This window comes from Candidatus Eisenbacteria bacterium (assembly GCA_016867715.1).
Classification (GTDB): Bacteria; Orphanbacterota; Orphanbacteria; order Orphanbacterales; family Orphanbacteraceae; genus VGIW01.
In genome coordinates, this window is the sequence record VGIW01000003.1 from 1 (window position 1) to 57,671 (window position 57,671).

At 66.1% G+C, this 57,671-nt stretch carries 57 protein-coding genes (1 of these 57 running past the window's edge); 54 read left to right on the forward strand and 3 right to left on the reverse strand.

Annotated features, from left to right (window positions below):
* Positions 1–1,012, forward strand: a 1,012-nt coding sequence (locus tag FJY73_01070) for a DUF4340 domain-containing protein (GenBank protein MBM3319256.1), incomplete at its 5' end; no start/stop codon positions are given.
* An 81-nt stretch (positions 1,013–1,093) separates the two neighbouring features.
* Here the strand turns inward: FJY73_01070 and FJY73_01075 are convergent.
* Positions 1,094–1,360 (reverse strand): HU family DNA-binding protein, encoded by a 267-nt coding sequence (locus tag FJY73_01075; GenBank protein ID MBM3319257.1) that lies wholly within the window; start codon positions 1,358–1,360, stop codon positions 1,094–1,096.
* Between the two features lie 218 nt (positions 1,361–1,578).
* Positions 1,579–2,592, reverse strand: coding sequence for a tetratricopeptide repeat protein (locus FJY73_01080; GenBank protein MBM3319258.1), 1,014 nt, complete (start codon positions 2,590–2,592; stop codon positions 1,579–1,581).
* Between the two features lie 249 nt (positions 2,593–2,841).
* On the opposite strand from FJY73_01080, the gene FJY73_01085 reads away from it, so the two are divergent.
* From FJY73_01085 to FJY73_01300, 44 genes are all read left to right on the forward strand, one after another.
* Entirely contained in the window at positions 2,842–3,795 is a 954-nt protein-coding gene (locus FJY73_01085) for a PorV/PorQ family protein (protein ID MBM3319259.1), read from the forward strand.
* Between the two features lie 109 nt (positions 3,796–3,904).
* Positions 3,905–5,173 (forward strand): phosphoribosylamine--glycine ligase, encoded by a 1,269-nt coding sequence (purD, locus tag FJY73_01090; GenBank protein MBM3319260.1) that lies wholly within the window; start codon positions 3,905–3,907, stop codon positions 5,171–5,173.
* Positions 5,134–5,661, forward strand: a complete 528-nt coding sequence (purE, locus tag FJY73_01095; protein ID MBM3319261.1) for a 5-(carboxyamino)imidazole ribonucleotide mutase — start codon at positions 5,134–5,136, stop codon at positions 5,659–5,661. The genes purD and purE overlap by 40 nt, the downstream gene beginning before the upstream one ends.
* On the forward strand, positions 5,658–6,263 hold the full coding sequence (locus tag FJY73_01100) for an L-threonylcarbamoyladenylate synthase (protein ID MBM3319262.1): 606 nt from the start codon (positions 5,658–5,660) through the stop codon (positions 6,261–6,263). Before purE ends, FJY73_01100 begins: the two co-directional genes overlap by 4 nt.
* Before the next feature lie 355 nt (positions 6,264–6,618).
* On the forward strand, positions 6,619–8,019 hold the full coding sequence (locus FJY73_01105) for a toll/interleukin-1 receptor domain-containing protein (GenBank protein ID MBM3319263.1): 1,401 nt from the start codon (positions 6,619–6,621) through the stop codon (positions 8,017–8,019).
* Between the two features lie 1,201 nt (positions 8,020–9,220).
* Entirely contained in the window at positions 9,221–9,331 is a 111-nt protein-coding gene (locus FJY73_01110; protein MBM3319264.1) for a DUF4357 domain-containing protein, read from the forward strand.
* 841 nt (positions 9,332–10,172) lie between these two features.
* Positions 10,173–10,706, forward strand: a complete 534-nt coding sequence (locus FJY73_01115) for a low molecular weight protein arginine phosphatase (GenBank protein MBM3319265.1) — start codon at positions 10,173–10,175, stop codon at positions 10,704–10,706.
* A gap of 81 nt (positions 10,707–10,787) precedes the next feature.
* Complete coding sequence (gene rpiB / locus FJY73_01120; GenBank protein ID MBM3319266.1) at positions 10,788–12,500, forward strand: ribose 5-phosphate isomerase B; 1,713 nt, start codon at positions 10,788–10,790, stop codon at positions 12,498–12,500.
* 21 nt (positions 12,501–12,521) lie between these two features.
* Positions 12,522–12,971, forward strand: a complete 450-nt coding sequence (nrdR, locus tag FJY73_01125; GenBank protein MBM3319267.1) for a transcriptional repressor NrdR — start codon at positions 12,522–12,524, stop codon at positions 12,969–12,971.
* A gap of 48 nt (positions 12,972–13,019) precedes the next feature.
* Positions 13,020–13,826: a twin-arginine translocase subunit TatC gene (gene tatC, locus FJY73_01130; protein ID MBM3319268.1), complete on the forward strand. Its 807-nt coding sequence runs from the start codon at positions 13,020–13,022 to the stop codon at positions 13,824–13,826.
* Entirely contained in the window at positions 13,823–14,641 is an 819-nt protein-coding gene (locus tag FJY73_01135; protein ID MBM3319269.1) for an inositol monophosphatase, read from the forward strand. The genes tatC and FJY73_01135 overlap by 4 nt, the downstream gene beginning before the upstream one ends.
* A complete protein-coding gene (locus FJY73_01140; protein MBM3319270.1) occupies positions 14,617–15,909 on the forward strand; it encodes a DUF92 domain-containing protein in 1,293 nt (430 codons plus the stop codon). Before FJY73_01135 ends, FJY73_01140 begins: the two co-directional genes overlap by 25 nt.
* 121 nt (positions 15,910–16,030) lie before the next feature.
* Positions 16,031–16,315 (forward strand): integration host factor subunit beta, encoded by a 285-nt coding sequence (locus FJY73_01145; GenBank protein ID MBM3319271.1) that lies wholly within the window; start codon positions 16,031–16,033, stop codon positions 16,313–16,315.
* A 36-nt stretch (positions 16,316–16,351) separates the two neighbouring features.
* Complete coding sequence (tmk, locus tag FJY73_01150; GenBank protein MBM3319272.1) at positions 16,352–17,092, forward strand: dTMP kinase; 741 nt, start codon at positions 16,352–16,354, stop codon at positions 17,090–17,092.
* The gene (locus FJY73_01155; protein MBM3319273.1) at positions 17,089–17,340 is read left to right on the forward strand and encodes a DNA-directed RNA polymerase subunit omega; all 252 of its coding nucleotides are present in this window, start codon (positions 17,089–17,091) and stop codon (positions 17,338–17,340) included. The genes tmk and FJY73_01155 overlap by 4 nt, the downstream gene beginning before the upstream one ends.
* Complete coding sequence (locus tag FJY73_01160; GenBank protein MBM3319274.1) at positions 17,337–18,281, forward strand: ROK family protein; 945 nt, start codon at positions 17,337–17,339, stop codon at positions 18,279–18,281. The genes FJY73_01155 and FJY73_01160 overlap by 4 nt, the downstream gene beginning before the upstream one ends.
* A 120-nt stretch (positions 18,282–18,401) precedes the next feature.
* A complete protein-coding gene (locus FJY73_01165; protein MBM3319275.1) occupies positions 18,402–18,860 on the forward strand; it encodes a hypothetical protein in 459 nt (152 codons plus the stop codon).
* A 147-nt stretch (positions 18,861–19,007) separates the two neighbouring features.
* Entirely contained in the window at positions 19,008–19,979 is a 972-nt protein-coding gene (meaB, locus tag FJY73_01170) for a methylmalonyl Co-A mutase-associated GTPase MeaB (GenBank protein ID MBM3319276.1), read from the forward strand.
* Positions 19,976–21,598, forward strand: a complete 1,623-nt coding sequence (locus tag FJY73_01175) for a methylmalonyl-CoA mutase family protein (protein ID MBM3319277.1) — start codon at positions 19,976–19,978, stop codon at positions 21,596–21,598. Before meaB ends, FJY73_01175 begins: the two co-directional genes overlap by 4 nt.
* Positions 21,599–21,667: 69 nt before the next feature.
* The gene (locus FJY73_01180) at positions 21,668–22,084 is read left to right on the forward strand and encodes a cobalamin B12-binding domain-containing protein (GenBank protein ID MBM3319278.1); all 417 of its coding nucleotides are present in this window, start codon (positions 21,668–21,670) and stop codon (positions 22,082–22,084) included.
* Positions 22,085–22,156: 72 nt separating this feature from the next.
* Positions 22,157–23,347 (forward strand): acetyl-CoA C-acetyltransferase, encoded by a 1,191-nt coding sequence (locus tag FJY73_01185; protein ID MBM3319279.1) that lies wholly within the window; start codon positions 22,157–22,159, stop codon positions 23,345–23,347.
* Between the two features lie 15 nt (positions 23,348–23,362).
* Positions 23,363–24,217: a 3-hydroxybutyryl-CoA dehydrogenase gene (locus FJY73_01190; GenBank protein ID MBM3319280.1), complete on the forward strand. Its 855-nt coding sequence runs from the start codon at positions 23,363–23,365 to the stop codon at positions 24,215–24,217.
* A 24-nt stretch (positions 24,218–24,241) separates the two neighbouring features.
* Entirely contained in the window at positions 24,242–25,384 is a 1,143-nt protein-coding gene (locus FJY73_01195; protein ID MBM3319281.1) for an acyl-CoA dehydrogenase family protein, read from the forward strand.
* 27 nt (positions 25,385–25,411) lie between these two features.
* Positions 25,412–28,246 carry an excinuclease ABC subunit UvrA gene (gene uvrA, locus FJY73_01200; GenBank protein MBM3319282.1) on the forward strand — a complete coding sequence of 945 codons (2,835 nt, stop codon included), beginning with the start codon at positions 25,412–25,414 and terminating at the stop codon, positions 28,244–28,246.
* Positions 28,236–29,360 carry a glycine cleavage system aminomethyltransferase GcvT gene (gcvT, locus tag FJY73_01205; GenBank protein MBM3319283.1) on the forward strand — a complete coding sequence of 375 codons (1,125 nt, stop codon included), beginning with the start codon at positions 28,236–28,238 and terminating at the stop codon, positions 29,358–29,360. The genes uvrA and gcvT overlap by 11 nt, the downstream gene beginning before the upstream one ends.
* On the forward strand, positions 29,357–29,746 hold the full coding sequence (gcvH, locus tag FJY73_01210) for a glycine cleavage system protein GcvH (GenBank protein MBM3319284.1): 390 nt from the start codon (positions 29,357–29,359) through the stop codon (positions 29,744–29,746). The genes gcvT and gcvH overlap by 4 nt, the downstream gene beginning before the upstream one ends.
* Before the next feature lie 31 nt (positions 29,747–29,777).
* Positions 29,778–31,160: an aminomethyl-transferring glycine dehydrogenase subunit GcvPA gene (gcvPA, locus tag FJY73_01215; GenBank protein ID MBM3319285.1), complete on the forward strand. Its 1,383-nt coding sequence runs from the start codon at positions 29,778–29,780 to the stop codon at positions 31,158–31,160.
* A complete protein-coding gene (gcvPB, locus tag FJY73_01220) occupies positions 31,153–32,634 on the forward strand; it encodes an aminomethyl-transferring glycine dehydrogenase subunit GcvPB (GenBank protein ID MBM3319286.1) in 1,482 nt (493 codons plus the stop codon). Before gcvPA ends, gcvPB begins: the two co-directional genes overlap by 8 nt.
* Positions 32,606–33,574, forward strand: coding sequence for an ABC transporter ATP-binding protein (locus FJY73_01225; GenBank protein ID MBM3319287.1), 969 nt, complete (start codon positions 32,606–32,608; stop codon positions 33,572–33,574). The genes gcvPB and FJY73_01225 overlap by 29 nt, the downstream gene beginning before the upstream one ends.
* On the forward strand, positions 33,571–34,608 hold the full coding sequence (locus tag FJY73_01230) for an ATP-binding cassette domain-containing protein (protein ID MBM3319288.1): 1,038 nt from the start codon (positions 33,571–33,573) through the stop codon (positions 34,606–34,608). The genes FJY73_01225 and FJY73_01230 overlap by 4 nt, the downstream gene beginning before the upstream one ends.
* A gap of 119 nt (positions 34,609–34,727) precedes the next feature.
* A complete protein-coding gene (locus FJY73_01235) occupies positions 34,728–37,436 on the forward strand; it encodes a TonB-dependent receptor (protein MBM3319289.1) in 2,709 nt (902 codons plus the stop codon).
* Between the two features lie 33 nt (positions 37,437–37,469).
* A complete protein-coding gene (locus FJY73_01240; GenBank protein MBM3319290.1) occupies positions 37,470–39,689 on the forward strand; it encodes a hypothetical protein in 2,220 nt (739 codons plus the stop codon).
* 66 nt (positions 39,690–39,755) lie between these two features.
* The gene (locus FJY73_01245; protein MBM3319291.1) at positions 39,756–40,730 is read left to right on the forward strand and encodes a PorV/PorQ family protein; all 975 of its coding nucleotides are present in this window, start codon (positions 39,756–39,758) and stop codon (positions 40,728–40,730) included.
* Between the two features lie 81 nt (positions 40,731–40,811).
* Entirely contained in the window at positions 40,812–42,356 is a 1,545-nt protein-coding gene (locus FJY73_01250; GenBank protein ID MBM3319292.1) for a GWxTD domain-containing protein, read from the forward strand.
* A gap of 436 nt (positions 42,357–42,792) precedes the next feature.
* Positions 42,793–43,371 (forward strand): MotA/TolQ/ExbB proton channel family protein, encoded by a 579-nt coding sequence (locus FJY73_01255; GenBank protein MBM3319293.1) that lies wholly within the window; start codon positions 42,793–42,795, stop codon positions 43,369–43,371.
* 1 nt (position 43,372) lies between these two features.
* Positions 43,373–43,780 carry a biopolymer transporter ExbD gene (locus tag FJY73_01260; protein ID MBM3319294.1) on the forward strand — a complete coding sequence of 136 codons (408 nt, stop codon included), beginning with the start codon at positions 43,373–43,375 and terminating at the stop codon, positions 43,778–43,780.
* 3 nt (positions 43,781–43,783) lie between these two features.
* Positions 43,784–44,206 (forward strand): biopolymer transporter ExbD, encoded by a 423-nt coding sequence (locus FJY73_01265; GenBank protein MBM3319295.1) that lies wholly within the window; start codon positions 43,784–43,786, stop codon positions 44,204–44,206.
* Positions 44,207–44,209: 3 nt separating this feature from the next.
* Positions 44,210–44,881, forward strand: a complete 672-nt coding sequence (locus FJY73_01270; GenBank protein ID MBM3319296.1) for an energy transducer TonB — start codon at positions 44,210–44,212, stop codon at positions 44,879–44,881.
* Between the two features lie 61 nt (positions 44,882–44,942).
* A complete protein-coding gene (locus FJY73_01275; GenBank protein MBM3319297.1) occupies positions 44,943–45,653 on the forward strand; it encodes a YIP1 family protein in 711 nt (236 codons plus the stop codon).
* Positions 45,654–45,775: 122 nt separating this feature from the next.
* Positions 45,776–47,110, forward strand: coding sequence for a TolC family protein (locus FJY73_01280; GenBank protein MBM3319298.1), 1,335 nt, complete (start codon positions 45,776–45,778; stop codon positions 47,108–47,110).
* A 22-nt stretch (positions 47,111–47,132) separates the two neighbouring features.
* Positions 47,133–47,807 carry an ABC transporter ATP-binding protein gene (locus FJY73_01285; protein ID MBM3319299.1) on the forward strand — a complete coding sequence of 225 codons (675 nt, stop codon included), beginning with the start codon at positions 47,133–47,135 and terminating at the stop codon, positions 47,805–47,807.
* Positions 47,808–47,831: 24 nt separating this feature from the next.
* The gene (locus tag FJY73_01290) at positions 47,832–48,908 is read left to right on the forward strand and encodes a C40 family peptidase (protein ID MBM3319300.1); all 1,077 of its coding nucleotides are present in this window, start codon (positions 47,832–47,834) and stop codon (positions 48,906–48,908) included.
* A 54-nt stretch (positions 48,909–48,962) separates the two neighbouring features.
* Positions 48,963–49,145, forward strand: coding sequence for a hypothetical protein (locus FJY73_01295; GenBank protein MBM3319301.1), 183 nt, complete (start codon positions 48,963–48,965; stop codon positions 49,143–49,145).
* Between the two features lie 67 nt (positions 49,146–49,212).
* Positions 49,213–49,581 (forward strand): hypothetical protein, encoded by a 369-nt coding sequence (locus tag FJY73_01300; GenBank protein ID MBM3319302.1) that lies wholly within the window; start codon positions 49,213–49,215, stop codon positions 49,579–49,581.
* A gap of 15 nt (positions 49,582–49,596) precedes the next feature.
* Here FJY73_01300 and FJY73_01305 read toward each other — a convergent pair whose 3' ends face one another.
* Complete coding sequence (locus FJY73_01305) at positions 49,597–50,040, reverse strand: hypothetical protein (protein ID MBM3319303.1); 444 nt, start codon at positions 50,038–50,040, stop codon at positions 49,597–49,599.
* Between the two features lie 161 nt (positions 50,041–50,201).
* Between FJY73_01305 and FJY73_01310 the strand changes: the two genes are divergently transcribed.
* The 9 genes from FJY73_01310 to kdsA form a co-directional block, all read left to right on the forward strand.
* On the forward strand, positions 50,202–51,311 hold the full coding sequence (locus FJY73_01310) for an energy transducer TonB (GenBank protein ID MBM3319304.1): 1,110 nt from the start codon (positions 50,202–50,204) through the stop codon (positions 51,309–51,311).
* Between the two features lie 26 nt (positions 51,312–51,337).
* Complete coding sequence (gene bamD, locus FJY73_01315) at positions 51,338–52,102, forward strand: outer membrane protein assembly factor BamD (GenBank protein MBM3319305.1); 765 nt, start codon at positions 51,338–51,340, stop codon at positions 52,100–52,102.
* Positions 52,099–52,695 carry a nicotinate-nucleotide adenylyltransferase gene (locus tag FJY73_01320; GenBank protein MBM3319306.1) on the forward strand — a complete coding sequence of 199 codons (597 nt, stop codon included), beginning with the start codon at positions 52,099–52,101 and terminating at the stop codon, positions 52,693–52,695. The genes bamD and FJY73_01320 overlap by 4 nt, the downstream gene beginning before the upstream one ends.
* 4 nt (positions 52,696–52,699) lie before the next feature.
* On the forward strand, positions 52,700–54,256 hold the full coding sequence (locus FJY73_01325; protein ID MBM3319307.1) for an Rne/Rng family ribonuclease: 1,557 nt from the start codon (positions 52,700–52,702) through the stop codon (positions 54,254–54,256).
* A gap of 176 nt (positions 54,257–54,432) precedes the next feature.
* Positions 54,433–54,747 (forward strand): 50S ribosomal protein L21, encoded by a 315-nt coding sequence (gene rplU / locus FJY73_01330; protein ID MBM3319308.1) that lies wholly within the window; start codon positions 54,433–54,435, stop codon positions 54,745–54,747.
* 74 nt (positions 54,748–54,821) lie between these two features.
* Complete coding sequence (gene rpmA, locus FJY73_01335; GenBank protein ID MBM3319309.1) at positions 54,822–55,088, forward strand: 50S ribosomal protein L27; 267 nt, start codon at positions 54,822–54,824, stop codon at positions 55,086–55,088.
* A gap of 96 nt (positions 55,089–55,184) precedes the next feature.
* Positions 55,185–55,970 (forward strand): 3-deoxy-manno-octulosonate cytidylyltransferase, encoded by a 786-nt coding sequence (kdsB, locus tag FJY73_01340; GenBank protein ID MBM3319310.1) that lies wholly within the window; start codon positions 55,185–55,187, stop codon positions 55,968–55,970.
* Positions 55,967–57,598 carry a CTP synthase gene (locus FJY73_01345; GenBank protein ID MBM3319311.1) on the forward strand — a complete coding sequence of 544 codons (1,632 nt, stop codon included), beginning with the start codon at positions 55,967–55,969 and terminating at the stop codon, positions 57,596–57,598. The genes kdsB and FJY73_01345 overlap by 4 nt, the downstream gene beginning before the upstream one ends.
* A protein-coding gene (gene kdsA, locus FJY73_01350) for a 3-deoxy-8-phosphooctulonate synthase (protein MBM3319312.1) crosses the window boundary here: on the forward strand, positions 57,595–57,671 show its start. 763 nt of this gene lie beyond the right edge of the window; 77 of the gene's 840 nt are visible here — the first part of the coding sequence; the start codon lies at positions 57,595–57,597; its stop codon lies off the right edge, out of view. The genes FJY73_01345 and kdsA overlap by 4 nt, the downstream gene beginning before the upstream one ends.

Here is a 57,671-nt window from a genome sequence, read left to right on the forward strand (position 1 = left end):
AGATCCGGCCCTCTACGGGCTCGATCCGCCGGCGGGGACGATCGCGGTCGCGAAGGAGACGGCGTCGATCGGCGCGCGGAACCCGACGGCGGACGGGGTCTATGTTCTCCGCCCGCACGCCCGCGCGGTCCTTCTCGCGGACAACGCGCTTCTCCCGGCCGCCACGCTCTCTCTCGACCGCGTGCGCGACCGGGTTCTTCTCCGATTCCCGGTCCGTACGGCGGAAAGGTTGGTCGTTCGCCGAGGGGGCGAGACGAGAACGCTTCGTAGAGAGGTGAGAAACCGCTGGCGGATCGAGGAGCTCGACGTGCGCGCGAACGCGCCCGAGCTCGGCGGTCTTCTCAGTCTCCTTGGCCTCGAAGCGATCCATTCGTTCCAGGATTCGCTCCCCTTTCGGCCCGGGGAGGAGGAACTTTCGTTTCGCGTTGTCTGGGAGGAGGGGGAGGTCTCTCTTCGAATCGGCGCGGTGATCGAGGGGACGTCTCTCGCGGAGTGCGCCGCGAGCGATCGCGAGAACCCTTTCCGAGTTCCGCTTCACGCGGTCGACTCGCTCGTCGTCCGGATCGACCGTCTCGTCGACCGGCGTCTCTTCGCGAGGAGCCCGCTCGAAGCGGATGCAGTCTCCTTCCGCTCGGAGGACGCGTCGTTCGACCTCGCGCGCCGCGAGGAAGGCGGCTGGCTTCTCACGATGGACGGGGAAACCCTTCCCGCCTTCGCGGCGCACGCGCGGGCGTTTCTTCGGAGGCTCGAGTCGATCGAGGCGGCGGGCGCTCTACCGCCCGGCGCGATCGAGCTCCCCGAGCGCGCGGCCTGGCGGATCGCCGCCGGCGCGGAAGCGGCGGAGATCTTCGAGACCCGGGACGGCCTCGTCGCGCGGCGCGAGAAGGAGACGGGGCTTCTCCTTCTCGAACGATCGGTTCGTCCGCTCCTCGACGTGCGCGCCGGGCACCTTCTCGAGCCGAGCGCTCCGCACGGCGCCCGCGAGTCGGACGGCGTCTCCGCCGACCGGTGAGCGCTGCGGACAGAGCTTCACACAAAAAGAAAACCGGCCGCGGCGTGTTCTTCCGCGGCCGGGCGTGATGCGAGGCGAAGCCTACAGCATCGACTTGTATTCCTTCCCCGCCTTGAAGCGCACCGTCTTGCTCGGGGCGATCTTCATCGCCTCTCCGGTGCGCGGGTTCCGGCCCATGCGGCCCTTGCGGCGCGAGATGGCGAATGTTCCGAAGCCGGCGAGCTGGACGGTTCCCTTCTTCGTGTTCTTCTTGATCGTGTCGAAGGTGGCATCCACGACCTCGCGCGCCTGGCGCTGCGAGAGCTTCGTCATCTTCGCGACCTGCTGAACCAGTTCTCCTTTGTTCACGGCTCACCCCCTGGGCGAAAGGTTAGGATTTGGAAACCGACCGTACGTTACGCACCTCGGGGAATGGCTGTCAACAGAAAAACGCGGGAAACCCGCGTCTTCCTGCGCTTTTTTCGACCCCCCGCCTCGGCGGTTCGCCCGGGAGGCGGTGTTCGGGATCGGATGTTTCTGAAATCGGCCCGGGAAGCATCTCTCTCGAGCACGCCGCGGAGCGCCCGCTACTCCCCTCCGGTCTCCTCGCGCACCTTTCTCAAGTATTCCTCGAGCTGCTGCGCCATCTGCGCCGCTTGACCCTTCTGCTTGAACCCGGGATCGGCGGCGGCGGCCTTGTAGTGTTGGATCGCCTTCTCGTCCTGCTCGTCCTGTTGGTAAAGGACAGCGAGCTTGAAGTGCGCCTCGCCGAACTTGGGGTCCTTCTCGATGCACGCGAGGTACTCCTTCTCCGCCGCCGTGAAGTTCCTCGCCTTTGTGTGCGCCTCCCCGAGGTAGTAGTAGACCCATGGGTCGGCCGGGTTCAGCTCCTTCGCCTTCTCGAGATGCTCCACCGCCTTCTTGGGGTCGTTCTTCTGGATGTAGATGGCGCCCAGGCGGCTGCGTCCGGTCGAGAGCCCCTCGGCGTCATCCTCCATGAGAACGTACTTCTCGAGGATCTCGGTCGCTTTCGTGAAGTCTTTGGTCTTCTCGCCGGCGTCGTACTCGTAGAGGCCGAGCCGGAGATACGCGCGCGGGAAGCCGCGCGGATCGGCGGCGACCGTTTTCTCGTAGGCGGCTTTCGCCGGCTGGGTCTGCTTCATCTTGTGGTGCATGTTCCCGAGCGCGAAATGAACGGACGCCTTCCTGGGGTCCAGCTTGAGCGCGGCATCGAGGTGGGGCTTCGCCTCCTCGGGGTTCGGCGTCTTCACGTAGTACTCGCCGATCCCGACGAGCGCGTCGATGTTCTCCGGCTCGTAGGTGAGGACCGTGAGGTACTGCGTCTTGACCGTCTCCCAGTCGGGCGGGTCTTCCATCTCGGCCGCGCGCGCGGCGTTGATGCGAGCCTCCGAGTAGACGTCGTCGGCGGCCACCGCCGCGAGGAACTTCTCTTTCGCCTGCGCGTGCTTTCCCGCCTTGAGGAGCACGAGACCTTCCTCGTTCAGCTGAAAGGCCTCGTCGCTCACCGCGCCGGCGAAGGTCGCGGCGGCGAGGAGCGCGATCGAACCGGCGAGCAAGCGGGGGAATCGATACCGTTTCATGCTTCGCACCTCCCGAATCGAGAAGAAGGATCTTTCGGTCCCCAACGGCGCCGACCGTAGCAAGGTCCCGGAACCTGTGTCAAGCCGCGCTCCCAATCGTCCCGGCGGGCGCGGCGCCGGCCCTTTCGCTCAACGCTGGAACCCCTCCCGCGGAGAGTCGGTTCCGGGGGGCGCGGGCGGTTTGCGGGCGGCCGGAGTTGACGAAGAGCGCGCGGGATGGTATACGGTTCGACGGAAAGGGAGGTCCTCTTGTCGACGCATCGATGGGCCCGCGCCGCCGCGCTTGCTCTTCTCTTTCTCGCGCCGGGGATCGCGCCTGCGGGCGATCAGCTCGGAACGCGGGCGTTCCCCTTTCTTCGGATCGGCGTGGACGCGCGGGCGACCGGCATGGGGGACGCCTACTCGGCGGTCGCCGACGGAGCCGAGGCGGCGGAGTGGAATCCCGCCGGGCTCGCGGTCCCCAACCATCCGACGCTCACGTCCGGCTACCTCAAGTACCTCTCCGACATGCACGCCGGCTCGCTTTCGTTCGCGCAGCCGGTCGGAAGGCGTTTCACTTGGGGTCTCTCGGTCCGCTTCTTCACGGTGGGCGGGATCCCTCGAACGACGGTCGAGAACCCGACCGGCGAGGGCCTCGGCGAGTTCTCCTCCACCGACCTCTGCTTCAAGGCGGCCTTCGCGCTCCGCGTGACGTCGAGGATCGCGCTCGGCATGACCGGCGGGGTCGTGACCGGAACGATCGACGAGGCGACCGCGTACGGGTTCACGTCGGACTATGGCCTGCTCATCCGAGACCTGATCGGGAGGATGCGCGTCGCGGCGGCGGTGAGGAACGCGGGAACGATGAGCGCGGCCTACGTCGGCGAGGTCGATCCTCTCCCCACGGAGATCGTGTTCGGTCTCGCGCATCCCTTCATCGACCGGAAGCTTCTTCTCGCGGGGGAGTCTGCTTGGTCGGTCGATCGCGGGACCGAGTGGCACGTCGGCGCCGAATGGGAGCCGGTGACCGACTTCTTCGTCCGCTCCGGATACCGGACGGAGGGGAGCGATCTTCGCGACGGCGAGCGGGCGTCCGATCTCGCCGGGCTTGCGTTCGGCGTCGGCTTCGGCCGTGTGCGCGAGTACCGCATCGACTACGCCTACGCGTCGATGGGGGACCTCGGCAACACGCACCGTTTCACGTTCGCCTGGATCTTCCGTTAAGCCGAAAGTATCCGTGCGCTCGCGAGCGAGGGCGGGCGGCGACTCGTTCCATAGAAGACCGAGATCCACGGCGGCCGAGAGCGATCTCGTTCCGCGTGGAAGGAGACCCGTGCGCGTTCTCGTGGTCGGTAGCGGCGGCAGGGAGCACGCGCTGATCGACGCGCTCTCCCGTTCGACGGGCGTCACTGACCTTCTCGCCTATCCGGGGCGGGAGGGGTTTTCGCCCCTCGCGCGGCCGGCGTGCGGGGCCGGCCTCTCGCCCGAGGAGATCCTCTCGATCGCGGAGCGCGAGAAGATCGATCTCACGCTCGTGGGACCCGAGGGGCCGCTCGTGGCGGGGGCGGGAGATCTCTTCGCGAGGGCCGGGCGCGGCTTCTTCGGTCCTTCGAGCGGCGCGGCGCGACTCGAGGGGAGCAAGGTCTTCGCGAAGCGCGTGCTTGAGGAGAGCGGCGCACCGACCGCGCGCTCCATGCTCGTCCGCTCTCTCGCCGAGGCGGAGCGCGCCCTCGCGGCGATCGGTCTTCCGGTCGCGGTGAAGGCGGACGGTCTCGCCGCCGGAAAGGGGGTCGTCCTCGCGGCGACCGAAGAGGAAGCCCTCGAAACCGCCCGCCGCTTTCTCGAGGAGAAGGCGCTCGGAAGGGCCGGGGAAACGCTTCTCTTCGAGGAGTTCCTCCGCGGGGAGGAGCTCTCGGTTCTCGCGCTCGTCGAGGGGGAGGCGTTCGCGCTCTTCCCCGCCTCGCGCGACTACAAGAGGATCGGGGACGGCGGGACGGGCGCGAACACCGGGGGGATGGGCGCGATCTCCCCGGTTCCGGGCGTGGACACGGTCCTTCTTCGGACGATCGAGGACGATGTCTTTCGTCCTGTTCTTCGCGCGATGGCGCGCGCGGGGAGTCCGTACCGCGGGATTTTGTACGCGGGTATCATGTTGACGCATGAAGGACCGAAAGTGCTCGAGTTCAACTGCCGTTTCGGCGACCCGGAAACACAGGCGGTTCTTCCGCTCGTGAAGGAGGATCTCCTCCCTCGCCTCGACGCCGCGGCGCGAGGGGCTTGGATCGAGGGTCCGATCGCGGTTTCCGAGGGGGCGGCGGCGTGCGTGGTCCTCGCGGCTCCCGGGTACCCGGACCGCCCGATCACGGGAGGGCGCATCGAGGGGTTGGAGGAGCCGCCTCTTCCCGGCACCCGGCGCTACCACGCCGGGACGGCCCGGAAGGACGGCGCATGGATCACCGCGGGGGGGAGGGTGCTCAACATCGTGGCGCGAGGGGCGAACCTGGACGAAGCGCTCGCGCTCGCCTATCGCGAGGCGGATCGGATCCGCTTCGAGGGGAAACAATGGAGAAGGGACATCGGAAAGCCGGGCGTGCAGGGATAGGGAAGGCGAAGCCCGCGGTCGGCGTGATTCTTGGGAGCGCCTCGGACCGATCGATCGGCGAGGCGGCGGCGGAAATGCTCGACCGGCTCGGGATACCTCACGAGATCGTCGTCGCTTCCGCGCACCGGAATCCTGATGAGGTGCGGCGCTGGGCGCGAAGCGCGGAGAAGCGCGGGATCCGGGTCGTGATCGCGGCGGCGGGGCTCGCGGCGGCTCTTCCGGGCGTGGTCGCGAGCCACACGACGCTTCCGGTCATCGGCGTGCCGGTCGCTGCGGGGCCGCTTCGCGGCATGGACGCGCTCCTCTCGATGGTCCAGCTCCCTTCCGGAGTTCCGGTGGGGACGGTCGCGCTCGGCGAGACCGGCGGAAAGAACGGGGCGCTCCTCGCGGCGCGGATTCTGGCTCTTCACGATCCGGGTCTCCGCGGACGATTGCTTCGCATGCGAACCTCTTCGATGAAGAGCGGCGCGAAGGAGCGCACGCAGTGAGCGCGCGCGAGATCGCGATCGAGGAGGCCTCTTCGGGCGAGGGCCTGGGTCTCGTGCTCGAGACGATTCGAGCGAAGGGGACTCTCGCGTATCCCGCCGAGACGATGTACGGCATCGGGGGGGACGGCCTCGATCGGGAGGTCGCCGCTCGCATCGCCGCGGCGAAAGGGAGCCCGCCGGGGAAGCCGTTTCTACTTCTTCTGGACGATGTCGACAGGTGGCGCCAGGTGGCGGCGTCGCTTCCGCCGAGCGCCGAAGAGGCGGCGAGAAAGCACTGGCCGGGCCCGCTCACCCTTCTTCTTCCGGCGCGGGACGACTGCGCCGCCGCCTACGAGGGGAAGGTCGCAGTGCGCGTGCCGGACCTCGAGGTCGTCCGCGTGTGGGTGCGCGAGGCGGGTCGCCCGCTCTTTTCCACGTCCGCGAACCGCGCGGGCCGCGCCCCCGTGCGTGGGCCGGAGGAGCTCCGCGCTCTCTTCGGCGAGCGTCTCGACCTCCTCGTCACCGGTCCCGTCTTCCCCTCGACCGGTCTCCCCTCCACGATCGTCGATGCCACCGCCGATCCTCCGCGCGTTCTGCGCCGCGGCGCCGCGCCGTTTCCGTAGGGGGATGCGGGAGAGAAGTTCACGGCGTTGCAGGGAGGGGATACAAGCATACGAAAAGAACCGAGAGGGAGGTGTGGCAGTACCTCATGAGGTTTCGGATCGTCAGCATTCCTCCATCACGAAGGCATCCTGTCGTTTCGCGTAGAAAGCTGTAATATGATGGGATTGATGAAGCGGTGCTTGAAGAGCCGGATCGTCGTGCGTGTTTGTGGAGAGCTGTGGGAGTTCTCAAGGTCGGAGCCTGAAGCGCCTATCGTCATCAGCAAGGGAAGACAGACGTCGCCTGCGGTTCGGGACCGGCGTCATGCTCGCTCCACCACCTACCGCCTGCGTGTCCAGCTGCAAGGAGGATGTCATGGCCGGAGATGGAAGTTTTGACGAGGAAGTATTCTTCAGCTACGCGAGCGAGGACCTGCACCACGTTCGCCAACTCGCACGAAGGCTCTGGGACGAGTACCGGATCTCGAGCTTCGTCGCTGACGACGCTCTGAAGGATCTCGCGAGAGGCGACAGATGGGAGCAGACCCTCCTCGAAAAGGTGACGAGGTGCCGGTTCTTCGCGCTCTATGCCTCCCGGTCGGTCATGGCTTCCGCGTGGGTCAATCGAGAGGTACAGCGGTTCTTTGAGGGAGCGTACTCACGGGACAACCGAAGGAAGATGTTTGTTCTCACGAGGACGGCGCAGCCGGGGGCGCATCTTCCGGCGATTCTGCGTGACTTTCTCTGGGACAAAGACGAGGATGAACTCGTCCGGGATATCGTTGCGGAACTTATAAGGTTCCTTAGTGCAGAAAAGACATCGGCTCGCGATGAGCGCGACAAGCTGGCTTCCCAGTTGGAGGCGGAGTGCGAATCAGCCGCCAAGAAAGTCCGGGAGGCGTTCGGGCACTACGGGCAAACGAGATTCTGGAAGCCCTTTTCCCGTCACGGTCACCTGCACATCTTCACGTGCGGCCGTGATGTGCCCCCGGAGAAACACAGGGGTTCCGGAGGACGTACCAACATCGATCGCTGGGACTACCAGACGGTGCTTCAGATCACACACTTCTTCGCCGAGAACTTCCCAGGCACGAAGGTCACAATCGAGGATCCGGTGGCCAAGCTTGCTGCGGAGGACTTGACGGGAGCGAGATTGGGACACCGCGTCGCCGGCCTCATGCGGCAGCTGGAAGACAAAGACTGCGTGGTTATCGGTTCGCCGGATGTCAGCGATTTCGCCGAGATCGTCTTGGCTGAACTGCACGGGACGCAGTCGTTTGCCGAAGGCACGGACAAGTTGGGGAGGAGGGGGCGGGAAAAGCGAAGAGGTTTCGCCCTTATTAAAGCGGAGATGAAGGCACCGAGTTCGACCTACTGGCTCAAGACCGAAGATGAAGAGGTCGGCGTGAAGTGGATCGAAACCGACAAGCAGTTCAGCGTGATAGAAGAGGACGGTCTCGGCACGACCTATGGAGTCCTGGTCGTGTGCGACAATCCCTTTGTCCGGGCATCAAGGGAACACAAGGTGATCATCTTTTCGGGCTTTTCGGGTGTCGCAACGTATGGCATGTCTTGGTTGCTGACATCAATCGACGCCCTTAGTGAATTCTTCAAGATCGACCAACGATTCGGCTCGCTCGACACCGATTTCGAAGCCCTCGTTGAAGTGCAGTATGCTTACGAGCTTGAGGGGAGGGCCGCGGGTGATCGTCGCAGGCTGATTGCGACGGAGCCGGTAAGGGTCGAAGCAATGGTGGAGATTCCGCGGCTCGTGTGATCTGACAAACGTGAAGGGTGGCGGGCGGGTGTTCGACCGAGAGGCAGCGGGGCCGCGAGAGCCGATGAGTCTCCGCGCTCTGGCCAGGGTGGTCCGAGAAGGCGATCTCGAGAACGGGCTTGGCGTTAGCGTCCGGATCATTCGGTGATGTATTAAGCATTCTTCCTTTTTGTGGCGCGGACATGCAGTCTATGACCGCGTCGCATCGATGCCTTCGCGTCGGGAAGGAGGTCATTGCATCACCGCGGCATACCGCGCCTTGGTGGCTCAGATGGCGAGGGGAGGGTGAGCGTGCGTCTCGTCGGACGCGGCAGCTGCGCACGAGCTGTCGGCGAGCCGCGGTCTTTCGGTCTCCGAGAAGATGCTAGGATGAAACCATGATCGGTAAGGTCGTCCAAAGGCACGTGCTGGGTGATCCTGCCGCCGCGCGGCGAGATCTGGTGTATTGGGTGGGGCGATCGCCCGCGGAGCGCCTGGCGGCCGTCGAGATGCTCAGGCGATGGGTCCGTGGATGTTCAGCCAGACTTCAGAGAACTGATCGAGTTGTTCAACAGACACTGGATTGAGTATTTGGTTGTGGGCCGGGTCCAGGGTTTGTGGAAGCTATGGCGAACGTCCCTGTGCACTTCATTGGGCGGGATATGTTGATCGCGAACAAGCGCGCGGTCGGCAGGAGGAATGACCATGCAGACATCGAGGCTCTTGGCGAGGAGTGGCGCGTCAGCGCGGACCTCGCTGCGGCAGTCGAGCGCGCCCCTGGAACCTCTCTTCGGGAACACGTTGGTAGTGTTTCTTGCGCGATGCGGCTGCTGAGCGGCAGCAGCAAGTGGAGTGAGAGATGTTGAGCGCAACCATCAAGCTTTTTCTCGTACACGGTGACGCAAAGCGCATGCGCGCTGCTGAGCTCGTGAACTGGATCGGCAAAGCGGTGGCCGGGCCGCGGAGCGAGTTAGCCTGGACTATGCACGCGTTTCCTACTGCGGCCGCGGATCTCCCTTCGCGCTTCCGCGCTCCGGGAGCTTCCTCGGCGACCGGTCCCTCCGGGACGGGTGCCCGCCTCGGTCGCGCGAGAAGACGCCTACGAGGCCTCCCTTCCGTCGCCGCTTCCTCAACGTAGTGCCGAGACTACGTTTCCGGGAGCGGCTCGTCCAGGTCGGCCTCTCGGGCCCTAGCTCCGCATCCTCGCGACGAAAACGCGTGCATAGTCGAGGCTAGCGCTGCCGCGACCGTGATTCACGGCGGCTCTGCCAATGGACTCGTTGCTTGGAAAACGAAAGACGGGAAGACCCTGAAGGAACTCGAGGCGGGATAACTAATGGACGAGTGGCCAGGGCTGCGCGCCGCTTCTGAAGCAGAGCAGTGGGCCCGCCACCTCGCGGTGGCACCACGGGCAGCCGTTGGAGGCGAACCGTGAACCCGAAGTTTGCGAGAACCGTGGAATGCTTGGAACTGAGCTTTCAGAAACTCATGCAGCAGACACCGGTTCGTCCGGACACACTGCCTTCCGCCTTGCCGAGGCGGGGGATGTACTTGTTTTCCGACGGCGGGAGTGATCTGTACGTTGGGCGCACGAACAACTTGAAGGGTCGCATTCAGAGCCAGTGCCGCAGAAGCAGTAGTCACAATCAGGCCACCTTGGCCTTCCGAATCGCTCGGAAAGAAACGGGACGCACTCAGGCCTCATACACGACTTCTGGGTCTCGAGACGATCTCGAGAGTGACCCCGGGTTTGGCCCTGTCTTCAGTAGGGCGAAAGACCGAATCAGGAAGATGGACTTGCGATTCGTAGAGGAAGAGGGCCCCACCCGGCAGGCTCTTCTCGAGATCTGTGTGGCGACGGTTTTGGAGACACCCTACAACGATTTCGAAAACCACTGAGGGGGCAAATGCTGCCCAACAAGCCGCATCCGGACTCCTCCGGCAAGCGAAAAGTCTATCCGTCAGGGCGCCGGGGTTGCACTACGGCCGTAACTCAGACCCCTTGGAGCATACTCTCCGTACCGGGAGCCGCGACCGGTGAGGAGCTACGAATCGATCACTATCTGACCGCCCGGCACCGAGCCCCGGCGCGTAATCTCGACAGAGGTCCCCGGGTCGAGCGAGCCCCGTCCCTTCCTTGACGAACCCCTCTCCATCCGATAGGCTCGGCGATCGTGGGTGAGACCGGCGAGAAGAGGCGCGTCCTTTTTGTTTGCACCGGCAACATGTGCCGGAGCCCTCTGGCGGAGGGGATCTTTCGGGGCCTTCTCCCCCCGGAGCAGGCCGGCCGCATTGAGGTTCTCTCCGCGGGGACGAACACGATCGACGGGGAGAGGCCGACCGACCTCGCGGAGGAGGTCGCGTCGGAGAACGGGATCGACATCGGCGGCATCCGCTCGCGCCGGTTGACGACCGCGCTCGTCCGCGCGAGCGATCTCATCGTGGTCATGACGCGCGCTCATCGCGCGAGCGTTCTCTCCCTCGCGCCCGAGGCGGACACGAAGATCCTTCTCCTTCGGGATCTCCTTCCCCCTTCGAATCCCCGCGCGGGGAAGGACCTCCCCGATCCGATCGGCGGCCCGATGGAGGCGTACCGAGAGACGGTTCGCGGCATCCGCGAGGCGCTCGCGAAGGGGTGGCTGGCGATTGAGCGGCGTCTCTTTGGGAAGGAAACGGCCGAACGGGATTCGACGTCGGCGGGGACTTGAAGAGGGTCGTCTCGGGGATCGGCCGAGGCGGCGAGAAGGAACGGAACGGTCGGCTCGCCGAGCCGACGGCTGGGTGACGGGATGAAGATCGCGGTTGCGAGTGATCACGCCGGATTCGAGCGAAAGAAGAAAATCATTTCGTGGCTCAAGGAACTCGGACAGGACCCGGCCGATCTCGGCCCTCCGAACGCGGAGCCGTGCGACTATCCGAAGTACGCCTACGCCGTCGCGCGGAGCATCCGCGAGGGATCGGCGGAACGGGGCGTCCTCGTCTGCGGAAGCGGGATCGGCATGTCGATGGCGGCGAACCGCCTGACGGGGGTGCGCGCCGCGCTCTGCTCGGACCGGGAGGCGGCGCGTCTTTCGCGCGCGCACAACGACGCGAACGTCCTCGTCCTCTCCGGGCGCGCGATGGACGACGGCGAGGCGCGCGCCGCGCTTGAGACGTGGATCGCCGAGCCGTTCGAGGGGGGACGCCACGAGGCGCGCGTGCGCGGGATCGATCTCCCCTCCTACGGGGGAACCGAGGAGCCGGCCCCGCCGGGGGGCGGACGGCTTTCGTATCTTTTCCAGACCGATCCCGAGATCGCGGAGGCGATCCTCGGCGAGAGGCGTCGGCAGGAGACGAAGCTCGAGCTGATCGCGTCGGAGAACTTCGCGAGCGAGGCGGTTCTCGAGGCGCTCGCGACCCCGATGAACAACAAGTACGCCGAAGGGTACCCGGGGAAGCGTTACTACGGCGGCTGCGAGTTCGTGGACGTCGCCGAGCAGCTCGCGATCGACCGCTTGAAAATGATCTTCGGCGCGGATCACGCGAACGTGCAGCCCCATTCGGGCGCGTCGGCGAACATCGCCGCCTACTTCTCGCTCCTCGAGCACGGCGACACGATCCTCGGCATGAACCTCTCGCACGGTGGGCACCTCACGCACGGCCATCCGGTGAACTTCTCCGGGCGCTTCTTCAAGGTTGCCCAGTACGGCGTGAGCCGGGAGACCGAGACGCTCGACTACGACGAGATCCGCAAGGTCGCGCGGGAAGCGAAGCCGCGCATGATCGTGAGCGGGTACTCCGCCTACCCGCGCACGATCGACTTCGCCGCCTTTCGATCGATCGCGGACGAGGTCGGTGCGTACCTCATGGTCGACATCGCGCACATCGCCGGCCTCATTGCGGCGGGTCTCCATCCGAACCCGGTCCCGCACGCGGACATCGTAACGAGCACGACCCACAAGACCCTCCGGGGCCCGCGCGGCGGCTTCATCCTGTGCAAGAAGGAGCATCAGGAGGCGGTCGACAAGACGACCTTCCCGGGCATGCAAGGGGGGCCGCTCGAGCACTGCATCGCCGCCAAGGCGGTTTGCTTCCGCGAGGCGATGACGCCCGCCTTCCGCGAGTACCAGGGGCGGGTCGTCCGGAACGCCCGCGCGCTCGCCGCGGCGCTCGAGGCGAAGGGCTTCCGCCTCGTCTCGGGGGGGACGGACAATCACCTCATGCTCGTGAATTTGACCGACAAAGGATTGTCGGGGAAGAAGTCGGAGAAGGCGCTCGACCAGGCGGGGATCACGGTGAACAAGAACACGGTTCCCTTCGACGAGCGGTCGCCCTTCGTCACGAGCGGGATCAGGATCGGGACTCCGGCGGTGACGACTCGCGGGATGGGGACGCGGGAGATGGAGCGCGTGGCGGAGCTCATCGGGCGCGTCCTCGCCGACCCGGCGAACGAGGGGAACCTCGAGGAAGTGCGGAAGGACGTCGAGGCTCTCTGCCGTCTGTTCCCGCTCTACCGCGGCTAGGCCGCGACAGGAGGGGCCGCCGTGCGCTGTCCTTCGTGCGGAAAGGATCGCGACAAGGTCGTTGATTCCCGGAGCGTGCGCGCCGGGAGGGCGGTGCGGCGGCGGCGGCATTGCACGGAGTGCGGGCATCGCTTCACGACGTACGAGTACGTCGACACCGCGGTGTTCGTCGTCGTCAAGAAGGACGGGAGGCGCGAGCCGTACAACCGGGAGAAGCTCGTCAGCGGGATCCTCACCGCGTGCGAGAAGCGGCCGGTCTCCCGCGACGCGATCGACGCCCTCGTGGATCGGGTCGAGACGGCGATCGGGGAACAGGGAGAGCGCGAGGTCCGGAGCCAGACGATCGGCGAGGCGGTGATGAAGGAGCTCCGCAAGCTGGACGAGGTCGCGTACGTTCGTTTTGCCTCGGTGTATCGACGCTTCAAGGATGTGGGCGAGTTCCTGGACGAAGTCCGCTCGCTCCTTGACTGATCGATGTCCGCGAGGCGAAGACCGGCCGGCCGCTCCGATCGCAAGGAGATGCCCTTCCTCGAACACCTCGAGGAGCTCCGCGGGGTTCTCCTCCAATCCGCAGCCCTCGTCGCCCTCTTCGCGTGCGGCGGATGGTTCCTTTCGAGCGAGGGGCTCGACCTCCTCATCCGTCCGGTCGGATCGCTCGTCTTTCTAGGCCCGACCGAGGCGTTCACCCTCCGCCTCAAGATCGCCCTTCTCCTCGGCTTCCTCGCCTCGCTCCCCTTCGTTCTCTACAAGGTGTGGAGCTTCGTGGCGCCCGGTCTCTTCGAGCGTGAGAGACGCTTCGTCGTTCTCGTCGTCGGAGCCTCGACGGTTCTCTTCCTCGCGGGGGCCGCCTTCGGCCTCTTTGTGCTCGTGCCGATCGCGGTCGCCTTCCTCCTCGGCTTCGGCACGGAGAGCCTCCGCCCGATGATCGCGGCGGGGAACTACTTCGCGTTCGTGACGAAGCTTCTTCTTGCGTTCGGGGTCGTCTTCCAGCTCCCGCTCGCGGTCACGCTCCTCACACACGTCGGCCTGCTCCAGCCGGAGTGGCTTCTCCGGAAGTGGCGCTACGCGATCGTCGTGATCGCGGTGGTGTCGGCGGTCCTCACGCCCCCCGACGTCGCCTCGCAGATCCTGATGGGTGTCCCAGTCCTCGCGCTCTACTTCCTCTCGATCCTCATCTCGTTCGCCGTCCGAAAGAAACGACGGGAAGAGAACGAACGCGATCGGGAGAGCGAGGAGGGCGAGGGAGGCGAGGAAACCGGCGGAGAGAACGGAGACGAAATCGAAGAAGAAACCGAACGGGTGAGGCGAACGGAGGATCCGGAGTGAGAGGAGAAACGGCTCGGTTTGCGGAGAGCGCGGCGCGCGAGGCGGGTGCGCTTCTCCTTCGGCGCTTCCGCGGCGCCGGAGGGGATCGCGTGCGCTTCAAGGGTGCGAAGGACCTCGTGACCGAAGCGGACGAAGAAGCGGAGCGCCTGCTCCGAGCGCGGATCGGGAGTAGGTTTCCATCCGACCGGATCGTGGCCGAAGAAGGAGGGGGACGGGCCGAAGGGGCCGAGGCGGTCTGGTACGTCGACCCGCTCGACGGAACGACGAACTTCGTCCATCGCTTCCCTCTCTTCTCCGTGTCGGTCGCGCGCGAGGAGCGGGGAGAGCTCGCGGTCGGGGTCGTGCACGTTCCCGTGCTCGAGGAGACGTTCGTCGCGGAGAAGGGAGGCGGCGCATTCTTGAACGGTGAACGAATCCGCGTGAGCGGCGTGCGGGAGCCAATCGAGGCGCTCGTCGCCACCGGCTTCGCCTGCGTCCGCTCGAACCGGATTCCGAACGGCGTGCCGGTGTTCGATCGGGTGGTTCACGAGGTTCAAGGCGTGCGGAGGGGGGGCTCGGCGGCGATCGATCTCGCGTACACCGCGGCGGGGCGCTTCGACGGGTTCTGGGAGATGAACCTGAACGCGTGGGACATCGCCGCCGGGATCCTTCTCGTCCGCGAGGCGGGAGGGGTGGTGACCGATTTCCTCGGGGGGAACGAGATGGTCCGCCGGAAGGAGCTCGTGGCGGGGAACCGGGCGGTCCACGCGTACCTGATCGACCGGATCGCGCGCACTGCAGAGGAGGAAGGTTGGGATCTTCGGGCGGGGGACTAGGGGAAGGTCGGAGGAAGCTGGCGCACGCCGGCGTTCTCGTCGCGGTCCCCATCTTCCGGCTTCTTCCTGTCGACGTGCTCCTTCCGCTCTCCGCCGCCGCCCTCGGGGCGGTGTGGGCGCTGGGACCGTTTCTTCTTTCCCGGCTCGCCCGTCCGGGGGAAGGATGGGTCCGATTCTCCCTCGCGGTCTCCTCGTTTCCGCTCGCGGCGGGGCTTCTCCTCGCCGCGTTTCCCGAGAGGCCCGGAGTGGCCGCGTCGGCCGTCGCCCTTCTCGCGGCAGGGGACGCGGCGGCGAACACCGCGGGGAGGCAAATCGGCGGGCCTCGCCTCCCTTGGAACGCCCGGAAGACGGCCGTGGGGAGCGCGGCGTTTCTTGTCGCCGGCCTCGCGGCGGCAGGTCTCTCCTTTGCCCTCGTCGATGCGACCCCGATCGGGCGGGCGGTTCCCCTTCTCCTCGCCCCCGTCCTTCTCGGCGCGGCGATCGAGAGCCTTCCCACCCGGATCGGGGACAACCTGCCGGTCGCCCTCTTCCCCGGTGTGCTTCTCGGGCATCTCGCGGGCGGTACCGAGATCCCGTGGGACGTCGCGCCGTCGCGGCTCCCCGCGGGGCTGCTCGTGTTCGTTCTTCTCGCCCTTCTCGGGCTCCGGACCCGTTCCCTCGACCGATCGGGGGCGGCGGCCGGCATCCTCCTCGGATCGCTCATCTTCACCGCAGCAGGCCCTCCGGCATGCGCTCTTCTCGTCCTCTTCGTCCTCCTCGGAACTCTCTCCTCTCGGATCGCCAAGCGGGCGCACGCCCCGCGGGGAGCGCGGCATGCGATCGCGAACCTCGGGATCCCGGCCTTTCTCGCCGTTCTTCTGTGGATGGGAGGAGGGGCGGCGGTCCGGACCGCGTACGCGGCGGCTCTCGCGGCCGCCCTCGCCGACACGCTCTCCGGGGAAATCGGCATGCTCTCCCCCGTTCCCCCGCGCCTCATCCTCGGCTTTCGAGAGGTTCCTCCCGGGACGGACGGGGGGGTGACGGTTCTCGGCACGCTCTCCGGCGCGGTCGGTTCAGCCCTTCTCGCCGCGCTGGGTCTCGGGCTCGGCTTCCTCGGAGGGAGAGAGGCGGCGGTCGCAGCGCTCGCGGGCTTCGCGGGGACGCTCGTCGACAGCCTCCTCGGCGCCTCGGCCGAGAGGGCGGGCCTCATCGGGAACGAGGAGGTGAACTTCCTCTCGATCCTCGGGGCCGCCCTCCTCGGGGGCCTTGTCGTCTCCTTCGGGGCGTAGGCGGAACCGATTGAAAAATCAGTAGGTTTGGCTTGACAGGTTTCGCCGGATTTGCTTGAATGACCAAGGGACTCTTCTTCGCCCCCTTCTCGCGGGGCACCGAGAAAGGAGGCCGCCGGTCATGACGAAAGCGGACCTTGTGGAGCAGATCGCGACGAGCACGGGATTGACGAAGAAGGACACGGCCGAGGCGGTCGACGAGTTCCTCGGCGCGATCAAGAAGGCTCTCCGGGAGGGGGAGCATATCGAGATTCGCGGGTTCGGAACGTTCAAGGTCAAGGAGCGAAAGGCGCGAACCGCGCGCAATCCTCGGACGGGCGATCCGGTTCCTCTCCCTTCGCGGCGGGTTCCGGTGTTCAAGGTCTCGAAGGAGCTGAAGGCCCGCATCAATCAGGGGCGGGAGTAGTCCGGGCGATCCCTGCTTCTCGCGGATGGGACGAAGATGGGGCTCTTCATCGCGTTCGAGGGGCTCGACGGCGCGGGAACGACCACGCAGGCGACGCTTCTCGCCGATCGCCTCGAGGCCGAGGGCGTTCCCGTCCATCTGACGAAGGAGCCTTCCGAGGGACCGGTCGGGAACCTGATCTCGCTCGTGCTCCGCAGGCGGCTCGTCTCGCCGACTGCGGGGAGGCCTCTCGATCCGTTTCCCGACGATCTCCTAGCGCTTCTCTTCGCCGCCGACCGGATCGATCATCTTCACGCCGAGATCCTCCCGAAGCTTCGGGAGGGGATCACCGTTGTGACCGACCGCTACATCCTGTCGTCCTATGCGTACCAGTCGCTCGGCTGCGACCTGAAGTGGATCCGCGAGGTGAACGCGCATGCGGTGATGCCCGATCTCACGTTCCTCATCGATGTTCCGGCGCCCGTGTGTCTGCGCCGCATCGAGAAGGGCCGGTGGGAAACCGAGCTCTTCGAGGGGCTGGACAAGCTGGTCGTCGTGCGCAAGAACTACCTCCGCATCGCCGCGAGCCCGATCGGCGAGTCGATGAACGTGGTTCTTCTCGACGGCGAGAAGGAGGTCCGCGCCCTCCAGAAGGAGATCTGGGAACGGCTGCGCTCTTCCGTGCAACCGGGGGCGAAGGAAGGGGTTGAAGGGGAAGGCGACGATTCGCAGCTCGGCCTGAATCTCTGCCCGGCGGACGAACCGGGCCCCGCGACGGGAGGGGAAGAAGAGCGATGAAGAGGGATCCTTCGGCCTCCTCTTTTGTGATACCGACCTCGAGCGACGCCGGCAACGTGTACGAGCTGGTCGTCGTGGCGGCTCTTCGCGCGCGCCAGCTCAACCGGTTCCCCCAGCTTCGCGATCGGGACGCGACGGGAACGATTGTCGATCAGGCGGTCCGCGAGGCGGCGACCAAGAAGCTCGCCTATGCGATCGCGGAGCGGGAGGAGGTTCCGGCCCAGGTGTCGCGCCCGATTGAAGGATGAACCGTTCGACTGTGGGTTATCGATACGTAATTGGAGTGGATCTCGGCGCGACGACGGTTCGCGCCGCCCTGTTTTCGGTCGAGGGGCGGATCGGAAACCGCCTCGAGACCCGGTTCGCGCCGAGCGGGAGCGGCGAGGAGGACCGTGCGGCCTTCTTCCGCGTTCTCGAGGATCTTCTCGCCGGCGAAAAGCGCTCCGGCCTTCTCGCGGTCGGGATCGGCTCGTTCGGGCCGCTCGACCGGGAGAGGACGCGCATCGAGGAAGCGCCGAACCGACCGAGCTGGAAGCACTATCCCCTCCGCGAGGCGGTGGAAGAGAGGCTCGCCGCTCCGGTGATCGTCGAGAACGACGCGAACGCGGCGACGTTCGGCGAGTTTCGTCGCGGAGCCGGGAAGGGAGCGGAGAGCCTTCTCGGGCTCACGGTCGGCACCGGGATCGGAGGGGGCTTCGTGAGCGAGGGGAAGATCCTCGTGGGCGCATGGGGGAACGCGGGGGAGTTCGGGCACATGTACGTCGGGGGCGAGGGAGTTCGATGCCGGTGCGGGGCCCTCGATTGCCTCGAGACCTACGCGTCCGCCGAGGGGATCAAGCGCGCGTACCGCTCGCGCGCGGCGGGCGATCCGTCGCTCTCTTGCCACGGCATCTTCCATCTCGCCAGAAGCGGGGACCGGATCGCGGTCGAGACGATCGAGACGGCGGCGCGCCTCCTCGGGCGCGCGATCGCCTCGCTTCAAAAAGCGTTCGACCCGGAGCGGATCGTGATCGGAGGAGGGCTCTCGCGGGAGCGAGACCTTCTCGTCGAGCCGGCGATCCGGGAAGCGCGCGAGCAGGTCTTTCCTGCCCAGAGGGAGCGTTTCCAGGCGTTCCCAGCTGCCCTCGGACCCGACGCGGGCCTCGTCGGCGCGGCCGAGCTTGCGCTCGAAATCGCCGAGAACCGCTGAGTCTTCTCGCGCCTTCCCATCCTCAATGTACGGTTCTTCCGGCCGATTCTTGGGTCGGAGGGTCTTCCCGTGCGCCCTGCGACACCCCATGTAAGAATCCTGGAGGATAGATTTCCCCACTTGGTCGTCAAGGACGAGGAGGGGGGACGGTCGTTCCGTTCCGCCGGAGGGGCGGAGATCTTCCGCCTCGAAGCGGACGGCCGGCGTCTCCGTCTCCCCGTTTCGCGCAAAGTCCTCGACGATCTCTTTGGAGGGCTCCCGTTCCCGGTGGAGTCCTCCGACCGCGCCTCGGTGGTGCCGCTTGCGGATGTCGGGGAACCCGAGCTGATCTTCGCGTTGATCGAAGCGCTCGAAGAGCAGGCGGGCGCTTCGCCCGGTCATGACGAACCGAAAGCCGCCGCGCCCGCTCGCCGTATCGCGCCGGAGGCGCCCTCGCGGATCCCGACGCGCCTCTTGCGAATCGCTCTCGCCGGGATCGCCCTTCTTCTCGCGCTCTTCCTCGGGTTCTCGTGGAAGCTCGCGCAGAAGAGCCTCGACCAAGACCGCGAGCAGTGGATCGAAACGCTCCTCCGCCGCTGACGAACCGCGCCGGTCGGTCGGCCCGCGCCGGTTGACACGTCTCCGCGCTTCTCCTATTCTCATCCATAGATCGGGCGTGTTTCGGTGCTTGTCGCTCGGGCGGAAGCGCCGCTTTCACCGAGAGTCCCTCCAACCCCGGGTGCTTTCTTGCGGTCGAACGGCGGAGACCTCGCTCGCAGGATTCTCGAGGGGGATCGGATCTCCCTCGCCCGCGCGATTTCCCTGGTCGAGAACGAGAGCGACGGAGCGGGGGCCCTTCTCGACGCGCTCTACCCGCGAACGGGTGCCGCGTATCGCCTGGGCGTGACCGGTCCGCCCGGTGCGGGGAAGAGCACGCTCGTCGGGCGCCTCGCGCGCGCCTACTGGGAAGCGGGAAAGCGCGTGGGCGTCGTCGCGGTCGACCCGTCGAGTCCGTTCACGCACGGGGCGCTCCTCGGCGACCGCATCCGCTTCCAAGATCTCCCGAATGATCCGCGCCTCTTCGTGCGAAGCATGGCCTCGCGCGGAAGCCCGGGCGGCCTCGCGTTCCGGACCGGAGAGGCGTGCGACCTTCTCGACGCGTTCGGCATGGAGATCGTTCTTGTCGAAACGGTCGGCGTCGGCCAATCGGAGCTCGACGTCGCCCGCGCCGTTCACACGACGGTGGTTGTGCTCGTCCCGGAGTCGGGAGACGAGGTCCAGGCGATGAAGGCCGGCCTCATGGAGATCGGCCATGTCTTCGCCGTGAACAAGGCGGACCGCGAGGGGGCGGCGCGGATCACTCGAAACCTCAAGGATATGCTTCTCCTGCGCAGGCCGGCGCCAGACTCGTGGGTCCCTCCCGTGCAGCCGGTCTCCGCCCTTCGCGGCGATCATCTCGACGAGCTTCTCGATGCGATCGGGAAGCATCGGCGCCATCTCGAGGAGGCCGGCGCGCTCGGCCGCCTCAAGCGAGAGCGCGCGGAGCAGAGGATCCGCGAGATCGTGGAGTCGGAGCTCGCCTCGACGTTTTGGATGCGCGAGGGGATCCCGGCGCGGCTCAAGGACGCGCTCGCGCGTATCGAGGAAGGCCGCTCCTCCCCGTATCGGGAAGCGGCCGACCTTCTGCATGGTGCCGGGAAGGAGAAGGAGACCCGATGACCGGTCATCCGAAAAGGAAGCGGGGGGCGGGAGACGAAGATGGGTTTCGCACGCTCTCCGGGCTTCCCGTGAAGCCGCTCTACCGCCCCGAGGATCTTGCCGGGTTCGATCCGGCGCGCGATCTCGGCCGGCCGGGGGAGTGGCCGTTCACGAGGGGCGTGCACGCGGACATGTATCGCGGGCGCCTCTGGACGATGCGGCAGTTCGCGGGGTTCGGCACCGCCGCGGACACGAACCGACGCTTCCTCTATCTCCTCGAAAAGGGGCAGACCGGGCTCTCGACCGCGTTCGACATGCCGACGCTGATGGGCCACGACTCGGACGGCCCCCTCTCTCTCGGAGAGGTCGGGCGGGAGGGGGTCGCGATCGACACGATCGAGGACATGGAGACGCTCTTTCGCGATATCCCCCTCGAGCGCGTCTCGACCTCGATGACGATCAACGGCCCCGCCGCGATGATTCTCGCTCTCTACATCGTCGCCGCGGAGAGGCAGGGGGTGCCGCCGCACAAGCTCCGAGGCACGCTCCAGAACGACATCCTCAAGGAGTACATCGCGCAGAAGGAGTGGATCTATCCGCCGAGGCCCTCGCTCCGGATCATCACCGACATGCTCGCTTACTGCACGCGGGAGATGCCGCTCTGGAACACGATCTCGATCAGCGGCTATCACATCCGCGAGGCGGGCTCGACCGCGGTGCAGGAGCTCGCCTTCACGCTCGCCGACGGGTTCACGTACGTCGAGGCGGGGATCGAGGCGGGGCTCGACGTGGACGCGTTCGCGCCGCGCCTCTCGTTCTTTTTCAACGCGCATAACGATTTCTTCGAGGAGATCGCGAAGTACCGCGCGGCGCGGCGGATCTGGGCGCGCAGCATGCGCGAGAAGTACGGTGCGAAGAACCCGCGAAGCTGGATGCTCCGCTTCCACACGCAGACGGCCGGCTGCTCGCTCACGGCGCAACAGCCGGAGAACAACATCGTGCGCGTCGCGTATCAAGCGCTCGCGGCGGTGCTCGGGGGAACGCAGTCGCTTCACACGAACTCGATGGACGAGGCGCTCGCGCTCCCGACCGAGAAGGCGGTGCGGATCGCGCTCCGCACGCAGCAGATCCTCGCGCACGAGACAGGGGTCGCCTCGGTCGTGGATCCTCTGGGGGGCTCCTATTTCGTGGAGGAACTCACGAACCGGATGGAGCGGGAGGCGGGGCGGATCTTCGCCGAGATCGAGGAGAGGGGAGGGGTGGTCGCCGGGATCGAGGAGGGCTTCTTCCAGCGCGAGATCGCCGAGGCGGCGTGGCGATACCAGAAGGACATGGAGAGCGGCGCGAGCGTGATCGTCGGCGTGAACGAACACGCGGACGGGGAGGAGGAGCTCCCGCCGATTCTGGAGATCGATCCGGCGGTGGAGAAGGAGCAGGTGGAGCGCCTCGCAAGGTTTCGCGACAAGCGCGAAAAGGCCGCGGCGGAGCGGGCGATCGCGAGATTGCGCGCGGCCGGGGAGTCGGGGGAGAACCTCATGCCGGTTCTTCTCGATGCGGTCCGAGCCGGCGCGACCCTCGGGGAGATGTGCGACGCGCTCCGCGGCGTCTTCGGCGAGTACCGGGAACCCGCGGTCTTCTAGCGTACCTGATACCCTATTTCTGACTGATACCCTTGAAACAGGGTATCAGGTACCGAAGGAGAGAGAAGCATGCAAGGACCGATTCGCGTCCTCGTAGCGAAGGTGGGGCTGGACGGTCACGACCGCGGCGTGAAGGTCGTGGCGAGCGCTCTTCGCGACGCGGGGATGGAGGTGATCTACACCGGTCTTCACCAAACGCCGGAGAAGGTCGCGCAGGCGGCGCTTGAAGAGGACGTGGACGTTGTCGCGATCAGCATCCTCTCGGGCGCGCACATGACCCTCTTCCCGCGCGTGCTGGAGCTGCTCCGAAAAGGGGGCGGCGGGCACGTCCTGGTTTGCGGAGGCGGGATCATCCCGGAGAAGGACCAGGATGCTCTCGGCGCGCTCGGGGTCGGGCGCTTGTTCGGGCCGGGGACCGCGACCGGCGAGATCGTCGCCTATCTGGAAGAGGAGATCGCGCGCCGCCGCGCGTCGCGAAACGCCTGAGACCTCGCGCGGGCCCCGATTCGCGGCCGCAGCGGGAAACGCGTGCATGATCCAGGCGAGAAGGGAGGATCCATGAACGCCGATCGTAGACCCGTCATCGTGAGCGCGGCGCGCACCGCCATCGGTGAGTACATGAAAGGGCTTGCGCCGATGGGAGCGCCCGCGCTCGGGGCGCTCGCCGTCCGCGAGGTCGTGCGAAGGGCCGGCATCGAACCGGATGTCGTGGACGAGGTGATCCTCGGAAACGTGGTCTCGAGCGGGCTCGGGCAAGCCCCCGCCCGGCAGGCGGCGATTCACGGCGGGATCCCGGCCTCGAAGGCCGCGATCACCATCAACAAGGTCTGCGGCTCCGGGTTGAAAGCGGTCGTTCTCGCCTCGCAGGCGATCCGCCTCGGAGACGCGGACGCGGTGATCGCGGGCGGCATGGAGAGCATGTCGAACGTTCCCTACTACCTCATGAAGGCGCGCGCCGGCTACCGAATGGGGAACGACTATCTCGTCGACGGGATGATCTTCGACGGCCTCTGGGACTCGTTTCACAACTTCCACATGGGGATGGCGGCGGAGAAGACCGCGGAGCTATCGATCATTTCGCGCGAGGAGCAGGACCGCTACGCGGCCGAAAGCCACCGGAAGGCTATCGCCGCCGCCGAGGCTGGAAAGTTCAAAGACGAAATCTTCCCTGTTGAAATCCCTAGCAAAAAAGGAAACCCGACGGTCTTCGACAAGGACGAGCGCCCGCGCGCCGACGCTTCCCTCGAGTCGCTCGCGAAGCTCCGCCCCGCTTTCAAGAAGGACGGAACGGTAACCGCGGGGAACGCGCCGGGACTGAACGACGGCGCCTCGGCGGTTCTTGTGATGGCGGAAGCCAGAGCGCGCGAGCTCGGGGTGAAGCCGATGGCGCGCATCGAGGCGTACGCGGTCGGCGGGGCCGAGCCGGAGATGGTCTTCTACGCCCCGATCGACGCCGTGCGGAAGCTCCTCGCGAAGACCGGCCGGTCGATCGCCGACTACGACCTCATCGAGATCAACGAGGCGTTCGCCGTGCAGGCCCTCGCCGACGGGAAGGAGCTCGGTTGGGATTGGAATCGAGTCAACGTGAACGGAGGCGCGATCGCCCTCGGCCATCCGATCGGCGCGAGCGGCGCCCGCGTCCTGACGACGCTTCTCTACGCGATGAAGGACCGCGGGAAGTCGCTCGGGCTCGCCGCGATCTGTCTCGGGGGGGGAAACGCCGTGGCGCTCAGCGTCGAGGCGGTCTGAGCGAAGGAGGAAAACGTGGACCAGAAGCAACTCGCCGTCGTCGGCGGCGGAACGATGGGCGCGGGGATCGCCCAGGTGTTCGCCCAGTCCGGATATCGCGTCGATCTCGTCGATCTGAACGAGGAGATCCTGAAGCGCTCGATCGGACGGATCGAGAAGAGCGTCCGCAAGCTCGCGGAGAAGGGAGTGCTCGACCCATCCAAGGTAGACCCGGTTCTCTCGAGCGTCCGCCCTGTTCCGTCGATCGGTAAGATGGCGCCTCCTGCTCTCGTCGTCGAAGCGGTGCCGGAACACTTTGAACTAAAAAAGAAGATCTTTCAAGAGCTCGACGCCGCGGCGCCGAAGGAAGCGATCCTCGCCTCGAACACCTCCTCGATCTCGATCACCGAGATCGCGGCGGCGACGAAGCGTCCGGAGAAGGTGATCGGGATGCATTTCATGAACCCGGTCCCCCTCATGAAGCTCGTCGAGGTGATCCGCGGGATCGCCACCGCGGACGATACGTACGAACGGGTCGAGGCGCTCACGAAGGAGCTCGGGAAGACGCCGGTCGAGGTGCAGGACTACCCGGGGTTCGTGTCGAACCGGATCCTGATGCCGATGATCAACGAGGCGATCTACGCCCTCATGGAAGGGGTGGCCTCCGCCGAGGACATCGACACGGTGATGAAGCTCGGCATGAACCATCCGATGGGACCGCTCACGCTCGCCGATTTCATCGGTCTCGACGTGTGTCTCGACATCATGGAGGTCCTCTACGGCGGGTTCTCCGATCCGAAGTACCGCCCTTGTCCCCTTCTCAAGAAGATGGTGCGGGCGGGCTATCTCGGGCGGAAGAGCGGCCGCGGGTTCTTCGAATACGGATCGTAGTCCCCATACCTCGGAGGTGCGTGGATGCATTTCGATCTGAACGACGAGCAGGCCTTGATCCGGAAGACCGTTCGTGAGTTCGCGGAGAAGACGCTCGGACCGACCGCGGGCGAGCGCGACCACCACGAGAAGCCGGCGATCGAGGAGGCGAAGGCGTTCGCCGATCTCGGCTTCCTCGGCATGACGATTCCGGAGGAGTACGGCGGAGCCTTGCTCGACGATATCTCGGAGGCGATCGTCATCGAGGAGCTCTCGCGGGTCGACGCCTCCTTCGGGGTTCTCGTGAGCGTGCACACGAGCCTCTCTGCGACGGTCGTCGTGACCCACGGAACGGACGCGCAGAAGAAGAAATACTTGCCGAGGCTCGCGACCGGCGAGATCCTCGCGGCGTACTCCCTCTCCGAGGCGGGAGCGGGATCGGATCCGACCGCTCTCTCCTGCGCCGCCGCGAAGAAGGGGGACAAGTACGTCCTCAACGGCGAGAAGATGTGGGTGACGAACGGGTCGATCGCGGACCTTTACATCCTCATGGCGAAGACCGACCCGTCCGCGCCGGGCGCGAAGGGGGTCTCCGCGTTTCTCATCGAGAAGGGCTTTCCCGGTTTCTCCGTCGGGAAGAAGGAGGAGAAGCTCGGCATCCGGTCGAGCGACACGGTGAGCCTCATCCTTCAGAACTGCGAGGTCCCCGCGGAAAACCTCCTCTGGGAGGAGGGGAAGGGGATGCGGATCGCGTTCGAGGCTCTCGACAAGAGCCGGATCGGCATCGCCGCGCAGGCGGTCGGGATCGCGCAGGGCGCCTTCGACGCCGCGCTCGCCTACTCGAAGCAAAGGGAGCAGTTCGGCCGGCCGATCATTCAACATCAAACCATCGGCAACTACCTCGCCGACATGGCGACCCGCATCGAGGCGGCCCGCCTTCTCACGTACAAGGCGGCCTACTTGAAGGAAAAGAAGGCGAAGCACACGATGGAGTCGGCCCAAGCGAAGCTGTTCGCGGGCGACATCGCGGTCTGGGTGGCGGATCGGGCCGTGCAGATCCTCGGCGGGTACGGCTACACGCGCGAGTTCCCGGTGGAGCGGTTCTACCGGGACGCGAAGATCACCCAGATCTACGAGGGGACCAACGAGATCCAGAGGCTCGTCATCGCGCGGGCGCTCGTCTCGTAGATCCGGAGGGAGGTCGGGGGCGTCGGCTTGATTCGCATCCGAGGAGCGTCCGAGCATAATCTGAAGTCGATCGACCTCGATCTGCCCCGCAATCGACTCGTCGTGATCACGGGGCTTTCGGGGAGCGGGAAGTCCTCTCTCGCGTTCGATACGATCTACGCCGAGGGGCAGCGGCGCTACGTCGAGTCGCTGTCGGCGTACGCGCGCCAGTTTCTCGGCCAGATGGAGAAGCCGGAGGTCGAGTCGATCGAGGGGCTCTCTCCGGCGATCGCGATCGAACAGAGGAGCGCGTCCCGAAACCCGCGGTCCACCGTCGGGACCGTGACGGAGATCCACGACCATCTCCGCCTTCTCTTCGCGCGCGCCGGCATCCCCCACTGCCCCGATTGCGGGCATCCGATCGAGCGCCAGACCGTCCAGCAGATCGTCGATCGGATCGCGCGTCTCCCGGAGGGGGAGAGGCTGCAGATCCTCGCTCCGGTGGTGCGCGGGAAGAAGGGGGAGCACCGCGAGATCCTCGATCGTCTCCGAAAGGAGGGCTTCGTTCGCGTCCGCGTGAACGGAGAGGAGCGCGCCCTCGACGAGGAGATCCGGCTCGACAAGAAGCGAAAGCACGACATCGAGCTCGTGGTCGACCGGATCCGCGTTCCCGCGAAAGCCGCTGCCCGGCTCGCGGACAGCGTCGCCACCGCGCTTGCCGCCGCCGAGGGGATCGTCCAAGTGCTCCGCGAGAACGGCGAGATCCTCGTCTTCTCCGAAAACACCGCGTGCGCGACGTGCGGTTTCTCGTTTTCCGAGATCAGCCCGCGTCTCTTCTCCTTCAACTCTCCCTACGGGGCGTGCCCCGGCTGCGGCGGCCTCGGCACCAAGCGGGATCTCGATCCCTCGCTCGTCGTCCCCGACTCGAGCCGCTCGCTGAACGAGGGGGCGATCGTCCCGTGGGGCCCGGCGCCGGGATCGTGGAATCGGCGCATTCTCGAGGCGCTCGCCAGGCGGTATCGCTTCTCCCTCGACGGGGCGTTCGGGAGGCTCCCGAAGCGCGCGCGGGATCTTCTTCTACGGGGAAGCGGGGGCGAGGAGATCACGGTGGAGGCGGCGACGCGGAGCGGGCGGGGGCGATGGACCCTTCCCTTCGAGGGGGTGATCCCTTGGCTCGAGCGGCGCTATCGGGAGACGACCTCCGAGGGGATTCGGCAGTGGATCGAGGGGTTCATGAGCATCGGCGCGTGCCCGGCGTGCCGCGGGGCGCGTCTCCGAAGAGAGGCGCTCGCCGTCGCCGTGCACGGAAGGAGCATCGACGATCTCTCGCGGCTCTCGATCCGTGAGCTCTCAACGGTTCTCGACTCGATGGATTGGACCGAAAGAGAACGGCTCATCGGGGCGCAGGTGCTGAAGGAGATCCGCGAGCGGCTCCGCTTCTTGAACGACGTGGGCCTCTCGTACCTCACGCTCGGACGGGCGGCGTGGACCCTCGCGGGAGGAGAAGCGCAGAGAATCCGGCTCGCGACGCAGATCGGGTCGGGGCTCACCGGGGTTCTCTATGTACTCGACGAGCCCTCGATCGGTCTTCACGCGCGGGACAACCAGAGGCTTCTCGCGACCCTCTTCCGCCTCCGGGACCTCGGGAACACCGTTCTTGTCGTCGAGCACGACCGGGAGACGATCGAGGCGGCGGATCACGTGGTCGATCTCGGACCGGGGGCCGGGATCCGCGGAGGAGAGGTCGTCGCTGAGGGGACGCCGGCGGAGATCGCCGCCTCCCCCCGCTCGCTCACCGGCGCCTATCTCCGAGGGGAGCGAGCGATCCCGATCCCGCAGACCCGGCGCCCCGGTTCGGGTCGGGAGATCGAGGTCGTCGGCGCCCGCGCGAACAACCTCAAGAACCTCCGCGTCCGCTTCCCTCTCGGACGACTCGTCTGTGTGACCGGAGTATCAGGCTCGGGGAAGAGCACGCTCGTCACCGACATCCTCTACAAGGGGCTCGCCCGCCGCCTCTACGGGTCGCGCGATCTCCCCGGCGCGCACGATCGGATCAACGGGCTTCGCTGGATCGACAAGGTCGTGGAGATCGACCAATCCCCGATCGGCCGGACCCCGCGCTCGAACCCGGCGACCTACACGGGACTCTTCACGCCGATCCGCGATCTCTTCGCCGAGCTCCCGGAGTCGCGCGTGCGCGGCTACAAGCCGGGCCGCTTCAGCTTCAACGTGAAGGGGGGCCGCTGCGAGGCGTGCCAAGGGGACGGCACGATCAAGATCGAGATGCACTTCCTTCCGGACGTCTACGTGAAGTGCGACGTCTGCAAGGGGAAGCGCTACAACCGGGAGACGCTCGAGGTCCGCTTCAAGGGGCGTTCGATCGCCGAGGTTCTCGACATGACCGTGGACGAAGCGGCGATTTTGATGGAGAATCAACCGGCCGTGCGAAGGAAGCTCGACCTTCTCTCGGAGGTCGGCCTCAGCTACATCCACCTGGGCCAGCCGGCGCCCACCCTCTCCGGCGGCGAGGCGCAGCGGGTCAAGCTGTCCGCGGAGCTTTCGAAGCGCGCCACGGGGAGGACGCTCTACATCCTCGACGAGCCGACCACGGGGCTCCACTTCGAGGACGTACGCCTTCTTCTCGAGGTTTTGAACAAGCTTGTCGACGCGGGGAACACGGTCGTGGTGATCGAGCACAACCTCGACGTCGTGAAGACGGCGGATGCGATCATCGATCTCGGCCCCGATGGGGGAGACGAGGGCGGGTGTGTCGTCGCGGAGGGAACTCCAGAAGAGGTCGCGCGGGCCGAGGGGTCCCACACGGGGAAGGAGCTCCGGAATCTGTTCACCCGGGAAGGGAGGTCGTTGGCCGGTGTCCCATGAAGCGGGAGAGGCGAGGAGGACCGCTCTCTACGATCGCCACGTGCGCGAGGGAGCGAAGATGGTTCCGTTCGCCGGATGGGAAATGCCGATTCAATACACGTCGATCCTCGAGGAACACGCCGCGGTGCGGGAGCGGGCGGGTCTTTTCGACGTCTCCCACATGGGGGAGATCGTGCTCACCGGGCCCCGCAGGGAGGAGGAGGCGGACCGTCTGACGACGGCGCGCATCTCCGACCGGGAGCCGGGAGAAGTTCAGTACGCGGTCCTTCCGAATGACCGGGGCGGGATCGTGGACGACATCCTCGTCTACAAGCTCGAGGATGAGGTTCTCCTCGTCGTGAACGCGTCGAACCGCGAGAAGGATCTTCGATGGATCCTCGAGCGGTGCGGAGGCCGGGCGACGGTGACCGACCGGAGCCTCGAGACGAGCCAAGTCGCCGTGCAGGGGAAGCGTGCGCGGGCGATCTTCGCGCAGGTCGCGGAGCCGGATCTTCTCCGTCTTTCCTACTACCACGCGGCGCGGGGGAAGGTGGCGGGGGTTCCGGCGATCGTCTCGCGCACCGGATACACCGGCGAGTACGGATACGAAGTCTACGTTCCGTGGGCGGAGGGGCCGCGCGTCTGGGACGCGCTCCTCGATGCGGGGCGGAGCGAGGGGATCGCGCCCGTCGGTCTCGGCGCGCGCGACTCTCTTCGTCTCGAGATGCGGTATTGTCTCTACGGAAACGACATCGACGAGACGACGAACCCCTTCGAGGCGGGAATCGGCTGGGTCGTGCGAAAGAAAGAGACCGATTTCGTCGGGAAGGAAGCGCTCGCCGCCGCCCGAAAGAGCGGAGCGCGAAGGAAGCTCGCGGCGTTTCGCCTCGGGCCGCGCGACATCCCGAGACCGGGATACGAGATCCTTCACAAGGGAAGGAAGGTGGGGGTCGTGACGAGCGGCGGATTCTCGCCGACCCTCCGCGCGGGGATCGCTCTCGGATATCTGGAGGACGCGGCGGACGAGGAGGAGGGATTCGCCGTTCGCATTCGGGATCGCGAAGCGCCAGCGCGTCGCCAGAAAGGCGCGTTCGTCGCCTCGTCGGTCAAAGAGGAAGGGGAGGAAGAATCGTGAACGTTCCGGAAGACCTCAAATACACCAGGGAGCACGAGTGGGTTCTCGTTGAGGGGAAGATCGCGACGGTCGGCATTACCGACTACGCGCAATCCGAGCTGGGCGACATCGTCTATCTCGAGTTTCCCGCGGTCGGGGACCGCGTGCGGTTGAGCGAGTCCGCCGGCACGATCGAAGCGGTGAAGACGGTCGCCGACCTCTTCGCTCCCCTTTCCGGCGAGGTGCTCGAGGTGAACGAAACGCTCCCCGAGGAGCCGGAGCGGGTGAACCGGGACCCGTACGGGGAAGGTTGGATGTTCAAGTTGTCGATCGAGGATCCGTCGGAGCTCGAGGAGCTTCTCGGCGCCGCGGACTACAAGAGGCTGGTCGAGGAATCGAGACGTTAGCCCGGATCATGCACACGTTTCGGGGGGTTCGATGAGCTACATACCGCACAACGTGGAAGACCGCGAGAAGATGCTCCGGTCGATCGGCGTCTCGAGCGTGGAAGATCTCCTCCGCGAGATCCCCCGGTCTCTCCGTTTCGAGGGAACGCTTCCTCTCCCGCCGCCGCTCTCCCAGATGGAGACGGAAAGGGAGCTCGCAGGAATCGCCGCCGAGAACGGCGCGGCGCTCGCCTGCGACTCCTTCCTCGGCGGGGGCGTCTACGATCACTACGTTCCCGCTCTCGTCGGGGCGACGGCCGCGCGTCCCGAGTTCTACAGCGCCTACACGCCGTATCAGGCCGAGGTGAGCCAGGGGACTCTTCAGGTCATCTTCGAGTTCCAATCGCTCATCTCGCGCCTCACAGGGATGCCGCTCGTGAACGCGTCCCTCTACGACGGGGCGACCGCATTGGTCGAGGCGATCTGGATGGCGTCCGGAGAGCGCTCTGGGCGCAGCGAAATCCTGATCGCGCGCGCTCTCCGCCCGAGCTACCGGGGGGTCCTCTGCTCGCACCTCGCGGTCTCCGGGCTTCGGCTTCGCGAGTTCCCGTTCGGGAAGGAGGGGACGACCGATCTTTCCCGTCTCAAGCAAATGGTCTCGAGCGAAACCGCGGCGGTCGTCGTGGAGAGCCCGAACGTGTTCGGGCTTCTCGAGGAGACCGAGGAGGCGGGTCGGATCGCCCACGAGGCGGGCGCCCTCTTCATCCAGGTGTTCGACCCGGTGAGCCTCGCGATCGTTCGGACGCCGGCGGAGGCGGGGGCGGACATCGCGGTCGGCGAGGGGCAGAGCCTCGGCTCGCCGCCGAACTTCGGCGGGCCGCTCCTCGGGCTCTTCGCGGCGCGCGCGGAGTTTCTCCGGCGGATGCCGGGGAGGCTCTCCGGGATGACCGAGGACGCGAAGGGCGCCCGCGCGTTCACCCTCACGCTCCAGACGCGCGAGCAACACATCCGCCGGGAGAAGGCGACCTCGAACATCTGCACGAACCAGGGGCTCGTCGCTCTCGCCGCCGCGGTTCACCTCTCGTCGCTCGGACCCGTGGGGCTCCGGCGCGCCGCGCTCCTCAGCCAGGAGCGGGCTCTCGAGCTCAGGAAGCTTCTTCGCGAGTCGGGGGCCGCGTTCCCCTTCGACGGTCCCTTCTTCCGCGAGTTCGTCGTCCGCTTCCCCGAGGAGTCGCTGGAGCGCGGTCTCGTCCGGCACCTTCTCGACCATCGCGTCATCCCGGGGATCCCGCTCGAAAAGGCGTATCCGGAAATGAGAGGATGCCTGCTCGTCGCGGTCACCGAGAAGAGGAGCCGGGAGTCGATCCGGCGCTACGCGGATCTCGTACGCGACTTCGCCGATGCAAGGGGGAAAGGAGCGCCGCCCGATGCTTGATCCGGTGATCTTCGAACTGCATAAGACCGGGCGCGCGGCGGAGCACTTGCCGGCTCCGGAGACTCCGGAGGAGGAGATCCTCGCGTCGATCCCGGAACGGATGAGACGCCGTCTTCCGCTCCGGCTCGCCGAGGTGCCGGAGCTCGAGCTCGCGCGCCACTACGAGCGGCTCGCGCGGCGAAACCACCACGTCGAGAAGGACTTCTATCCTCTCGGCTCCTGCACGATGAAGTACAACCCGAAGGTGCACGAAAGGATCGCCTCGCTTCCGGAGTTCGCCGCGCTCCACCCGATGCTCCCCGAGACGCTCGCGCAAGGGGCGATCCGCCTTCTCGGCTCGATGGAGGAGGCGCTCGCAGCGGTCACCGGCATGGATGCCTTCACGCTTCAGCCGGCCGCCGGCGCGCACGGGGAGTTCACCGGTCTTTCGCTCGTCGAGGCGTACTTCCGGAAGAAGGGCGAGGACCGCCGCAAGGTGATCCTCCCCGATTCCGCGCACGGAACGAACCCGGCCTCGGTCCGGCGTCTCAGCCTCGAGCCGGTCGAGGTGCGGAGCGACGAACGGGGCGAGGTGTCGATCGACGCGCTCGCGGCTCTCGTGGACGAAGGGACCGCCGCCCTCATGCTCACGCTTCCGAACACGCTCGGGCTCTTCGAGTCGCATCTTCCGCGCATTGTGGAGATCGTGCACGGAGCGGGGGCGCAGTTGTATCTCGACGGGGCGAACCTGAACGCGCTCCTCGGCATCGTGCGCCCCGGAGACATCGGCTTCGACGTCATGCACGCGAACGTGCACAAGACGTTCTCCACGCCGCACGGGGGGGGCGGCCCGGGAGCCGGGCCGGTCGGCGTGAAGGAGCACCTCCGCCCGTTCCTCCCGACCCCACGGCCGGTTCGCGAGGGGGATCGCTGGACGTGGAAGCACGACTTCCCCGACTCGATCGGTCCGGTCCACTCGTACTACGGGAACTTCGCGGTGCTCGTCCGCGCGTACGCGTATATCCGCCATCTCGGCGCCCCCGGTCTTCGCGAGGTGACCGAGCACGCGATTTTGGGCGCGAACTACCTTCGATCGCTTGTCGAGAAGTCGTATCCGGTCCCTTACCGGCGCGCCGCGATGCACGAGTTCGTCGCCTCCGCGGCCCGCTTCTTTCAAGCAGCGAACATTCGCGCGATGGACATCGGAAAGCGGCTTCTCGATTTCGGGTTCTACGCGCCGACGATCTCCTTCCCGCTCATCGTGAAGGAAGCGCTCATGATCGAGCCGACCGAGACGGAGAGCCGCGAGACGATCGAGCGGTTCGCCGAGGCGATGCTCGCGATCGCGAAGGAGATCGAGGAGGATCCGGAGCGCGTCCGCGGCGCCCCGTACCATACCCCGGTCCGCCGCGTGAACGAGAGCCTCGCCTCGCGGCGTCCGCAGCTCGTCTGGGAGGATGGGGCCGATGGGGAAGGAGCCCCTTCTCGAGGTTGAGGACCTCCGCGTCTTCTTCGCGACCGACGGGGAGATCGCGCGCGTGGTCGACGCGGTCTCCCTCTCCGTTCGGAAGGGTGAGGTCCTCGGCCTGGTCGGGGAGTCCGGCTGCGGGAAGAGCGTCACCGCCCTGTCGATTCTCCGCCTGATCCCCGAACCCCCGGGGAGGATTGCCGGGGGATGCATCCGTTTCCTCGGGCGCGATCTCCTCCGGCTCTCCGAGTCGGAGATGCGGAGGATCCGAGGGAACGCGATCGCGATGGTCTTCCAAGAGCCGACGGCCTCCCTGAACCCGGTGCTCACGTGCGGATTCCAGGTCGAGGAGGCGTTCCGGCTCCACCGGCGTCTTCGTGGATCCGCCGCGCGCGAGGCGGCGGTCGAGGCGCTTCGCCTCGTCGGCATTCCGGACCCGGAGGCGCGTGCGGGCGACTACCCCCACCGGCTTTCCGGAGGCATGAGGCAGAGGGTGCTCCTGGCGATCGCGCTCGCGTGCCGTCCGGCGCTCCTCATCGCGGACGAGCCGACCACGGCGCTCGATGTCACGATCCAGGCCCAGATCCTGCGCGTTCTTTTAGACCTAAAAGAACAGCTCGGCATGTCGGTCCTCCTCATCACGCACGACCTCGGGGTCGTTGCGGAGGCGGCCGACCGCGTCGCGGTCATGTACGCGGGGGAGATCGTCGAGGAGGGGGACGCCGCCTCGGTTCTCGAGAGCCCGCGCCATCCGTACACGCAGGCTCTCCTCCGCGCCGCGCCCCGCGCGGACGGCGCGGCCGAGGCGCTCCGCCCGATCGAGGGGAGTGTCCCGGACCCGCGCGATCACCCGTCCGGGTGCCGCTTTCACCCGCGGTGCCCGATCGCCGAAAGCGGATGCCGCGAGGCGCATCCTCGCCTCGTGGGCTCGGTTCGCTGCTTTCTCGCAGAGGGAGGGGGATCGTGACGGCCGGATCGGTTCTCCTTTCGGTTCGCGGGCTCCGCAAGGAGTACACGCTTCGCGGCGGGCTTCTCGGCCGAAGGGGAGGTATCGTCCGAGCGGTCGGCGGGGTCTCGTTCGGTGTCGAAGAAGGGAGCACGCTCGGCCTCGTCGGCGAGAGCGGGGCGGGAAAGAGCACGATCGGCCGCACGCTTCTTCGGTTGGAGGAGCCGACGGAAGGGGAGATCCTGTTTCGAGGGCGCGATCTTTCCCGGCTCTCGGTCCGCGAGCTCCGGCCGCTCCGCCGCGAGATGCAGATCGTCTTTCAGGATCCGTTCGGCTCGCTGAACCCGCGGGTTCCGGTGGGGCGTGCGATCCGCGAGGTGCTGGAGGTGCATCGGATCGCGAAGGGGAAGAGCGCGAGCGACCAGGCCCGAGGTCTCCTCGAGCTTGTGGGGCTCCAACGCGGGGATGGAGATCGCTACCCGCATGAGTTCAGCGCAGGCCAGCGCCAGAGGATCTGCATCGCGCGCGCCCTCTCCGTCTCCCCGAGGTTCATCGTGGCGGACGAGCCGGTCTCGGCGCTCGACATGTCCAATCAAGCGCAGATCGTGAACCTCCTCCTCGGCCTGCAGCAGAAGCTCGGGATCTCGTATCTTCTTATAACGCACAATCTTGCGGTCGTTCGACAGATCGCCGGTCGCCTCGCCGTCCTCTACCTCGGGAAGATCGTCGAGGAGGGGCCGACGCCCGATCTGTTCCTGGGTCCGCTCCATCCTTACACCGGGGCGCTTCTCGCGGCCTCTCCCTCGAGAAACCCGCGCGAGCGCGGGCGGTCGCTCCTCCTCTCGGGGGAGATCCCCTCTCCCATGCGTATCCCGGCCGGTTGCCCCTTCCATCCGCGCTGCCCGCACGCGGGGGAGAGGTGCCGCGCCGAGGTTCCCCGCGAGATCTCCCCCGGGCTCTCCCGGCGGGTGTCGTGCCACCTTCACGATGGCGGAACCGGACCTCCGCTCGCGATTGGGAAAAGCCCGGCGCCCCGCGGACCGATCGCGAGCTAGCATCAAGATTCGTCGGAGGTTAGGGCTTGACACCGGGAGGGGCCTTGGGTACATTGGCTTCGGCGTTTATGCAGGTCGTTGAACGGTGTCCGGCGTCGCCGCATATAAGGAGAGAGGTCATGGCTTCGCAGAGGAATTCCGGTCCTCGCGCATCCGTCCTTCTCGCGCTCGCCTTGCTCTTCGTTCTTGGGACGGCCTTCGCACAGGACGGTCAAACGGGAACGCTGTCGGGCCAAGTCCGCGAAGCGGAAACAGGCAAGCCGATCGCTTGGGCGGATGTGCTCATTCAGGGAACGACCATCGGAGGCATCAGCCAGCAGAACGGGACGTTCACGATCTACAAGATTCCGGCGGGAACGTACACGGTGACCGTTCAGATGATGGGCTACACGCCTCGGAAGTTCGAGGGGGTCGCGGTCGTCCCGGGCCAGGTGACGAACCTGATCGCCGAGCTCTCCGAGACCGCCGTGCAGATGGAGACGATCCGCATCGGTGCGGACGAGAAGATGGACGTCACCGAGCAGACGAGGACAGAGTACAAGATCGACAAGGAAGAGTTCAAGATTCGCGCTATCAACACGGTGACCGACGCCCTCGCGAAGCAGCCCGGCGTGACGATCGACGGCCAAGGGCGCCTTCACGTGCGCGGCGGCCGCGCGGACGAGGTGAAGTACTTCGTCGATGGGATGCCCGTGACCGACCCGTTCGTGGGCCAGAACACGCTCGATGTCTCGTTTGCGTCTCTCGAGAACATCCAACTCCTCTCGGGCGGTTTCGATGCCGAGTTCGGCAACGCTCAGTCAGGGATCGTGAACATCCAGACCGCGGAGGGGGGCAGGAAGTTCTCGGGGCTCGTGAAGTACATGACGGACGACTACGGGGCGCCGGACAAGACTTACTGGAACGCGGACGACATCGCCTTCGCGGTAGGAGGACCGCTCGTCTCCAAGGACCTGCGATTCCACCTGTCGGCGGAAGCGAACTTCAGCGACACATATATCAAACCTCGAAAGGAATACACGAAGCGGGAGGTCTACGGGATCACGCTTCAGGATCGCATCTACAACCAGTACCGAGGCCAGGGGAAGCTGACTTACTACTTCTCGCCGGAGATGAAGCTGTCCACGGAAGCGCTCTACACGCGCTCCTTGCAGGATCAGTACCATCACCCGTACAGCCGAGTCGGGTGGTGGTCGGCCGAGGCGAAGCGCTGGTGGTATGAACCTCTCGACACGACCTACGTCTTCTATTCCGGCCCGGAGCACCTGCCCCGCTTCATCACCGAGGACAGCCAGGCGAAGGCGTCGTGGACCCATACCCTCTCTCCCGAGACGTTTTATACGCTCAAGGTCAGCCGCTTCACGACCAGCTATCTGGAGCGGGTGGGGCACAAGGAGCCCCGGGAGTACATTCCGACGTACAGGAGCGACGAGTACGTCGATCCGGCGAACCGCTACTTCGTCGTGCAGGGGGACTACCCGCACTACCAAGACTATCGGACGAGGCGCTACACGGTGCGATCCGACCTCACGAGCCAGGTGACGGAGCGGCACCGGATGAAGACCGGCCTCGAGCTCGATTACTACGATCTTTCCATGTTCGAGGCGACCTATCCCGACTCGAACCGCCCCGAGGGACCGTGGCCGGACCGCTACAACGTCTTCTCCTGGGGGGGCGCGGCGTACATCCAGGACAAGCTCCAGTACGAGGGGATGGTCCTGAGCGCGGGTCTGCGGCTCGACTTCTTCGATCCGGGGGCGCGTGCCGCGCGGATCGGGAACGAGTTCCTTGCCTCGACGTTCCAGACGCCGCAGGACATCTCGCTCTGGTCCCGCCTCAAGAAGCAGGTGAGCCCTCGTCTCGGCATGGCCTATCCGATCTCCGACCGGGACGTGCTCCACTTCCACTACGGCCGGTTCTACCAGCTCCCCGTCTTCGAGCGGATGTACAAGGGGATCGGTCAGCAGATCGAGCAGGACGGGGGCACCTACGGGAATATCTTCCTCGATCCGGAGAAGAATATCAGCTACGAGCTCGGCGTCGACCATCAGCTGACGAAGACCTTGAACCTCGACATGACCGTCTTCTTCAAGGACATCTTCGGTTGGATCGATACGGACGAGATCGTGAACGGGAGCCTCGCGAGCTTCGGCAACTCCGCCCCGATCGGATACGTGAACCAGGCCTACGGGACGGTGAAAGGTTTGGAGTTCAAGCTGAACCGAAGGCTCGCGAACAAGTTCGGGGGGAGCATCGTCTACACGCTGGCCCGGGCGACCGGGACTTTCTCGGACGACAACTCGCAAGCCCTCGTGGGGACCGGCGTGCTCAATCGGAAGCCGCTCACGGAGAACCCGCTCAACTGGGACCGGACGCACGCGGTCGTGGGGAACCTCATTCTCACCGACCCGGGCGTCTGGGAGTTCTCGATGGACTACATGTACGAAACCGGCTCTCCGTTCACCCCGCGGCGGTACCAGCAGAGGAGCATCGACGCGGAGGACATGAACTCGGCACGCCTCCCTGACGAGTCCCGGCTCGACGTGCGGGCAAACAAGCTCTACAGCATCTACGGTCAGGAGTTCCGCCTCTTTGTGGAGGCGAACAACGTGCTGAACCGCGAGAACATCCGGGATCTCAGTCCCGGCGAGTGGCCGAGCAATAGCGGGCTCTACACGGTCTACTACACCGAGACGGGACAGCTCGGCGGAGCGTACAACCTGAACGACGTGAACGCGTCCGCCGGGAACCAGTACGTCTCCCTGGGCGACCCGCGCGTGCTCGATCCGATGCGGCGGGTGAAGGTCGGGATCATGTTCGACTGGTAGTCGTCCCATCGCGTGAACCGGGGGAATGAAACCATGACGGGGGTTCGTGGAAAAACTCGAGAGGGACGCGTCGCGGGTTCGAGGAAGCTCCCGGCGGCCGTCCGAAGCGCGGCGGTCGTGCTTTTGTTCGCGGCTCTTGCGGGAAGCGCGCTCGCGCGCCCGGCGCCCGGCCAAGAGGATCTGATCGATCGGACGGCGCCGCCGGTCCACCAGGTCCCGAACTTCGGGGCGACCTATCACAACGTCGGGAAGCTCGTCCTTCATGTGTCGAACTTTGGGATCTTCGGGACCTCGGGCCAGTTCTCGTACAACCAGGCCCCGTCGGGCCAGTGGCCTCCGGGGAGCGGACACGAGTACCTGTGGGCCGCGGGTCTCTGGGTCGGCGGGGTGGTCCCGCGGCTGGACAACCCGAGCACAGAAGATACGCTCGTTTCCTCGGCCGTGTACGAGTGGGAGTACCGGCCGGACATCTTCGATCCGGTCGCGACGATCTACCAGACGTGGGAAGGGAGGCCGGGAGGGGCGCGCAACGTCGACGACGACGGCGACGGGGAGATCGACGAGGACCCCCTCGACGGGATCAACAACGATCCTTGGAACGACACCCGGGTCGACGAGGATCACTACGCGATCGGGCAGCAGATGTACCGGTGCGTCTTCTACGACACTTCCACGGTCCGGAACCAGTTCATCGCGGACCCGAATTGGCTTCACTTTCCGCTCGGATTGAAGGTGACGCAGGAGAGCTACCAGTGGGTAGGGCGGAACTGGGACGACTTCGTGGGGATCCAATTCGAGATCGAGAACATTACGCTGCGCACCTTCAAGGACGTGTACGTCGGCTTCATGGTCGACTCGGACATCGGGAACGCTCGGATCACGGAGAACATCTACCTGGACGACCTGTCCAACTTCATCTCGCAGGACACCACGATCATCGTGCCGGGGCGCGATCCGGAGAAGCTGGACCTCAGCATCGGCTACATGCGCGACGTGGAGGGAGGGGACGACGGCGATAACGCGAACGCCCTCTTCGGGGTGATGTTCCTCGGACATACGGTCGACTCGACGGGGGTGAACGCCCCCGAGAAGGTCGAGATCCATGCGTATCGCTCATGGTCGGGAGGGGACGAGGACCCGGAGCACGACCGCGAGCGCTATCGCTATCTCCGCGGCGAGAACCGGGTCGGCAACCGATGGCTCCAGCACATCGACCCGCCGGAGAGCCGTCCGGACGACTATCGAATGCTCGTCTCGGCGGGTCCCTTCCGGGAGCTTCGCCCGGGGGGCAAGCTGACGTTCCAGTCCGCGTTCGTGGTGCTCGACCCCTTGAACTATGATCGCAACGACCCGGAGCAGGTGCGCCTCTACATGCTCGGCAACGCGATCGCGGCGCAGCGGATCTTCAATCGGAACTGGACCGCCGCCGCCGCGCCGCCGCCGCCGAACCAGGACGTGATCCCGGGCGACCGCCGGGTGACAATCGAGTGGGACGACTTCTCCGAGCTCACCCCCGACCCGCTCAGCCAGAAGTACGACTTCCAGGGATACCAGGTCTGGAAGGCGGTCGGTTGGCGTCGCGAGGCGGCCGAGCCGCGCGACGAAGACTGGTTCCTCCTGGCAGAAATCGACAAGAAGGATCTCTCCAACTTCGACACGGGGGCGCAGGGGGTCGGGAAGTACCGCTATCTCGACACGCGCGACGTGAAGAACGGGTTCGCCTACTGGTACGCGGTGACCGCGTACGATCACGGCGATCCCTCCGAAGGGATTCAGCCGGAATACGGCAAGTACTCCCAATCGCGGATGCTGGTCTATCCGCGCTTTAACCCGACGCGATCTCTCGACGACGCGGTCGATGTGTACGACGTCGATCCGACCACCGGCGAGGTTCTCTCGAAGACGACGCGGACGGACGTCAAGAACGTCCATGTCGTCCCGAACCCTTACAAGGAAGGCGCCGATTGGGACGAGGCGAGCTGGACGGATCCAACCCATCCCCTCGGCGGGAACGCCACCGGGCGGAAGATCTACTTCGTGAACCTTCCGGAGCGCGCGACGATCCGTATCTACACGCTCGGCGGAGACCTTGTGCAGACGATCGAGCACCGTTATGATCTCAGCCCGAGCAACGACATGACGTACTGGAACCTCGTGTCTCGAAACAACCAGGAAGTGGTGAGCGGCGTCTACATCTTCCATATCGAATCCCCGGTCGGCGAGAAAGTCGGGCGCTTCGTCGTGATTCGCTAGCGAGCGGGGAGGACGGATTCCATGCGCGACGGTACTCATGAAGATAGAAGAAAGGAGCGATTGCTGATGCGGAACCGACTCGCAGCCGCGTTCGTTGGTCTCCTCCTCGTGCACGGCGCGGCCCACGGCACGGAGATCTTCGCGAAGGTGGGAACCATCGGCGCTCAGTTCCTCAAGATCGGTGTGGGGGGAAGAGGGGTCGCGATGGGCGAGTCGTTCGTCGCGATCGCCGACGACGCCTCGGCGCTTTATTGGAACCCCGCGGGAATCGCGAGGCTCGAGGGGCAGAGCCACGTGTTCTTCTCGCATTCCGCGTGGCCGGCGGACATCGGCCACGAGTTCGCCGGGTATGTCTTCACGTACGGAGGGATCCCCGGGGTGATGGGTGTGAGCCTCAACGTGCTTCAAATGGACCCGATGATCCGCACGACCGAGTATCACCCCGATGGACGGAACCTCGCCGGCTCGCAGGAGCTCGAGCAGTTCGACGCGGGCGACATGGCGATCGGCGTCTCCTATGCGCGCTTCCTCACCGACAAGTTCGCGTTCGGAGGCACGCTGAAGTGGATTCACCAGGGCCTCGAGGACGAGTTCGCCGAGGGGCTGAACTTCGACTTCGGAACGCTCTACAACACCGGCTTCCGAACGGTCACGATCGGCATGACCGTGCAGAACATCGGCCCGACGATGAAGTTCATCGATCAAGAGTTTTCTCCGCCGACGACGTTCAAGCTCGGCGTCGCGATGGACGCGTTTCGGTCGGCGCAACACGCGGTCCTGACGTCCGCCGAGTTCAACCATCCGAGCGACAACAAAGAGCGCGCGAATCTCGGCCTCGAGTACGAATACATCCCGCTGGAGAGGTTCTCCGTCGCTCTCAGGGGCGGCTACATGACCAACCGCGACATCCAGGATTACGCGCTCGGATTCGGCGTGGGATTCCCCACAAGCGCGACCGCGACGGCCGACGTGAACTACTCCTTCATGAACATGAAGGAGTTGGGCGCCACGCATCAGGTCAGCGTCATCCTCAGCTACTAGCCGCGACCCGCGCCGGCGGTCGGACGGGTCGCGTCTTCCTGCGGGAGACCGTCCGGAAGAGGGCGGCGCTGGAGGTGCGGCGTGAGGAAGACGGGAAGACTCGGGCCGGCCACCGGAAGACTCCTTCTCCTGCTCGGGATGGCGCTGTCCGCCGCGTCCGGTGCGAGCGCGGATTCCGACGGCGAGCCGGTGGGTTCCGCGGGGCGCATCCGCTTCGTGGTCGACGCGGTCAGCTTTCCCCGATCGGCCGGAAACACGACCGAGGAGGTCTACCTCCTCCTCTCGAGCAAGGATCTCCGCTTCGAGGACCGCGGGAACGGGACAGCCGATGCCGAGATCCGCGTCCGATTCCACTTCCGGGCCTGGCCGACCGGGGAGACGATCCTTCGCAAAGCGATGACCGCCGTTCTCCCGAAGGAACCGAGCGCGGAGGGGGGGGGCGGTCTCCAGCTTCTCCAACATGCGTTCTCGCTGCCGGAAGGTCCGTATCAGCTCGTGGTGGAAGTGGAGGACCTACGGACGCGCGGCTTCGGTTTCTTCCGGCTCTTCGGGAGGCGTCCAAACATGGGGAAGGCGCTCGCGTACTTCGAGGCCAAGGGGTTTCGCCCGCAAGCTCTCGCGATCTCGGACATCCAGCTCGCGCGAAGCTTGGCGCCGGATGCCGCGAGCGAGTTCGCGAAAGGGAACCTCGAGGTGATCCCGCAGCCGAACCGTCTCTACGGCGCCCTCATGCCCGTCCTCTCGTTCTACTATGAGATCTACGATCTCGGCGACGGGCAGGATCCGGCGGGAGAACCGTACCGCGTGACGCACCGTGTGACCGGCTCGGATGGGGCGGTCGTGCTCGAGGAGAAGGTGGCGCTTCAAGCGGCGCCCGGGGTTTCGCGCTTCCGGCGGAGCGGCACGTTCAACCTTGCAGACCTCGATCCCGGATCGTACGATCTCCAGGTTTCCATCGAGAGCCCTTCACGCGATCTCGTAACGGAAGACGAGCGCCGCTTCCGCGTGATCTGGAAGAGCGAGGACACGGCCGGATGGGAGGCCGAGACGAGCGGCGGGCAGGCATGGAGCTACCGGGGAAGGACCTCCGAGGAGAGCGTGATCGAGGAGATGCGCCCGATTCTCGGGCAGGGAGATCTTCAGAGGTTGGAGGGGATGGCACCCGAGGAGAGGAGGGCGTGGATCGAGCAGTACTGGAAGGCGAGGGATCCGACGCCCGGCACGGAACTGAACGAGCTCCGGGAGGAACACTATCAGCGGATTCGGACGGCGAACGTGCGATACGGAGCTCTTCTTCTCAAGGGGATGGAAACGGATCGAGGCCGCATCTACATTCGTTACGGCGAACCGGACGAGATCCGAATCGGGTTCGCCGATCAATCGTTCGTTCCCGGATCGTCCACGAGACCCGGATCGATGGGTCAGATCGGCGAGGTCGGGCGGTCGCGCGGGGGCTACAATGTAGAAGAAAAAGAGTACGAGGTCTGGACGTACAACGAAAGAGGGCGCATCCTTGGAGATCGTGGGAAGGTGGCCGGCGGGCTCGGCCTCCGGTTTGTCTTCGCCGACCTGGAGGGCTACGGGAACTACCGTCTGGTGGAAAGCTCGGAAGAGGGGGAATACTGACAAAACGGTTGACAAGGCGCATGGACGTGGGTAGAGTCTAACTCTTGAATTTGAGCGAGGTTGTCAACCGGAGCGGGATTCCGCCCCGCGCCGGTTCCCTCTCGAGCTTCGCATCGAGAAGAGATCAAGGACCGGAAATCGGAGGAGTGCTTCGATGACATCGATCGGCAGGAAGACGGGTGTTTGGGCTCTGATGGGAGCGCTTCTCGGGGTTCTCCTCATCGCGGCGCCTCTCAGCGCGCAGGAGGATCTCGGGGCGGCGGAGGAGGAGCCGGGCGTCGCAAGCGAGGCGGAAACGGCGGTCGAGGAACCGGCCGCTTCAACGGAGGAGCTCGCGAGCGGCGCGGGCTTCGCGGACGTCGAGGAAGAGACCGGCTTCTTCGGGCGCCTCGCGAAGAGCGGGCTCGTGCAGCTCTTTGATCAGGGCGGAAACTTCATGTGGCCGCTTCTCGCCTGCTCGATCATCGGTCTGGCGGTTCTCATCGAGAGGCTCGTCACCCTCTTCCGCGCGAAGGTGAACGTGCGAAACCTGATCGGCCGAGTGGTCGAGGCGCTCAACAAGGACGGGATCGAGGGAGCGATGCGCGTGTGCGAGGAGACGCGGGGGCCGATCGCCGCGATTCTCCACGCCGGGCTTCTGAGAGCCCGGCAGGGGCGCGTGGAGATCGAGAAAGCGATCGAGACGGCGGGCGCCATCGAGATGAGCTTCTTGGAGCGCGGGCTGATCGTGCTCTCCTCGATCGTGACGATCGCCCCGCTGCTCGGCTTCCTCGGGACGGTGTCCGGGATGATCCGCGCGTTCAACGACATCGCGGCGGCGGAGCAGGTGAACGCGAAGATCGTCGCGAGCGGTATCTCCGAGGCGCTGATCACGACGGCTGCGGGGCTCATCATCGCGATCCCGTGCCAGGCGGCGTACAACTTCTTCGTCGCCCAAATCGATCGTTTCGTGATCGAGATGGAAGAAGCCGCCTCGGAGGTCATGGAGAGCCTGGGCACGCTGGAAGGCAAGTAACATGAAGATTCGGAAGAGGGCAAAAGGGGAGCCGGAAATCCCGAACGCGTCGATGTCCGACGTGGCCTTTCTCCTGCTGATCTTCTTCCTCGTCACGACGATCTTCAACGTGGAGAAGGGCCTCGACATCGTGCTCCCGAACCTCGGGACGAGCCCGAAGCGGATCGCGAAGCAGAACCTGTGCGAGATCAGGATCGCCGCTTCCGGACGGGTGACGGTCGACGGGGTCGAGACGGCGGTGCGGGGGCTCGAGGACGTGATTCGGAGGAGGCTGATCGAAAACGACAAGACGATCTGCGTGATCGAGACCCACCCCGGATCCTACTACGGGATCATGGTGGACGTGCTCGACGAGCTGAAGCTCGCCGAGGCGACGAAGATCACGCTTCGCACGGGCGGAGGCGGATAGACGATGGCGAGGAAAGAGAAGTTCAAGAGAGGCGCAAGGAAGACCGCCCCCATTCCGACGGCCTCGATGGCGGACATCGCGTTTCTTCTTCTCGTCTTCTTCATGACGACGACGATCTTCCGCATGGAGGACGGCCTTCCGGTCGAGCTTCCGAAGGCGGCCGCGACGGAGCAGTTTCCACGCGAGAAGCTCGCCCACATTTGGGTCGACGCGAGGGGACAGATCTCGATCAACGACAAGCTGGTGGACGTTCGCTCCATCCAGTCGCTCATCTTGAGAAGGCTCCAGCTGAACCCGGCGCTCGTCGTCGCGTTCAACGCCGACAAGAGGGTCTCCTACAAGATCATGTCGGACGTGATGGAGGAGCTGAAGCAGGTGAACGCAACCAAGGTGAGCTTCAACGCCGACTACGAGCCGAGGAGGTAGGCGATGGCGCGCCTTGTCGCCACGGAAAACGTCAAGTTCAAGCTCGGCTTTCGGAAGTACTTCGACCTTGCGCTCATCGCCGCCGTGCTTCTTCACATGATCGGGTTCGTGTGGACGCCCGAGGTCAACGTGGAGGCGTACGTGACCGAGAAGGAGGAGGAGATCGTCGTCCTTGAGGTTCCCGAGGAGGTCGAGGTTCCTCTTCCCCCGGTGGAAGCGATCCGTCCCTCGATCCCGCTCGCGGCCGAGCTCACCGAGGTCCTTGCGTCGGACGAGGCGGACCCGGAAGAGACGATCCAGGACACCGAAGTGAACGTCAAGAACCCGACCGCGGCGCGCCTGAACTACGTCGATCCGGGCGAGATGGGCGGTGGAGACGCGGAGTTCCTCACGTACAGCGACCCGCCGATGGAAAAGCGAATTTTCCGCCCGGACTACCCGGCGCTCGCGCGCCAAGCCGGAATCGAGGGGACCGTCGTTGCGAAGGTCTACATCGACGAGAAGGGGCGCGTGATCCGGGTGGAGATCGTGCAGTCGCCGGCGGAGATCTTCAACGAGCCGGTGAAGCAGGCCTTGTTCAAGAGCGAGTTCTATCCGGCGAAGCAGCGGGACATCCCGGTGAAGAGCCGGATCCTCGTTCCGTTCGAGTTCTACATCCGGTCCGGCCAGCGCTGATCCGGAGTCGCGTCCGTCGAGGGGAAGCGCGCCGGCCGGGTACCGGCGGAGCTCCGTGACGATGAGCGGAAGCAGCGAGGTCGAGCGGCCCTCACCCGACGGGCGCCCCGGCTTCTGGAACGATTGCCTGGCCCTCTGGTTCTCGCCGGCGGGCCTCTTTTCTTCGATCGCGGAAAGGCCGCGGTGGCGCGCGGCGCTCGTCCTTCTTCTCGTCCTCGTCACGCTCTCCACGTTCGTCACGCTCGACCCCCTCCTGGAGACGATGCAGAGCCGGGGGGCGGCGGAGATCCGCGAGCGGGGCGGAAGCGCCGAGGCGCTGGAGATCCTCCGCGGCCGGACGGTGCGCCTCGGTCTCGTTGTCACGGCACCGCTCCTCTTCCTTCTCGCCCTCGCCGCTCACGCGGGGGGCGCGTATCTCGTGCTCGCGGCGACGGGGGGGTTGGGCGTTGAACGGCCGTTCACGCGGCTCTTCCAGGTCGCGACATGGGGGAGGATGGTGCAGGTTCCTCGGCTGCTTCTCTGGGTGCCGCTCGTCCTGGCGAAAGGGAGCGGGGAGGTCTACTTCGGGCCGGCCGCGCTCGCCGCCGGTGAAGGCCGCTCGGCGCTCTTCGCGGTACTCGTCGCGCTCGACCTCTTCTCGATCTGGTTTCTCGTGCTCTACGCTCTCGGGATCAAGATCGTTCTCCGCGTCTCGGGGCTCCGCGCAGCCGTCGCCGCGGTTCTCCCGTGGGCGATCGGGCAGGCGATCCAGATCGCGACCGCGCATCTCTGACCTAGTGCCCTCGGCCTGGACTCAGGGAACGAAAGCGCCTACTCTCGCGTAGGGTGAATCGTAGGTCGGCGGCGCTTCGCCGGAGCGCCGCGGGAAGACGCCCCCTCGACAAGGAGTCTCGCATGAAGCGTGGTGTCGTTCTCCTCGCCGCATCGGCCGTGTTCGTTCTCGCGGTCTCCGTCCCGAGCGCCGACGGAACCCCCTCCACCGCCGAGCGCGCGGCCGAGGCAATCCGAGGCGGAGTTCCGCTCGGCGTGGATCGATGCGTTGAGATCGCGCTCGACCTGAACCCGTCCCTTCGTTCGAGCCGGGAGAGCACCCGAGCGACGGAGCGGGCCGTCCTCGAGGCCTATGCCGCCTTCTTTCCTCGGGTGGACGGAGGTTACGACGGATCACGGACGAAGATCGGCTACTCCGAGTTTCAGCTCGCGGGAACGCGGGAGTTCGACAACCATGCCCTAGGGATCTACTTGAACCAAACCCTCTTCTCCTTCTCGGGCGTGAAATCGATCCATCGCGCGCGGAACAGCCGGGAAGCGGGCCGTGCGGGCTTCGATGCGGACCGTCAAGGGCTCATCTACGAGGTCCGGGCGGCATGCCACGGGCTTCTCATGACGGTCGATCTCCTCGAGGTGGCGCGCGAGAACCTTCGGGTGGGGGAGGAGCAGCTCAAGCTCGCGGAGAAGCGGAAGGAGGTGGGAGCGGGCGTCACCGCCGACGTGCTCAAGGCGAGCGCGCAGGTGGAAGCGAACCGGCTGGACGTGATCACCGCGGAGAAGAACCTTGCGACGGCGCGCGCGGAGCTTCTCGCTTTTCTCGGCATGGATGTCACCCTTCCGATCGAGGTCGAGCCTCCGAAGGAGATCCGCACAGAGGTTCCGCGATTCGACGAGAGCATGCGCGCGGCGGAGGAGAACCGGCCCGACCTTCGCGAGATGAAGTACGCGGCGCGCGCGAGCGAGGACGGCGCCGGAGCGGCGTGGGGCGAGTATGTCCCGTCTCTCGGGGGGAGCTTCTCCTACGGTTGGAGGGACACGATGCTGAGCGGGGACATCTTCGACGAAACGCGGAACACGTGGACCGCGAGGATCAGCCTGGACGTCCCTCTCTTCAACGTTGGGGCCGCCTCGCGCGTGCGTCAAGAGAAGGCGCGGGCGGCGGCGGCCCGCCACGGCCTTGAGGCGACCCGGAAAGGGATCGAGCTCGAGATCCAAGAGGCGATCCTCTCGATCGAGGAGGGACTGAAGAAGATGGAAGCCGCGGCGCGCACGGTCGCGGCCGCCGAAGAGGACCTCCGCGTGTCGCGGGGGAAGTACGAGCACGGTCTCGTTCCGATTCTGGATCTCATCGAGGCGCAGGCCGCTCTTCGGGAAGCGCGCGCCGCAGAGGTCGAGGCGACCTACGACCACATGACCGCGCGCGCGGCGTGGGAGAAAGCAGTGGGGGCGATTCGCTGAGATGCCGAGCGCCAACGGATACTTGATCGAGACGCAGGATCTCTCGAAGACCTACCGGCTCGGGAAGCTCGATGTCCCCGCGCTTCGCGGCGTCACCTTCCAGGTCCGGCGCAACGCATACATCGCGATCATGGGTCCCTCCGGTTCGGGGAAATCGACGCTCCTGAACCTTCTCGGGTGCCTCGACACGCCCACCGCGGGCGAGTACCGGTTGGATGGGGTCGAGGTCTCCGGGTTCTCCGAAGAGGAGCTCGCGGCGATCCGCAACCGGAAGATCGGGTTCGTCTTTCAAACCTTCAACCTTCTTCCGCGCGCGAACGCGTTCCAGAACGTGGAGCTCCCCCTGATCTACGCCGGGGTCGGCAAGCAGGAACGCCGCGCCAGGGCCGGCGAAGCGATCCGAGCAGTGGGCCTCCTCGATCGGGCGCGCCACCGGCCGAACGAGCTCTCCGGGGGCGAGCGGCAACGCGTCGCGATCGCGCGCGCTCTCGTGAACCGGCCGTCCCTCATCCTTGCCGACGAGCCGACCGGAAACCTGGACAGCGCGACCGGCGAGGAGATCCTCGCGATCTTCGATTCGATCCGAAAGGCGGGGAACACGATCCTCCTCGTGACGCACGAAGAGGAGATCGCGCGTAGGACGGATCGGATCATCCGCTTGCTCGACGGCAGGATCGCCGACGACCGTTCGCCCTAGCGCCGGCCGCAATCGGAGGAGCCCTTGAACGAGAACGAGCTTCTTCTTCGTGTGCGCGAGCGCCTCCGCGAGGCGGCCGCCGCGGCGGACCGCCGGTACGACCGGATGGAGCTTTCCGCGCGGGCGGAGGGGGGCGCGGTCGTCCTCGAGGGGTACGCGACCTCCGAGAACCTCGTCTGGAGCCTTCGAAACCTTCTCGAGAAAGAAGGGATTCTGGCCGACGATCGCGCGGTCGAGCGCCTCGATCGCTCCTCCGCGGTCCGGGTGCTCATCGCGATCTCGGCCGTCGCTCATCTTCGCGACGAGCCGGATCCGCGCTCGGGACTCTTGACGCAAGTCGTGCTCGGCGAGGAAGTGGACGGGCTCTTGGAGAAGGGGAAGTGGGTGCTCGTCCGCACCCGGGACGGGTACCTCGGCTGGTGCAGCCGGAACACGCTCGCCGCGCCGTGCGAGGAGGTGCGGGCTCTCCGCGCGAGCCGTCCGGTTCTCCGCGTGACCGCGCGCGAGTCGCTCCTCCGCGAGTCGCCTCGCGAGGACGCTTCCCCGGCGCGCGAGGCGGTGTTCGATTCGCGTCTTATCAGTTTAACCATGAATGATAAGTGGGTCGAGACGCTTCTCGCCGACGGCGCGAGGGGATGGCTTCCCGCGGAAGCGGTCGTTCGGGAGGACGCGATCCCGAGCGCCCCGTCCCCCGCGACCGTCGTGGAGGCCGCGCGGCGGATGATCGGCGCCCCCTATCTCTGGGGGGGCACCTCGCCCAAGGGCTTCGACTGCTCGGGGCTCGTGCATCGTGTGTTCGGGCACTTCGGCGTGTCGCTGCCGCGGGACGTGGATCGGATGATGGCCTCGCTCGGGGAGACGTGGGTCGGGCGAGACCCGGCGGAAGGCGATCTCCTCTTTTTCGGGGAGGACCGTCCCACGCACGTGGCGATCTCGCTCGGCGGCAAGGACTTCTTGCATGCGTCCGGCTGGGTGCGAATCGAGTCGCTGGAACGCGCCTCTCTGGCCTACCGGGCGGATCTGGACGCCGCGTGGATCGGGGCGGGGCGCGTTCTCGGGAGGAGGGAGCGAGCGCCGACCCTCCGCCGGGGGGAGTCCTGACCGCCGCTGGATCGCGGGCGGTCTGGGGCGGGCTTTCCGCTCGAGGGAGGTATCGTGGGAGCCCTTCTCCGCTTTCTCTTCTATCTCTTCCTCTTCTATGGGGCGGCGCGGCTCCTCGGGGCCCTCTTCCGCCCGAAGCCCCCGGAGAGGGGCGCGGAGAGGGCCGGGACTCGTTCTCCGAACCCGCTCAACGGGGAGCAGATCGAGGATGCCGAATGGGAGGAGATCGACAAGTAGGAAGGGATTCCTGTTGACGCCCCTCGCGGATCGAGACTATAGTGGGATCCCGAATCGGGGGAATCGTATGCGCCATCGAAAGAGAAGCTCACGCGGGATCGTTCTGCTCGACCTGGCCGTCGTGGCCGCCCTTCTCGTTCTCGTCGTGTTCATTCAGGTCGCCGTCTACCACCGGAACGCGGAGATCCGACGGGAGCAGGACTCCCGAAAACGGATGAAGTGGATCGCGAAGGCGCAGGAACTCTACTTCACGGAGAACGCGCGCTACGCGTCGCGGTTCCGCCAGCTCACGCCTTACGTGCGGGACGTGGACACGTTCGTTTGCCCGGTCACCGGCGAGCTCTTCTCCCTCTGGATCGACGATCTCGGCCGATACCAGCTGGAGAGCCCCGCCGGACACGGGTCGATCCTCTCCGGCGAGCCGGACTGGGAGTAGGGAAAGCCCGGGCGGCTACTTCTTTCCCTTCCAATGTTTGAGCTCGATCTCTCTCAGGATTTGGTCGATCTGCTCGCGCACCTTCGTCTCGGCGCTCGGCTCGAACAGGACCTTCTGAATCCGGCCGTGGGTGTCCTTCTTGGCGTAGCGGATCGCCTTGAGAACCTCGATCGGAGCCAGGATATCCCGCGAGACCCGAACCTCGATCGATTCGCCGTCCACGTTCTTCTCGGGGCTGTTGAAGGGGGACATGCCGAGGGCCCAGCCGTGGGCAAGCATCCCGCAAAGGGCGATGCGGAGGCGGTTCCAGCCCTCTTCGGTGGAGAGGTCCAGGTTCCCCTTCAACCGCTGGAGGAGCCCATCTACGACCGGCGCCATCCGATCCACGATCTCCGGTTCCAGTCGAAGTTTGGCGAGGTTGACGAACATCTGATGAATGATGTCGTTGGTGGCCGTCATTGATTGTCTCCTTCGCTCGAGGCGCTCAGGCTGATTATCGGACGAAACCCCCTCCCGGTTAACGCCTTTTCTGTTGACCTGATCTCGGCGGCCCGCCTACAGTTAGGCGCCGAGCGGGAGGGCGCGACTTGGGCTTGGTCAACATGAGGTGCGTGTCTCGGATGTCCCCATCGTGCCGTCTCGCCCCAGGGGCTCTTCCCGTCCTGCTTTCTCTCCTTCTTCTGGGCGCGCGCCCGTGCGCGGGCGGGCCTCCTGAATCGTCGTATCTCACGAACGTGGAGCTTATGCAGCTTGTCGCGCGAGGCGCGGTCGCGAAGGCGCTCGACGGTTTCGTGTATGCGGAGAACGAGGCGCTCCGCATTCAAGGGGGCGACCCGACCGAAGCCGACTGGATCGTCGAGAACGAGATCGTATCGGCCCTCTCCGCCGCCGGAGTGCGCGTCCGTGTCGGCGAGCTGAGGAAGCCGCCGGCCTTGGCGGCCGCGGCGGGCAAACCGGGCCAGGAATCGAAGAAACTGGACCTGTCGTTCCCCGTGGACGTCCCTCCCGTTCTCCTATCGGGGGAAGGAGTCGCGTACCCGGGCGAAGCGTGCGAGAGAGGCCTCGAGGGGGAGGTGACCCTGGGCCTCATCTTGAACGAGCAGGGCTCCGTTGCGAATGTGGTCGTGGAGGAGAGCACGGGAGAGCCTTTCGAGAGCGCGGCGACGAGCGCGGTCCAGGGCTACCGGTTCAAACCGGGGGAGCGCGCGGGGGCAGCCGCCCCATCCAAGGCGGTGCTCCGCTTCCGATTCCCGGCGCTCGAAGAAGGGTGCGAGAGCGCGCGTGTCGTGGGAGAGCCTCCATCGTCGGGCGAGGCGACGGCCTCGAAGGGCGCGGCGCCGAGCGAGGGGGAGGAGGAGACCGCTCCTCGGCCCACGGTCCCCGAGGGGGCGACGGTGCTCACGTTTCGCGTCTCCGAGATGGAGATGCGCTATCCGGACGTGGGCAGGCGCTTCTGGATAGGCCCGAAAAGGGTGGAGCGCTTCGCGCGCATGCGCCTCGATCTCCGGCTCCAAAAAGGGAGCGACGTGATCTGGTCGGATTCCGCCGAGCACTACGCGGCCGACCGCGTTCCCTACGGCGCGCTCCGCTACCTCGAGAGCGCTCAATACTCCTTCGCGAAACCGGAGATCGCTCCCGGCGGAGCCTCCCGACTCGTCGAGCCCCTGGTCGTTGCCGGCGTGATCGGCGGCCTCGTTCTGCTCTTCTACGCGAACCAGACAGGCAACTGACCGAACCTCGGTGGAAAGGCACGGCCGTGCCGCGAGCGTTCCTTCGATCGGTTCTCGTCTACGCGCTCCTTTGCTCGGCGTGCGGGACGGGCGAGCTGCTTCCCGAGGGCTCGCCGGAAGAGCGCTTCGCGCGCGCCGACGGCTATCTCGCACGGGGGAAAGAACAGAAGTCGCTCGAGGCGTATCGGGAGCTCGGCCGGATCTACACCGGGACCGAGTGGGAGGAACGGGCGCGCCTCGGAATCGCCCGATCCTACCGTTCGATGAAGGAGCATCCGGCCGCGATTCAGGAATACGAAGCCTTCATCCGCCGGTACCCTCGCTCGCAGTGGGTCGACGACGCCGACTTCGAGATCGGTCTTTGCTACGCGGACCAGAGGAAGAAGCCGGAGCTCGATCAGGAGATGAACCTGAAGGCGCTGGCGCAGTTCAACGACTTTCTGGCCGAGCACCCGACGAGCGAGCTCGTGCCGCGCGCGCGGGACGAGGTGAAGATGGCGCGGACGAACCTCGCGCGGAAGGCGCTGGAGAACGGCGCGACCTACGTCAAGATCCGCCGCTACGAGGCGGCGCGCTTCTACTTCCGTCTCGTGGCCGGCGAGTACGCGGACACCGACCTCGCGCCCGAGGCTCTCTACGAGATCGCGCGCACGTACGAACGCGAGAAGATGCCGGAGGAGGCGGCCGAGGCGTTCGAGGAGCTTCGAACCCGATATCCCGACTCCCCCTGGTGCGCCCGCCTCGAGCGGTCGTTCGGAGGAACCGGCGCGAAGGGGGACGGAGGGACGTGAGCGGAGACGTGGTGATCTTCGGGGGAACCTTCGATCCGATCCACGTCGGACATCTGATCCTCGCCGAGTGCGCGGCGGACGCGCTCGGGGCGCGGGATGTGCTCTTCGTACCGGCAGGCCGCCCGCCCCACAAGGGGGCCGAGGCCCTTTCGAGCGCGCGCGACCGCGAGGAGATGGTGCGGCTCGCTCTCGAGGGGAACGATCGCTTCGCCCTCTCTCGGACGGAGATCGAGCGGGAGGGGCGCTCCTTCGCGATCGACACGATCCGCGAGATCGCGCGCGCGAAAGGTGGCCGGCGGCCGTACTACTTCATCGGCGCGGACAGCCTCGTGGATCTCCCCGGATGGAGGAGCCCGGAGGCGATCCTCGAGGAGGCGGAGGTCGTGGTCGCCCCGCGGCCCGGCTTCGATCTTCGCTCGGTTTCCGGGCTCGTCGATCGCGTGCGGATCCTCGAGGCGCCGCGGATCGAGATCTCGTCCACTCTCATCCGCCGGCGCGTGCGCGCGGGGGAGTCGATCCGCTACCTGGTGCCTGAGAGCGTGCGGGCCTATATTCTCCGCGGGAACCTTTATCGGGACGCGGAGGCGGGCTGAGACGATGGCGCGCAACAAGTCGATCTTCACGGAGATCATCGTGAACGCGAGCCCGGGCGAGACGCGGGTCGCGATCCTCGAGAACCACTCGCTGGTCGAGTTTCTCGCGGAGCGAGCGGACGCCGCGCGCCAAGTCGGGGACATCTTCAAGGGGCGCGTCAACGCCGTTCTTCCCGGCATGCAGGCGGCGTTCATCGACATCGGGCTCGAGAAGACCGCGTTCCTTCACGTCTCGGACATGGTGATGCCCGATGCCGAGATTATGGAGGGGATCGACGAGGAGAGCGAGCGCGCGGGGCCGGCCGCGAGGAAGGTCCCGCGCGGCGTCTCGATCGAGGGCCTCCTCAAGAAGGGCCAGGAGATCATGGTGCAGGTGACGAAGGAACCGATCGGGACGAAGGGCCCGCGCGTCACCACGCAGCTTTCGATCGCCGGCCGCTTCCTCGTCCTCATGCCCGGCATCCCCCAGGTCGGGGTGTCGCGCAAGATCGAGAATCGCGAGGATCGCGCGCGTCTCCGCGAGACTGTGCAAGGGGTTCTCCCGGCCGGAATGGGGGCGATCGTGAGGACCGTGGCGGAGGGGAAGCAGAAGCGCCATTTCGCCTCGGACGTCCGCTATCTCACGCGGCTCTGGAAGCAGATTCAGGAGTCTTTCGAGCGGATGCCGTGCCCTTCGCTTCTCCACAAGGAGGTCGGGCTCACGATCGGACTCCTTCGGGATCTCTTCAGCGAGGACGTGGACCGGCTCATCATCGACTCGAAGAAGGAACACAAGCAGATCCTCACGTATCTGCAATCGACCGCGCCCGAACTCCGGGATCGCGTTCACCTCTATAAGGAAGACACTCCGATTTTCGATGCCTATGAGATCGAGAACGAAATCGAAAAGACGCTCTCGTCGAAGATCTGGCTGAAGCAGGGGGGATACATCGTTCTCGAGCAGGCGGAGGCTCTGGTCGCGATCGACGTGAACACCGGCCGTTACACGGGCGAGAAGGATCAGGAGGAGACGATCGTCCGCACGAACCTGGAGGCGGCGAAGGAGATCGCCCGGCAGCTGCGGCTCCGGGACATCGGCGGCATCCTCGTGATCGACTTCATCGACATGGAGAAGGAAGCGAACCGGGACAAGGTGCTCGAAACGCTCCGGGAGGCCCTGAAACGGGACCGCTCGCGGACGAAGACGTTCCGCGTGAGCGAGCTCGGGCTCGTCGAGATGACCCGGCAGCGCGTGCGGCCGAGCCTGCTCCACTACTTCAGCGCCCCCTGCCCTCACTGCGGGGGGACGGGGAAGCGCCTCTCCCTGGCGACGCTCGCCGGAAAGGTCGAGAGGCTCCTCAGGCGCGTCTCGAGCTACTGCGACGAGAAGAAGGTCGTGGTCAAGCTGAACCCGGAGCTCGCCGTGACCTTCTTGGAGGGGGGCGGGGGACGGCTCGAGGAGATCGAAAAGCGCTACCGCTTGAGCGTCGAGGTGGAGGACGATTCCAGCCTCTCGCGCGAGGAGGTCCGGATCTTCGGGAAGCGCTCGGGGAAGGAGCTGACCGACCAGGTCGTCTTCTGATCGCGGGGCGGGGCGGGCGCAGCGGGGGAGACCCTCGTTGTTTTTTTGTGTCCTTCCCGCGCTTGACAAGATGCGCGCGGGGGTGATATGAATCAACAGGTCATTTTCCGCCCGATCCGGACGGGAAGCCCCTCGTGGGCTCCCCGGCCGAGAAGGGAACGAGAGGGGAAGAGGTTTTGTTCGCAATCGTCGAAAGCGGGGGATGTCAGTTTCGTGTGGAGCCGGGGAGCGTGATCGAGGTTCCCCTTCTTCAGGCCGAGCCGGGGGAGAAGGTGCGGCTCGGACGAGTCCTTCTCCTGGAGGTCGAGGACGGGTCGCGCACCGTGGGGAACCCGGTCGTCGAGAACGCCTCGGCGGAGGCCGAGGTCCTCGGCCACGGCCGCGGGGAGAAGGTCCTCGCGCAGAAGTTCAAACGCCGCAAGGGGTATCGTAAGCTCCTCGGGCAGCGGGCCCGGCACACGAAGCTCCGGGTCCTTTCGATCGAGAGGTAGAGAGAAAACAAGCGCCGCCGGCATCGGTCCGCGCGTTCGGGCGGCCGGCCGGAGCGGAGGCAGAGGATCGTTCGATGGCTCATAAGAAAGGCGTGGGAAGCTCCCGAAACGGGCGCGACAGCCAGGCGAAACGGCTCGGCGTGAAGCGCTTCAGCGGAGAGCGCGTCCTCGGGGGCGAGATTCTGGTTCGGCAGCGCGGGACGTGCATCTACCCGGGCCGCAACGTCGGTTGCGGGGGAGACCACACGCTGTTCGCGAAGGTCGGCGGCATCGTGGAATACGTCCGGAAGGGACGCGACCGGAAGATCGTGAACGTTCTCGTCCCGGAGCCGGCCGAGTAGGGGGGGGATGTTCCGACCGCCCGGTGTTCGGCCCGCTGCGGCTCGTTCTTGGAGAGGGGATCCGTATCCCCTCTCTCTCTTTTGGGGGTGAGCGGCATGGGGGGAACTGGGGAGCGAATCGCGGCGATCGTTCCCGCCCGCATCGGGTCGACCCGGCTTCCGCGGAAGCCCCTCCAGCGGATCGGAGGACGCGAGATCGTCCTTCTCGTGTGCGATGCGGCCGCGGGAGCGCGCCTGGTCGGCGAGGTCGTCGTGGCGACCGACGATGAGGAGATCGCCGCCTGCGCCCGGGGCGGCGGATACCGGGCGGTGATGACCTCGCCGGAGCACGCGACAGGGACCGATCGGGTGGCGGAGGCCGCGCGCTCGATCGAAGCCGACGTGGTGGTGAACGTGCAGGGAGACGAGCCGTTTCTTCCGCCGACCGCGCTCGATCTCGTTCTCGAGCCGATGGTCGGGAACCCGCGCGTCGCGATGCGGACGCTCGTCGTTCCTCTTGAGGGGGAGGCGGATCTCGCGGATCCGAACACGGTGAAGGTGATCGCGAGCCGATCGGGAAGAGCGCTCTACTTCTCGCGCGCGCCGATCCCGCACGCGTGGAAGCCCGGGCCGATCGAACGCTGGAAGCACGTCGGGGTCTACGCGTTCCGGCGCGACGTCCTCTTCCGATTCGTGGATCTCCCGCGCACCGACCTGGAGAAGAAGGAGGGGCTCGAACAGCTTCGAGCCCTCGACCACGACATCCCGATCGAGGTCGCTTTCTGGCCGCGAGCGTTCCACGGGGTGGAAACCCCGGAGGACTTGGAGCGTGCCCGCGCGCTCGTCGCGGCCTCGCCGGGGACCGGACCGAACCGCGACGGAAGAGGAGAGAAGACCGCATGACCCGCTACGTCTTCGTGACCGGCGGCGTGGTCTCCTCGCTTGGGAAGGGGATCGTCGCCGCCTCGCTCGGCATGCTGCTCAAGGCGCGGGGGCTCCGCGTCACCCTCCTCAAGCTCGATCCGTATATCAACGTCGATCCGGGCACGATGAACCCGTTTCAGCACGGGGAGGTTTTCGTGACCGACGACGGGGCGGAGACCGACCTCGATCTCGGGCACTACGAGCGCTTCACGGGGGAGAGCCTCGGCCGGCACAACAACGCCACGACCGGGCAGATCTACGACACCGTGATCTCCCGCGAGAGAAGAGGGGAGTACCTCGGCGTCACCGTGCAGGTCATTCCCCACATCACGAACGAGATCAAGCGCCGCATCGTCGATCTCGGGAGGCGCACATCGGCGGACGTGGTCATCACCGAGATCGGCGGGACCGTCGGCGACATCGAGAGCCTTCCGTTCCTCGAGGCGATCCGCCAGCTCCGCCTCGAATGCGGGCGCGAGGCGACCCTCTTCATGCATGTCACGCTCCTCCCCTATCTCACGACGTCGCAAGAAATGAAGACGAAGCCGACCCAGCACAGCGTCAAGGAGCTCCGCGAGATCGGCATTCAGGCGGACGTCCTCGTTTGCCGCACGAACCAACCGATCGCGGAGGACGTGCGCGCGAAGATCGCGCTCTTCTGCAACGTCTCCGAGAAGAACGTGATCGAGGCGAGGGACGCCTCCTCGATCTACGAGGTCCCTCTCGCGCTCAATCGGGGGGGCCTTGACCGGCTCGTCGTCGAGCAGTTCGGGCTCTCGCTCCCCGCGCCGGAGATCGAGGAATGGCGGCGGATGGTGGAACGGGTCCATTCCCCCTCGACCGTCGTGCGGATCGCGGTGTGCGGAAAGTACGTGCATCTCGTCGATGCGTACAAGTCGGTCCACGAGGCGCTCGTCCACGCGGGGATCGCGAACGACGTCCGCGTGAAGAGCGTGTGGGTCGACTCGGAGAAGCTCGGGGATGATCAGGAGCGTGCGGTGCTCGAGGAGTGCGACGGGATTCTCGTCCCGGGCGGGTTCGGGATTCGCGGGATGGAGGGGAAGGTTGCGGCGGTCCGCTTCGCGCGCACGAGAGGCGTCCCGTACCTCGGGCTCTGTCTCGGTCTCCAGGTCGCCGTGATCGAGTTCGCCCGGCACGTGTGCGGGCTCTCCGGCGCGACGAGCGGCGAGTTCGACTCGAACGCCGAACATCGGGTCATCGATCTTCTTCCGGAGCAGCGGATGGTTGAGAACTTGGGGGCGACGATGAGGCTCGGCGCCAGCGAGGTTCTTCTCGCGCCGGGAAGCCGGGCGCGGGCGCTCTATGGGCGCGAGACGATTCACGAGCGCCACAGGCACCGCTACGAGGTGAACAACGAATACCGGGATCTGCTTCAGTCGAAGGGGCTCCTCGTGAGCGGGAGGAGCGCCGATCGGGACCTCGTGGAGATCGTCGAGATCCCCGGCCATCCGTTCTTCGTCGCCTCTCAGTTCCACCCGGAGTTCCGCTCGAGGCCGCTCGCGCCCGCTCCCCTCTTCGCCGGGTTCGTCCGCGCCGCGAGAGAACGGGCCGAGGCGCCGGCCGAGGCGAAGGGAGGAGAGAGATGAGCGCGCCGCGCATCGTGGAGATCGGGGGCGCCCGTTTTGGCGCGGAGGGGAAGCTCGCCCTCATCGCCGGACC

Excerpts from the sequence above, each read along its gene's own strand:
- FJY73_01080 (MBM3319258.1), bottom strand. The coding sequence starts at position 2,592 with ATGAAACGGTATCGATTCCCCCGCTTGCTCGCCGGTTCGATCGCGCTC.
- purE (MBM3319261.1), top strand. The coding sequence starts at position 5,134 with ATGGAGAAGGGACATCGGAAAGCCGGGCGTGCAGGGATAGGGAAGGCG.
- FJY73_01105 (MBM3319263.1), top strand. The coding sequence starts at position 6,619 with ATGGCCGGAGATGGAAGTTTTGACGAGGAAGTATTCTTCAGCTACGCG.
- rpiB (MBM3319266.1), top strand. The coding sequence starts at position 10,788 with ATGAAGATCGCGGTTGCGAGTGATCACGCCGGATTCGAGCGAAAGAAG.
- tatC (MBM3319268.1), top strand. The coding sequence starts at position 13,020 with ATGCCCTTCCTCGAACACCTCGAGGAGCTCCGCGGGGTTCTCCTCCAA.
- FJY73_01145 (MBM3319271.1), top strand. The coding sequence starts at position 16,031 with ATGACGAAAGCGGACCTTGTGGAGCAGATCGCGACGAGCACGGGATTG.
- tmk (MBM3319272.1), top strand. The coding sequence starts at position 16,352 with ATGGGGCTCTTCATCGCGTTCGAGGGGCTCGACGGCGCGGGAACGACC.
- FJY73_01155 (MBM3319273.1), top strand. The coding sequence starts at position 17,089 with ATGAAGAGGGATCCTTCGGCCTCCTCTTTTGTGATACCGACCTCGAGC.
- FJY73_01160 (MBM3319274.1), top strand. The coding sequence starts at position 17,337 with ATGAACCGTTCGACTGTGGGTTATCGATACGTAATTGGAGTGGATCTC.
- FJY73_01175 (MBM3319277.1), top strand. The coding sequence starts at position 19,976 with ATGACCGGTCATCCGAAAAGGAAGCGGGGGGCGGGAGACGAAGATGGG.
- FJY73_01180 (MBM3319278.1), top strand. The coding sequence starts at position 21,668 with ATGCAAGGACCGATTCGCGTCCTCGTAGCGAAGGTGGGGCTGGACGGT.
- FJY73_01185 (MBM3319279.1), top strand. The coding sequence starts at position 22,157 with ATGAACGCCGATCGTAGACCCGTCATCGTGAGCGCGGCGCGCACCGCC.
- FJY73_01195 (MBM3319281.1), top strand. The coding sequence starts at position 24,242 with ATGCATTTCGATCTGAACGACGAGCAGGCCTTGATCCGGAAGACCGTT.
- gcvPA (MBM3319285.1), top strand. The coding sequence starts at position 29,778 with ATGAGCTACATACCGCACAACGTGGAAGACCGCGAGAAGATGCTCCGG.
- gcvPB (MBM3319286.1), top strand. The coding sequence starts at position 31,153 with ATGCTTGATCCGGTGATCTTCGAACTGCATAAGACCGGGCGCGCGGCG.
- FJY73_01225 (MBM3319287.1), top strand. The coding sequence starts at position 32,606 with ATGGGGAAGGAGCCCCTTCTCGAGGTTGAGGACCTCCGCGTCTTCTTC.
- FJY73_01235 (MBM3319289.1), top strand. The coding sequence starts at position 34,728 with ATGGCTTCGCAGAGGAATTCCGGTCCTCGCGCATCCGTCCTTCTCGCG.
- FJY73_01240 (MBM3319290.1), top strand. The coding sequence starts at position 37,470 with ATGACGGGGGTTCGTGGAAAAACTCGAGAGGGACGCGTCGCGGGTTCG.
- FJY73_01245 (MBM3319291.1), top strand. The coding sequence starts at position 39,756 with ATGCGGAACCGACTCGCAGCCGCGTTCGTTGGTCTCCTCCTCGTGCAC.
- FJY73_01255 (MBM3319293.1), top strand. The coding sequence starts at position 42,793 with ATGTGGCCGCTTCTCGCCTGCTCGATCATCGGTCTGGCGGTTCTCATC.
- FJY73_01260 (MBM3319294.1), top strand. The coding sequence starts at position 43,373 with ATGAAGATTCGGAAGAGGGCAAAAGGGGAGCCGGAAATCCCGAACGCG.
- FJY73_01265 (MBM3319295.1), top strand. The coding sequence starts at position 43,784 with ATGGCGAGGAAAGAGAAGTTCAAGAGAGGCGCAAGGAAGACCGCCCCC.
- FJY73_01270 (MBM3319296.1), top strand. The coding sequence starts at position 44,210 with ATGGCGCGCCTTGTCGCCACGGAAAACGTCAAGTTCAAGCTCGGCTTT.
- FJY73_01275 (MBM3319297.1), top strand. The coding sequence starts at position 44,943 with ATGAGCGGAAGCAGCGAGGTCGAGCGGCCCTCACCCGACGGGCGCCCC.
- FJY73_01280 (MBM3319298.1), top strand. The coding sequence starts at position 45,776 with ATGAAGCGTGGTGTCGTTCTCCTCGCCGCATCGGCCGTGTTCGTTCTC.
- FJY73_01300 (MBM3319302.1), top strand. The coding sequence starts at position 49,213 with ATGCGCCATCGAAAGAGAAGCTCACGCGGGATCGTTCTGCTCGACCTG.
- FJY73_01305 (MBM3319303.1), bottom strand. The coding sequence starts at position 50,040 with ATGACGGCCACCAACGACATCATTCATCAGATGTTCGTCAACCTCGCC.
- FJY73_01310 (MBM3319304.1), top strand. The coding sequence starts at position 50,202 with ATGTCCCCATCGTGCCGTCTCGCCCCAGGGGCTCTTCCCGTCCTGCTT.
- FJY73_01325 (MBM3319307.1), top strand. The coding sequence starts at position 52,700 with ATGGCGCGCAACAAGTCGATCTTCACGGAGATCATCGTGAACGCGAGC.
- rpmA (MBM3319309.1), top strand. The coding sequence starts at position 54,822 with ATGGCTCATAAGAAAGGCGTGGGAAGCTCCCGAAACGGGCGCGACAGC.
- kdsB (MBM3319310.1), top strand. The coding sequence starts at position 55,185 with ATGGGGGGAACTGGGGAGCGAATCGCGGCGATCGTTCCCGCCCGCATC.
- FJY73_01345 (MBM3319311.1), top strand. The coding sequence starts at position 55,967 with ATGACCCGCTACGTCTTCGTGACCGGCGGCGTGGTCTCCTCGCTTGGG.